Below are 55,213 nucleotides of genomic sequence, written 5' to 3' on the forward strand. Positions count from 1 at the left end.
CCTTCGAGGGGCAGGGAAATCAGGACCCCGCGGAAAGCTTTGACGGCAAGCAACTCGCGATGGTGCAGAGCAACGGGAACGTGTATCGTATTGCCATCATGGACCGTAGTCTGGGTAATCAGGTACGGTTCCTCTCGCCGGGTCCGCTTGACGAATCCCCGAGTTTTGCTCCGAATGCCAGCATGCTGCTGTACGCCGCTACAGAAGGACGTCGCGGAGTACTGTATGCCGTATCGGCTGATGGCCTGGTTCGCCAACGCCTTGTGCTTTCCGATGGCGATGTGCGCGAGCCTGCCTGGGGTCCATACCGGCAACGTTGATTTTTTTTCACCATGCTGCTGCACGAAAGTGCGGCGGCATGTTGCCCATGGATTGGGCCCGAACAGCGCCTCTGGCGCGTTTCGGTTTCCGGCAGTGGCGCTTTGTCGCGTTTCCGCCAGTCAGGGCGACCATGCAGCAACACGCACGGTCGTTCTTTCAGATGTCAGAATAACAGCCGGTCGACCGGCGTCAGCTGTCCCGTTACCCCAACCATCATCAGTTTGTCGGAACTCAACTCGTAAGGAACGTCACCATGAATAAGACAGTTCGCATTGCCCTGGTTGCCCTGCTCTGCGTGGGCGCGGCCGCTTGCACCAAGAAGGCCGAAGTCAAGGCGCCGGCTCCGATGCCGGAGCAGGCCCCGCAGCAGCAGGCTCCGGAGTCCAATGGCAAGTACACGCCCGCCGATCTCGACACGGATGCCTGCCTGCGCCAGCGCGTCGTGTACTTTGATTTCGACAAGTCCGAAATCAAGCCCGAATTCCAGCAGATCGTGGCGTGCCACGCCAAGTACCTGCAGGATCGCCCGAGCTCGCACATCCGTCTCGAAGGCAACACCGACGAGCGCGGCACCCGCGAGTACAACCTGGGCCTCGGCGAGCGTCGTGGCAATGCGCTCTCCAGCGCCCTGCAGGCAGCCGGCGGTTCGGCCAGCCAGCTCGAAGTGATCAGCTACGGCAAGGAAAAGCCGGTGTGCCGTGAGCACAACGAGGATTGCTGGAGCAAGAATCGTCGCGTCGAGATCGTCTACACGGCGCAGTAATGATGAAGCGACTGGCTAACAGCTTTGCAGCCAGGCTCGGCATGGCGGGCGCACTCGCGTCCGCCATGCTGTTCGCGGTTCCGGTACTTGCGCAGGACTCGCGGCTGAGTCTCGCCGACCGCGTCGCGCGACTGGAACAGCAGGCACAGAACAGGGACCAGGGCGGTATCGGCATGGTCAACCAGATGCAGCAACTGCAATCGCAGGTGCAGCAACTGCAGGGTCAGATCGAGGAATTGCGGCATCAGCTGCAGCAGCTCGACGACAAGAACAAGGCCCAGTACGCCGACATCGACGCCCGCCTGGGGCGCCTCGAGGGCGGCAGTGCGGGTGCCGGCGCGACGGCGGGCAGCAGCCCGCAGGCGCAGGCCAATACTCCGGCTGCCTCGGCCAAAGGCGCGGCGACCGACCATGCGGCAGCCAGCGAGCCGGGCAACAACCCGGGCACTGCCGCCGATCCGGCAACCGTGCAGGCGGCCTACGACGTCGCCTTCAAGGCGATCCGCAGTGGCAATTATGTCGAGGCCTCGCGCGAGTTCCGCAGCTTCATCCAGCAATACCCGGACAGCGCGCTGGCGCCGAACGCCTGGTACTGGCTGGGAGAGTCGTATTACGCCACCACCAACTATCCGGTCGCGCTGGAGTCGTTCCAGCGGTTGCTCAGCCAGTTTCCGCAGAGCGACAAGGCCCCCGACGCGCTGCTCAAGGTCGGATACAGCCAGATTGAACTCAAGCAGTTCGATGCGGCGAAGGCCACGCTGAAGACGGTAACGACCAGGTATCCGGGTTCCAAGGTGGCCAGTCTGGCCCAGGAGCGCCTGCAACGCCTGCAACTGCAGTCCGGCGGCTGAGTACGTAGCGATGAGTGGCAACGATGTCCGTCCGGCGTCCACCACGCCGGCTGCTGCTGTCGCCGAGCGGTTGCGCATTACCGAGATCTTCCACTCGATCCAGGGCGAAGCCGATGCGATCGGCTGGCGCACCGTGTTCGTGCGGCTGACCGGCTGCCCGCTCCGCTGCGTCTGGTGCGACACCGAGTATTCATTCTATGGTGGCGACTGGCGCGCGATCGACGACATCCTCGCCGAAGTGGCATCGCATGGGGCCCGGCACGTCTGCGTGACCGGTGGCGAACCGCTGGCGCAGAAGCGCTGCCTGATCCTGCTGCAGAAGCTGTGCGATGCGGGCCACGAGGTATCGCTGGAGACTTCCGGGGCACTGGATGTTTCCGCGGTCGATCCACGGGTGCGCAAGGTGATGGACCTGAAGGCACCCGATTCCGGCGAGAGTGGACGCAACCTGTGGTCGAATCTCGATCACCTGCTGCCGCACGACCAGATCAAGATCGTGATCGCCAGCCGGCGCGACTACGAGTGGGCGCGTACGATGCTGACCGAGCATGCGCTGGCCGATCGCTGCATGGTGCTGTTCTCACCGGTGCATGGCGCGGTGCAGCCGCGCGATCTGGCCGAGTGGATCATCGCCGACAAGCTGCCGGTACGCTTCCAGATGCAACTGCACAAGTTGCTGTGGAATGACGCGGCCGGCCACTGAGGGCGAGAAATGAGTGGAGAGGAGTGAGAAACGAGCAAGTGCGGACAAGCCACTCGTTTCTCACTCCTCTCCACTCACTCCTGTTACACGCGTGTCGGCCTGTGTTGCCGGCGGCGCTTCCCGGCCGGTGACCGGCCTGATTCGTACGGATGCAACGTCAATGTCTGACCATCTTCCCCGCAAAGCCGTCGTACTGGTCTCCGGCGGCATGGACTCGGCTGTCACCATCGCGCTGGCACGCGAGCAGGGCTATCAGGTGCATGCGTTGAGCGTGGCCTATGGCCAGCGTCACAACTCGGAGCTGGCAGCGTCCGAGCGGGTCTCGCGGATGCTCGGCGCCGTGGAGCACAAGACCGTCAGCGTGGATCTGCGCAGCATTGGCGGTTCCGCGCTCACCGCCGACATCGACGTGCCGCTGGATACCGCCGACCGCAGTGATATTCCGGTGACCTATGTGCCGGCGCGCAATACCATCATGCTGTCGATTGCACTGGGCTGGGCCGAGGTGCTGGGTTCCAGCGACCTCTGGTGCGGCGTCAACGCGGTGGACTACTCCGGTTATCCGGATTGCCGTCCTGCCTTCATCGAGGCCTTCGAGACACTGGCGAATGTCGCGACCAAGGCGGGTGTCGAGGGTGCCGGCATCCGCGTGCATGCGCCGCTGATGCGCATGAGCAAGGCCGATATCGCCCGCGAGGGGCAACGCCTCGGCGTGGATTTCTCGATGACGGTCAGTTGCTACCAGGCGGACGGCGACGGACGTGCCTGCGGGCACTGCGACGCCTGCCGCCTGCGTGCGCAGGGCTTCCGCGAAGCGGGCATCGACGATCCCACGCGATACGCCTGAGGACGGCTTTGCTTGTGCCGCCGTCGTGCAGACCGTAAAATTGCCGGCTTGAGTTTTTGAATGTTGGGTCGTTAGCTCAGCTGGTAGAGCAGTAGACTTTTAATCTATTGGTCCCGGGTTCGAATCCCGGACGACCCACCAGTCTTCCACCCGCATGGCGAAACCATGCGGGTTTTTTTGTGCTTCGCGACGTGGCCTGCACGGACAGGCATGCTTCAGTCGACGGGCCTTCGGCCTTGTCGGTAGCGCCGGGTGAAGCGCTCGATCAACGGCGGCAGCAGCGCGAGCAGGGCGATCGCACCCAAGGGCAGCAGTACGGCGCGGTGCATGAACAGGCCGATGCCCAGGTTGCCACTCTGGCTCATGGCATCGCCCAGCCCGGCGCCGATCGACGTTTCGAAGATCAGCGTGATCGTGCCGCCCAGCCAGCTGGCGCCAAGAAACAGCCATAGCGGACAGCACAGCCAGGCCAGCGCGACGGTCACCGCGCCAAACGGCAGTACCGGCACGAAGCGCAGGAACAGCGTGTAACTCACCGGATGTCGTTCAAAACCCTGGTGCAGCCTGGCCACGATCATCGGCGGCTGCTTGCTGCCGGGGCCGAAGGCATAGCGGCTGGCCAGATACAGGATCAGCGAGCCCAGGGTCAGTCCGACCGACGAGTACAACGTGGCATCGACCACACCGAACGCGAAACCGCCCGCCAGGATGATCACGATGGTGCCGGGGATGCCGGTGGCCACGGTCAGCGTCAACAGGCCGGTGTACGCCAGCCGGGCCAGCCAGGGATGTGCGCTGATCTGCGCATGCAGCTCGGCCTGGTGGGCCACCACCTGCCGCGGGCTCAACTGATCGAGCGAGCCGGAGGCAAACAGCACGATGCCCGCCAGCAGCAGCAGGATCAGCGGCAGCGCGGCGCGCAGGCGGCTCAATACGGTGTGCCGGTGGTGCCGTAGTCGGCCAGCACGATACGCGCCTGTTCGCGCAGGATGTCGCGGTGAACGGCGATGTCCCGGCGAACCAGTTCACCGACCCAGTCGACCGGCAACGGGCCCTCGTCGAAGTCGGTGAGCTCTTCGACATCCTGCGAGCGTGCGCCGATCAGCAACTCGTCGATGCCGGCCCAGATACTGGCGCCGTAGCACTGGCAGCACGGTTGCGAGCTGGTGGCCAGCACGTAGCGGCCGCCGTCCTCGTTCAGCCGATACCGGCCCAGCCGCTGTTGCGCGATCATGATCGCCATCATCTCGGCGTGCGCGACGGAACAGCCCTGCGACACCACCCGATTCACGCCGGCGGCCACCAGCCGGCCGCTGTGACCGTCGAACACGGCCGCGCCGAACGGCCCGCCGCCGCCGCGATCGACATTCTGCCGCGACAACTCGACGGCAAGGCCCACGCGCTCCTCATGGCTGGCGTAGCGCCGACCTTCATCGGCGACGTCACCGATCCATGGCGGCAGGGTGAGATGGATCTGCAGCGGCAACATGCGCTTGCTCCGTCTATTCGTCAGCCGTTCACTGACCGGCTTGTTTCGCCCAGATGTCGCGCAGCGTCACGGTGCGGTTGAACACCGGCGACTCGATACGGTGATCGACGCGGTCGGCCACAAAATACCCCAGCCGTTCGAACTGGAAGCGCTGTTCCGGAGCGACCTTGGCGGCGGCGGGCTCCAGCCATGCCTGCACCACGCGTTTGGCTTCGGGGTTGATGTGCTCGAGCCAGCTCTTGCCGTCTTCCTCGTCGTCCGGCTCGGGCACGTTGAACTGGCGGTCGTAGAGGCGCACTTCGGCAGCGACCGCGTGCTTCGCGCTGACCCAGTGGATGGTGCCCTTCACCTTGCGGTCGGCGCCGGGCAGGCCGTGGCGGGTGGTCGGATCGAGCGTGCCGTGCAGCTCGATCAGGTTGCCGCCGGCGTCCTTGACCAGCTGCTCGCACTTGATGATGCCGACGCCACGCAGACGCACTTCACCGTCCGGCTTCAGCCGATGGAAACCCTTGGGCGGAACTTCCGCGAAATCGTCGCGCTCGATCCATACCTCGCGTGCGAACGGCACGTCGCGCATGCCGAAGCTTTCGTCCTTCGGGTGATTCGGGAAGTGCAGCGTTTCCTCGTGGTCTTCCGGCACGTTGGTCAGCACCAGCTTGATGGGATCGAGCACCGCCATGCGGCGTGCCGAGGTGGCATCCAGGTCCTCGCGGATGCAGCCCTCCAGGATCGCGTAGTCGATCACGCTGTTCTGCTTGCTGACACCGACGCGGTCGATCAGCAGGCGCAGCCCCGCCGGGGTGAAACCGCGCCGACGCAGGCCGCGCAGCGTGTTCATGCGCGGGTCGTCCCAGCCATCCACGTGACCCTCGCTGACCAGCTGCGCGAGCTTGCGCTTGCTGGTGATGCAGTAGGACAGGTTCAGGCGCGAGAACTCGATCTGGCGCGGTTTGGCCGGCTCGGTGCGGAAGCCCGACTCGCGCAATGCCTGCCAGAGCTCAGGATGATTCGGCAGGTCGACCCTGTCGACGAACCAGTCGTACAGCGGCCGGTGATCCTCGAATTCCAGCGTGCACAGCGAGTGCGTGATCCCTTCCAGCGCGTCGGACAGGCAGTGTGCGTAGTCGTACATCGGGTAGATCGGCCAGGCGTCGCCGGTGTTCTGGTGGGTGACCTTGCGGATGCGGTAGATCGCCGGGTCGCGCATGTTCATGTTGCCGGAGGCCATGTCGATCTTCGCGCGCAGGGTCTTGCTGCCATCGGCGAATTCGCCCGCGCGCATGCGGCGGAACAGGTCGAGGTTCTCCTCCACCGAACGGTCGCGATAGGGCGAGTTGCGGCCCGGCGCGGTCAGCGTGCCGCGATAGGCGCGCATCTCCTCGACCGGCAGGTCGTCGACGTAGGCGACGCCGTCCTCGATCAGCTTGATCGCCGAACGGTAGAACACCTCGAAGTAATCCGAGGCGTGGCGCAGGTCGTGCCACTGGAAGCCGAGCCAGTGCACATCGTCCTTGATGCCCTCGACGAACTCCGGATCCTCCCTGCCCGGGTTGGTGTCGTCCAGGCGCAGGTTGCACCAGCCGTTGAATTCGTTGGCGATGCCGAAGCTCAGGCAGATCGCCTTGGCGTGGCCGATGTGCAGGTAGCCGTTCGGCTCGGGCGGAAAGCGGGTGTGAATCGCCTGGTGCTTGTTGGCGGCCAGGTCATCACGCACGATCTGCCTGATGAAATCCTGATGCACGGTGGCCGCTGCCGCAGAGGCGGGTGCAAGGGCGGGATTTTCGATCGACATCGGGCAAGGCTCGCAGGCGGTGGCGGAAACGGCCAAGTTTACCTCGTCAGCGCCATCGGACCCAGATCGGGTGGCCGGCGCGGCCGGCGCTTGCCCCGCGATGACGCGCGGGGTAGCGTGCAGCCCATGCATACCGTCTATCGAGCCGAAAACCTGTTCGACGCGCATCTGGTCAAGGACGCGCTCGATGCAGGCGGCATCCCGGCATTCATCGCCGGCGAATATCTCACCGGCGCCGTCGGCCAGTTGCCGGCGATGGATTACATCGCGGTGATGGTGCCCGAATCGAGCCTCGCCACCGCCCGGGGCATCGTGAGCGCGGTGGATGCGCGGCTGAGCGAGGCGCGGCTGGCGATCATGGATATCGGCGAGATGCCCGACGATCCGCAAGCGGTACCCTGCTGATTACCGCCCCACGGCTGCAACGCAAAGGAAGCACCATGCAGGAACTGGCTGGACTGGTTCGCGCGGTACCAGATTTTCCGACCACCGGCGTGCTGTTTCGGGACGTCAGCCCGTTGCTCGCCAGCGCCAGCGCTTTCGCCCGCTGCATCGACGCACTGGCCGAGCCATGGCAGGGGCTCGGCGTACAGGCGGTGTGCGGTATCGAGGCGCGTGGCTTCATCTTCGGCGCCGCACTGGCCCAGCGACTCCACGCCGGCTTCGTGCCGTTGCGCAAGCCGAACAAGCTGCCGCCGCCGGTGCTGGCGGTGGACTATCAGCTGGAATACGGCAGCGATCGGCTGGAGGCGCAGCGCGAGGCGGTCAGGCCCGGCGAACGGGTGCTGCTGGTCGACGACGTGCTGGCCACCGGTGGCACCCTGGCCGCGGCCGCGGCCCTCGCCGACCTGCTGGGCGCCGAGCTGGTCGGTGCCAGCGTGGTGGTCGAACTGACTGCGCTGCAGGGGCGGACTCGTTGGCAGCAGGGTACGCCGCTGCACAGCCTGCTGCGCTACTGATCGCCCGCTTGCCGGTGATCTCGATGCCGCTCGTGCTTCCCGGCCGGCGGCGTGGCTCGCGTGCCGTGGCCATGGCGAGGAACGTTCAGGCAGCTGTGCCAGAATGCGATGCTGCCATCCGCCGTTTGCGTGCGGATCGGATTGGATCGGATCGCATGAGGTTGCTGATGTCGAAGAAACTGTGGCTTGTGCTGTGCATGGTCGGGCTTTCATGGAATGCCCCGGCGACCGAAAATGCAGCGGCGGCAGGGGCCGGTCCGGGGATTACGCCCGCGGCCGAGCGGATGGTGCGGCAGGCGATCCACGACCTGTCGGCGACGGCCCAGGTCGATTCGATCCAGCCGGCACCGATCCCGGGCTTCTACCAGGTGATCGCCTCCGGCCAGATGCTGTACGTCAGCACCGATGGCAAGTACATGATGCATGGCGATCTGATCGACCTGAGCCGGCACCAGAATGTCGGCGACGAGGCCTGGTCGCGCTTCCGTCGGGAGGAGCTGGCCAAGGTGCCGCTGTCGGAGCGTATCGTGTATGCGCCGGCGCACCCGAAATACACGGTGACCGTATTCACCGACGTCAACTGCGGCTTCTGCCGCGCGCTGCATGAGCAGATGGCGGCCTTCAACAAGGCCGGTATCGCGGTGGAATACCTGGCATGGCCCCGCGAGGGCGTGCTGACCACCTCGGGGCGGCCCACCCCGACTTATACCGAGATGGTTTCGGTATGGTGCGCCAGGGATCGCAAGGCCGCCTTCACCGCGGCCAAGGAAGGACATGTCCCGCCGGCGATCAGTTGCGCCAACCCGGTCAAGGACCAGTTCGACCTCGGCGTGAAACTGGGGGTTGACGGGACACCGACGATCATCGCCGCCGACGGCCGGGTGCTGGGCGGTTACGTCACCCCCGGGAAGCTGCTGCAGGCCCTGGAAAAGGGCCGCCAGGCCCGCTGATGACGGCCAGCCGTGCGGCTTTGCGCCGCACGCTTATGCGGTAATGCAGCATCGGTTAGAATAGGCGTTTCCCTCGCACAGCGCCATTCCCCGCATGATCGCACTCGACGGGCAGAGCGCCCTCTCGCTGTTCCGCCTCGAACGCCTCAATGCCCGCCTGGATGCCCTGCATCGTGGCGTGCGCGTGCAGGCCTCGCGGTTCGTGTATTTCATCGACGCCGACGTGGAGCCGGAAGGCGCGCTGCGCCAGCGTCTGCTGGCGGTGCTGGAGGCGAAGGACGCCGCGCCCGAGCCGGCCACGCTGTGGGTGGTGCCGCGGCTGGGCACGATTTCGCCGTGGTCGAGCAAGGCCACCGACATCCTGCATGGTGCCGGTTTCGACGTGCGCCGGGTGGAACGCGGCCTGGCCTGGCAGGTCAGTGGCCTGCCACCGGTCGATGCACCCGACCACGCCGCGATCATGGCGGTGTTGCACGATGCAATGACGCAGTCGGTGCTGTACCGGATCGAGGATGCGCGGGGGCTGTTCCTGGCCGGATCGCCCGGCGATCTGGTCCACGTGAAGCTCGGTGCCGATCCGCAGGGCGCGCTCGCCGAGGCGAATGCGCGACTGGGCCTGGCACTGGCCGAGGACGAGATCGAGTACCTGGTCGCGCGCTACGCCGAGCTCGGTCGGGACCCTACCGACGCCGAACTCTTCATGTTTGCCCAGGCCAACTCCGAGCACTGCCGGCACAAGGTGTTCAACGCCAGCTGGACGGTGGACGGCAAGGAACAGGACATGACCCTGTTCGGCATGATCAAGCACACCCATCAGCAGTCGCCGGCGCATACGCTGTCCGCCTATTCGGACAACGCCGCGGTGATCGAGGGCAGTGTCGGCAAGCGCTTTTTCGCCGATCCGGCCGATGGCGTGTGGCGAGGTCACGAGGAACGGATCGACTACGCGATCAAGGTGGAGACGCACAACCACCCGACCGCGATCGCGCCGTGGCCCGGCGCCGCCACTGGTGCCGGTGGCGAGATCCGCGACGAGGGCGCCACCGGTCGCGGCGGCAAGCCGAAGGCCGGCCTGACCGGCTTCTCGGTATCCGACCTGCGCATTCCCGGTCACCCGCAGCCGTGGGAAGTGGACCGCCCGCTGCCGCCGCGGATGGCCACCGCATTCGAGATCATGCGCGATGGTCCGCTGGGCGCGGCCGCGTTCAACAATGAATTCGGTCGCCCCTGCCTGGGCGGCTATTTCCGCACCTACGAAACCGAGCTGCCCGGCCAGATCGGCTTTCGCCGGGGCTACGACAAGCCGATCATGCTGGCGGGCGGGTTGGCCAACCTGCGCGCCGGCCACGTGCTCAAGCGCGCGGTGCAGCCGGGCAACAAGGTGATCGTGCTGGGCGGCCCGGCCATGCTGATCGGTCTGGGCGGCGGCGCGGCCTCGTCGGTCGCTTCCGGCGCCTCGAGCGAGGAACTCGATTTCGCCTCGGTGCAGCGCGACAACGCCGAGATGGAGCGGCGCTGCCAGGAGGTCATCGATGCCTGCTGCGCGCGCGGCGACAACAATCCGATCGTCAGCGTGCATGACGTCGGCGCCGGCGGGCTGTCCAACGCAATTCCCGAACTGCTCAACGATGCCGGCGTGGGCGGCGTGATCGACCTGTCGAAGATTCCCTGCGACGACCCGTCGCTGTCGCCGATGCAGGTATGGAGCAACGAATCGCAGGAACGCTACGTGCTGGCGATCGGCCCAGAGCAACTGGCCGAGTTCGAGGCGATGTGCCAGCGCGAGCGCTGCCCGTATGCGGTGGTCGGCGATGCCACCGTCGAGCGCCAGCTGGTCCTGACCGATCCGTGCCGCGGGCTGACCGTGATCGACCTGCCGATGGATGTGCTGTTCGGCAAGCCGCCGCGGATGCATCGCGATGCGAAGCGGGTCAAGCCGCGCATCGACCTGGTGCCGGATCTGTCCAGCATCGGCATGGACGAGGCGCTGCTGCGCGTGCTGCGCCTGCCCACCGTGGGCAGCAAGAGCTTCCTGATCACGATCGGCGATCGCACCGTCGGTGGACTCAATCATCGCGATCCGATGGTCGGCCCGTGGCAGGTGCCGGTGGCCGACTGCGCGGTGACCATCGCGGATTTCGACGGCTACGCCGGCGAGGCGATGGCGATGGCCGAGCGCGCACCGGTGGCCTTGCTGAGCAGCGCCGACGCGGCGCGGCTGGCCGTCGGCGAGGCGATCACCAACCTGGCCGCCGCCGCGATTCCCAGCCTGGGCGATATCCGTCTGTCGGCGAACTGGATGGCCGCGGTCAATCATCCGGGCGAGGATGCGGCGCTGTTCGACGCGGTCAAGGCGGTCGGCATGGAGCTGTGCCCGGAACTGGACATCTCGATCCCGGTCGGCAAGGACTCGCTGTCGATGCAGACCGAGTGGCATGACGGCGAGATTCAGCAGCGTACGGTCTCGCCGGTATCGCTGGTGATCACCGGGTTCGCCCGGGTCAGCGACGTGCGCCGCACGCTCACCCCGCAACTGAAGCTGGATCGCGGCAACTCCGACCTGTGGCTGATCGATCTGGGTGGCGGCCGTGACCGGCTGGGCGGCTCCGCGTTGACCCAGGTGTTCAATCGTGGCGGCGGCGTGCCGCCGGACCTGGACGATGCGGGGCGGCTCAAGGCGCTGTTCGAGCTGGTGCAGGAGGCGAATGCGAATGGCCTGTTGCTGGCCTATCACGACCGCTCCGACGGCGGTGTCATCACCACCTTGCTGGAGATGGCGTTCGCCGGCCACTGCGGCCTGGAGATCCGTCTGGACGGCTGGGCCGAGGCGACCTTGCGCGCGCTGTTCAACGAGGAACTCGGCGCGGTGGTGCAGGTGGCCGAGGCCAATCGCGAGGCGTTCGAGGCATTGCTGGTCAACTACGGCCTGGCCAGCATCAGTCACCGCATCGGCCGGCCCAAGGAGAAGCTGGGCATCAAGCTGTTCCTCGGCGACGACACCGTATTCAAGTGGAACTGGAGCACGCTGTTCAAGGCATGGAACGAAACCAGCCACGCGATGCAGCGGCTGCGCGACAATCCGCAAAGCGCCGATGCCGAACTGGAATGGCGTCTGGACGATGCCGACCCGGGGATCACGCCGAAGCTGACGTTCGATCCGGCCGATGACGTCGCCGCGGCCTATATCCGCGCCTCGAACAGTCGCGACAAGCGGCCACGGATCGCGATCCTGCGCGAGCAGGGCGTCAATGGCCAGGTCGAGATGTCGGCCGCGTTCACCCGGGCCGGGTTCGAGGCGGTCGACGTGCACATGTCCGATCTGGCCAGCGGCCGGATCAAGCTCGCCGACTTCCGCGGCTTGGCGGCGTGCGGCGGATTCTCCTACGGCGACGTGCTGGGTGCCGGGCGCGGCTGGGCCACCTCGATCCTGTACAACGACATGCTGCGCGAGCAGTTCGCGGCGTTCTTCGCCGACGAAACGAAGTTCGCGCTGGGCGTGTGCAACGGCTGTCAGATGCTGGCGCAGCTGAAGGAGATCATCCCCGGTGCGCAGCACTGGCCGAAATTCCTGCACAACGCGTCCGAGCAGTACGAGTCGCGACTGGTCACGGTGGAGGTCCTCGATTCGCCGAGCCTGTTCTTCCAGGGCATGGCCGGTTCACGCATCCCGGTGGCGGTGGCGCATGGCGAAGGCCGGGTCAGTTTTCCGCAGGTATGCAGTCCGGCCAAGTCGAACGGCGCGGTGCGCTTCGTCGACAACCGCGGCAAGCCGACCGAAAACTTCCCGCTCAACACCAACGGCTCGCCCGGTGGCCTGGCCGGTTTCACCGCCGCCAACGGTCGCGTCACGATCATGATGCCGCACCCCGAGCGGGTGTTTCGCAGCGTGCAGCTGAGTTGGCATCCGGAGCAGTGGGGCGAGGATTCGCCGTGGATGCGCATGTTCCGCAATGCCCGCGTGTGGTGCGGCTGAACGCCAGCGGCATGATCGGGCACTGAGCAGTGGCCTGGCGCTGGTCATTGTGGAAGACCCTGCTGCCGATGCTGGCCTGGATCGTGTTGCTGGCCGTGCTGCCATGGTGGCTGGGCCTGCCGCTGCTGCTCGCGTCGGCGGCCACGCTATGGCTGGTGCCGCATCGGCTGGCGCCGGAACATGTGATGCTGATCCGGCGCGGGCTGCACTGGGGTCTGCCGGGACTGGCGTTCGCCTTGCAGCGCACGCTGGGTGGCGATGCCTTCGCGTGGGGCGCGGCATTGCTGGCCGTGCTGGCCGGGTACACCCTGCTGGCCGGGCTGGAGGCGTGGCTGGATCGGCATCAGCGACGCACACCGGCGGCGGCATCGGCCGAATGGCCCGAGCTGGCGTTGGCGCCGACCGGACCGACTGCGGAAATCATCGAACTGCAGCCGCCGGGATGGCAGTCGGCCAGCGAAGACATAGCCGATCCGCATGGTGGACACGTGACCTGTCGGGAGGATGGCTGTCACTTCGCCGATGGCCATCGGGTCGACGGCGTCGGCACGCCGCCAGGATTTGCCCAGGTCGGCTTCAGTCCGGGCGGGCGCTGGTTTGCCGCGCGCATGGCCGACGACAGTGTGCTGACGCTGTGGGATCGTCAGCACGATCGTCAACATCGGCTGCGCGGATGGCAGCTGTGCGGCTGGTATCGCGAGCAGCCCTGGTTGATCCGGCGCAACGGCGACATGCCGCTGGCGTTGCCGGCGGTGCTGGGCCGGGATGACGACTGATCGCGGCTTCGCGTCGGGGCCGCGACACGAATCTTTCATGGACTATTTTGCGCCGGGCGGTTTTCCCCGCGCATGTCACCGAGCATACTTGCGCGGTGGATACTTCCCCCTCACATCGCTCCCCGTTTCCGCTGGCGCTCAGTGTGATCGTGGTGTCCGCCGACAGTGGCCCCGCGCTGCGCGATTGCGTGCACGAGGTACTGACCAGCAGTCTGCCGCTGGAGCTGATCCTGTTCGACAACGCCTCGAACGACGGGATGCCTGCCGCCATCGAGCGGGCGCATGAGCACGATACCCGGCTCAAGGTGATTTACAGCCACCGCAACCTGGGGTTTGGCGCGGCGGTGAATCTGGCCACCAAACAGGCGCACGGCCACGACCTGCTGGTACTCAACCCGGACTGCCTGCTGGGTGACGACGAACTGCGCCGGCTGCTGGCCCTGCTCGCCGAACGGCCGAAGGCAGGCTTGATCGGTGCGGTGGTCTGCGACGCCGACGGCCGCCCCGACCCGGCCTCCTGGCGACGCGACCCGCTGCTGCGTCGCTCGCTCAGCAGCCTGTTCGGGGGAAGCGGCGAGAGGGTCAACGTGGAACACGACATTCCTTCCGAGGTGATCGAGGTCGAGGCCGTGTCGGGCGCACTGATGCTGCTGCCGCGCTCGATGTTCCAGCGCCTCGGCGGCTTCGACGAGGATTACTTCCTGCATTGCGAGGATCTGGACATGTGCCGGCGCGTGCGCGACATCGGCTACCAGGTGCTGCTGGCAGGCGATGTCCGCGTGCACCACGGCAAGGGCAGTTCCAGCCGGCATCGACCGGTGTTCGTCAGCCGGCACAAGCATCGCGGCATGTGGCGCTGGTTTCGCAACCATGATCCGGCCGCCGCCAGTCCGCTGCTGTCCGCGCTGGTCTGGCTGGGCATCTGGACGCATTTCCTGTTGCAGATTCCCATCCTGTTGTGGCGGCGGCTGTTGCGCCGATGAGCACATCCCGACGCACTACTGCGCTGGCGACCCTCGGCCTGCTGGCATTGACGGCGGTGTGGGGGTCGACCTTCGTGCTGATCAAGGACGTGATCGGGCGCATGCCGGTGGCGGACTTCCTGGCCGTGCGCTTCGCGATCGCCGCGTTGACGATGCTGGTGCTGTTCGCCCGGCCGGTTTTCCGGATGGGTCGGCAGCAGCTGCTGCACGGCCTGCTGCTCGGGGTGGTCTATGGTGCCGGCCAGTTGCTGCAGACCTGGGGGCTGGCGCTGATCGCGCCCAGCGTCAGCGGTTTCGTCACCGGCATGTATGTGGTGTTCACCCCGATCCTGGCGCTGCTGCTGTTGCGCCAGCGCATGGCCGCGGTGGTGTGGCTGGCCGTTCTGCTGTCCACCGCCGGGCTGGCGTTGCTGTCGCTCAACGGCGTGTCGGTCGACCCCGGCGTGTGGCTCACGCTGGCCTCGGCCGCGCTGTATGCGCTGCACATCGTCGGTCTCGGCCAGTGGTCGCGGCAGGGCGAGGCCTTCGGCATGTCGGCGGTGCAGATGGTGGCGATCGCCGTGGTCTGCCTGCTCGCCACGCTGCCGCATGGCCCGCAGCTGCCACCGGACCGCAGTGCCTGGTTCGCGGTGCTGTACATGGCATTGATTGCCGGTGCCGGCGCGATGCTGGTGCAGACCTGGGCGCAGTCGCACCTGCCGGCGACCCGCACCGCGATCGTGATGACCACCGAGCCGGTGTTCGCCGCGGCCTTCGCCGTGGCGCTGGGCAGCGACGTGCTGAGCTGGCGCATGCTGCTGGGCGGCGGGCTGATCCTGGCCGCGATGTATCTGGTGGAGTTGCTGCCGCCAAAGGGGGGGGCGGTGACGCTGCCGGCGGAGGCGGTGCATCACGAGGTGTGAGGGGGCGGTCGGATCTGGTCGATCACCGCGTCGAAGGACCGGGAATTTTTCCAGTGACGCCTGTGAGTTTGCGTCAATCCTTGATTCAATCACCACGCCGGAGGATGGCGACTACCGCAGGCTGGCCCCAATCAACCTGAGTTTGCGGGCAAACACGGCCCAGCCCTCACCGTGCGCGACGCGCTTGACGCCAACCCGTGGCGTGGTCACGCTTCGTCGATGAATATGCTGCTGTTGCGCAATGCGCTGGTCTACGCGCCCGAGCCGCTCGGTCTCCAACACCTGCTGCTGGGCGGCGGGCGCATTCTGTGGATGGGTGCGGAACTGGCCGATCTGCCCGCCGCGTTGTCGGTGCAGACGATCGATCTGGAAGGGCGTCGGCTGCTGCCGGGCTTCATCGATGCCCACGTGCACGTCACCGGCGGCGGCGGCGAGGCGGGCTTCCGCACGCGGGTGCCGCCGCAGGGGGTGTCGCGCTTCACCCGTGCCGGCATCACCACGGTGGTGGGCCTGCTCGGTACGGACGACGTGGCGCGGGGGCCGCAGGATCTGCTGGCCACGGTGTACGCGCTGCGCGAGGAGGGGCTGAGTGCGCTGGCCTTCACCGGTGGTTATCACGTGCCGCCACGCACGCTGACCGGCACGGTGCGTGGCGATCTGGTGTTCATCGAGGCGCTGATCGGCATCGGCGAGGTGGCGATCAGCGATCACCGCTCCAGCCAGCCGACCCTGGACGAGCTGCTGCGGCTGGCGGCGGACGCGCACGTCGCCGGGTTGATGACCGGCAAGGCCGGCCTGCTGCATCTGCATCTGGGCGATGGCTCGCGCGGGCTGGAACTGGTGCGCCAGGCGCTGGCGCAGAGTGAGCTGCCGCCGCGGGTATTCCATCCGACCCACGTGAACCGGCGCAAGGCGCTGTTCGACGAGGCGCTGGCGCTGGCCGCGCAGGGCTGCACGATCGACCTGACCGCGTTTCCGGTCGAGGACGGCGAGGACGCCTGGAGCGCCGCCGACGCGCTGCTGCGCTACCTGGACAGCGGCGCACCGGCCGGGCGCCTCACGATCAGTTCGGATGCCGGCGGCTGCCTGCCGGTCTTCGATGCCGAGGGTCATGTGTGCCGGATGGGCGTGGGCGAGTCCGGCGCCCTGCTGGAAACCCTGAATGACGTGCTTCGCCGCGGCGTGCCGCTGGAACGGGCGCTGCCCGCCTTCACCAGCAACCCGGCACGCCTGTTGCGGCTGGCGGCCAAGGGCCGGATCCGGGTCGGCGCCGACGCGGATCTGCTCGCGCTCGACGCGGACGGCGCGGCGCATGATGTAATGGCGGGTGGCGTGGTGCACGTCCGCGCCGGCAGGGTCGAACATCGCGGCACGTTCGAGCACGCGCCGTAGATGTTCGATGAGTCAGGATGGATCGCTTGCCAGCGATGATCCGCCGGACGCAGAGAACCCCATGAAACCGAAGAAAGATGAGAACCGGATGAGTCCCAGCAGGGTGGTGGAAGGAGAGCAGCGCGGATGGATCGTGCCGATCGGCGGAGCTGAGGAAAAAGAGAACGATCCACACATTCTCGAGCGCTTCGTGCAACTGTGCGGTGGCAGCAGCGCGAACATCGTGGTGATTCCCACCGCCAGTCAGATGGCCGATACCGGGCCACGCTACGAAACCCTGTTCCGCGGGCTCGGTGTCGGCGAAGTCGATGTGCTCGATTTCGACATGCGCCGCGATACCGAGGAAAAAAGCCGCCTCGAACGGCTCGATCGCGCCAGCGGCATCTTCTTCACCGGCGGCAACCAGCTGCGCCTGTCGACCATGCTCGGCGGTACACCGGTGGCGCAGCGGATCCGTGCGCTGAACGCCCGCGGCGTGCATGTCGGCGGCACCAGCGCCGGTGCCAGCATCCTCAGCGAGCACATGATCGCGTTCGGCAAGGAAGGCCTGTCGCCGACCGCCGGCAGCGTGCGGCTGGCGCCGGGCCTGGGCCTGACCAACCGCTTCATCATCGACCAGCATTTCAGCCAGCGCGACCGACTCGGCCGGCTGATGGCCGCGCTCGCCTACAACCCGTACGCAGTCGGCATCGGCCTGGACGAAGACACCGCGGCCTTCATCCGACCGGACAACACGCTCGAGGTCGTCGGCAGCGGCGCGGTCACCGTGCTGGACGCGGGCAACCTGCAGTTCTCGTCGATGGCCGATGCCGGCGAAGACGGCACGGTGTGCATGCTCGGCATGACCATCCATGTACTGATTGCCGGTGCGACCTTCAACCTGCAGACACGTCACGCCTCTGCGGGCAGCCTGGCCACGGCCAAGCAGACCTCCTGACGCAAGTCTTCCGCCACGCATCACCGATCCAGGGAAATCCTCATGCGCATTCTTGAACGTTCCGTTTTCGTCGGCCCGTCGCTGTATGCGCACTTCCCGGTGATCCGGCTGGAGCTGGACCTGGGCGAGCTGGAGCAGTGGCCCACCGGCAAGCTGGGCGCCGGCTTCGTCGACGGCCTGATCGCCGCGCTGCCGGGCCTGGCCGAGCACGGTTGCTCCTACCGCGAGCCGGGCGGCTTCATCCGGCGCATGCGCGAAGGCGAGGGCACCTGGCTGGGCCACGTGCTGGAGCATGTGGCGATCGAGTTGCAGAACGTGGCGGGCGAGGATGTCACTTTCGGCAAGACCCGCAGTGCGGACAAGCCGGGCGTGTATTCGGTGGTCTACGAGTATGTGCAGAAGGAGGAGGGCATCGCCGCCGGCGAGCTGGCCCTGCGACTGCTGTCCTCGTTGTTGCCGGCCGAACTGCAGCCCCGCGGCAGCGTGCCGGAAGACTGGGAATGGTCGGCTGCACGCGACGAGTTCATCCGCTACGCGCAGCGCCGGGCGCTGGGACCGTCGACCGCCTCGCTGGTGCGCGCGGCCGAACAGCGCGGGATTCCGTGGCTGCGCCTGAACCAGCAGTCGCTGGTGCAGCTGGGTCATGGCAAGTACCAGCAACGCATCCAGGCCACCATCACCGGCAAGACACCGCATATCGCGGTGGAGCTGGCCAGCGACAAGGAGGAGACCAACAAGATCCTCGCCTCGCTCGGCCTGCCGGTACCGAAGCAGGAGCTGGTGCAGAACGAGGAAGGTGCGCTGCGCGCGGCGCGCCGGCTCGGCGTGCCGGTGGTGACCAAGCCGTTCAACGGCAATCACGGTCGCGGCATCTCGATCCACCTGATGAGCGAGGAGGAGATCATTGCCGGCTTCAACGCGGCGCGCGAGCATTCGCGTTCGGTGATCGTGGAGAATTTCCTCAGCGGCGACGACCATCGCCTGCTGGTGGTCAACAACGAGCTGGTCGCCGCGACCCGGCGTACGCCGGGCCATGTGGTCGGCGACGGCGAGCGCACGATCGCGCAGCTGGTCGAGATCGTGAACCAGGATCCGCGTCGTGGCGTCGGTCACGAGAAAGTGCTGACCCGGCTCGAGCTGGATGCACAGGCGCAGATGATGATGGAACGCGTCGGCTACCACGCCGAATCGATCCCGCTGCCCGGCGAGACGGTGTACCTGCGCTCGACCGCGAACCTGTCCACCGGCGGCACCGCGACCGACGTCACCGACATCATCCATCCGGACAACCGCGACATGGCGGTGCGCGCGATCCGTGCGATCGGGCTGGACGTGGGCGGGGTCGACTTCCTCACCACCAATATCGCCGAGAGCTACAAGACGATTGGCGGCGGCATCTGCGAGGTCAACGCCGCGCCCGGCTTCCGCATGCATGTCAGTCCCAGCGAGGGCACGCCCCGCGATGCCGCCGGCCCGGTGATCGACATGCTGTTTCCGCCGGGCACGCCTTCGCACGTGCCGATCGCCGCGTTGACCGGCACCAACGGCAAGACCACCACTGCGCGCATGCTGGCGCACATCACCAAGATGGCCGGCTATACGCCCGGCCTCACCACCACCGACGGCGTCTACATCGACGGCCAGCGCACGGTCGAGGGCGACATGACCGGGCCGGTGTCGGCACGGATGGTGCTGGCCGATCCGCACATCGACATCGCGATACTGGAGACCGCACGGGGCGGGCTGCTGCGCGCCGGCATGGGCGTGCCGTCGGTGAACGTGGGCGCGGTGCTCAACGTGCAATCCGATCACCTGGGCCTGAAGGGCATCGACACGCTGGAGCAGCTGGCCGAGGTCAAGCGCATCGTGGTCGAGGTCGCGACGGACTGCGCGGTGCTCAATGCCGACGACCCGAACGTGCTGAAGATGTCCGGCTACACCGACGCCAAGGTGATCTGCTACGTCACCATGAACCCCTCGCATGCGCTGGTGCGCGAGCATGTGCGCGCCGGTGGCCGTGCCTGCGCGCTGGAGGCGGGCGTCAACGGTTCGATGATCACGCTGTACGACAAGGGCAGCCACATTCCGCTGCTGTGGACGCACCTGATTCCGGCCACGCTGGAGGGGCGCGCGCTGCACAACGTGCAGAACGCGATGGTCGCCGCGGCGATGGCGTTCTCGCTGGGCATCAAGCTGGACGCGATCCGCCAGGGCCTGCGCACGTTCGACACCACGTTCTTCCAGGCGCCGGGACGCATGAACGTGTTCAGCGAGCATCCGTTCAAGGTGCTGTTCGACTACGGCCACAACGCGCATGCGGTGGCGGTGATGGCCGACCTGGCCGGACGCCTGGACGTGACCGGCCGGCGCATCGTGGTGCTGGCCGGTCCGGGCGATCGTCGCGACGAGGATCTGGTCGCGATCGCCGGGGCAGCGGCCGGTCGCTTCGATCATTACATCTGCCGCCGCGACGACGCGCTGCGCGGGCGCGATGGCGACGAGGTGCCGGGCATCCTGGCGCGCGCGCTGCGCGCGGCCGGCGTGCCGGACGAGGCGATCTCGATCATTCCCGATGAACAGCTGGCGGTCGACGCCGCACTGCGGATGGGCCGCAGCGGCGACCTGTTGCTGGTGTTCGCCGATGCGCTGGTGCGCTCGTGGAAGCAGATCATCAAGTTCCGCCCCGACGGTACGCCGGCGGCGCAAGCCGAAGGCGGTGCGGTCGCCGTGCACGTGCCGGTGGCGGAGCCGACGTTCGACGAGGCCAGCTTCGCCGAGCTGGGCGAGCTGGTGCGCGATGAGCGCGGCGTGCGCTTCTCGCGCGAGAGCGACGATTGAGCGCGATGCCGGATTTCATGCCGTTCGGGGATTCGCGCCGGCTGACCGGCGGCAACCTGTATTTCGACGGCGTCGGTGCGGTGCTGGAGACGCAAGGCGCGCTGCCGGACGAGGCTGCGCTGCAGGCCTGGGACGAGGCGGTGCAGCGAGCTTGCGATGCGCTGGGCTGGCCATCGCAGGCCCGCGTGGTGCGGCGACATGCCAGTGGTGCCTCGCTGGCTTTCGTGGCGCCGCTGGATCAGCTGTTCAGCGCCACCGAAGTCAACGAATGGGCGTGGGGCTGCGCGTACGAGGCGCGGCACGGGGCGCTGGCCGCTCGCTGGCATGCGCCGGGCCATCCGGCGCTGTGGGACGAGGCGGCCGCGATGCATACCCTGCGCGCGTTCGCCGCGGCGGAGCGCCGGCCGGCGTTGCTGCCGCTGGTGGGCGCGGCGGAACGGCGCGGCCTGCCCGTGCTGATCGACGACGAGCTGCTTTCGATCGGCGCCGGTGACGGTGCCGCCTGCTGGCCGCTCGCGCAGTTGCCCGCGCCGGAGACGCTGGACTGGCCGGCCCTGCATACGGTACCGGTGGCGCTGGTGACGGGTTCCAACGGCAAGACCACCACCGTGCGACTGCTGGCCGCGATGGCGCAGGCGCATGGCTGGCACGCGGGACACAGCTGCACCGATGGCGTGTTCATCGACGGTCGCGCCATCGAGGGCGGCGATTTTTCCGGGCCGGCCGGCGCACGCGCGGTACTCCGTACGGCGGGCGTGCAGGCAGCGATCCTGGAAACGGCGCGCGGTGGCCTGCTGCGGCGCGGGCTGGCGGTGCAGCGGGCGCAGGTGGCGGTGGTCACCAATGTCAGCGACGATCATTTCGGCGAGTACGGCATCCACGATCTCGCCGGTCTGGCGGCGGTCAAGCTCACCGTGGCGAAGGTGCTCGACGCGTCCGGCCTGCTGGTGCTCAATGCCGACGATGCGCTGCTGGCCGCGCAGGCTGGCGGACTGTCCTGCCCGATCGGCTGGTTCGCGCTCGACGACGAACATCCACGCCTGCAGGCCGCGCGTATCGATGGCGGCGCCACCTGTGCGGTTCACGATGGTCGCCTGCGCCTGTTCATCCGCGGACACGGGCATGATCTTGGCGCGGTGGCCGCGATGCCGCTCAGTTTCGGCGGCAGCGCCCGCTACAACATCGCCAACCTCGCCGCGGCATCGCTGGCCGCCGCCGCGCTCGGCATCGCGGCGCAGACCATCGCGGCGACGCTGGCGCGCTTCGGCCAAACCCATGCCGACAATCCCGGGCGGCTGCAGCACTGGCAGCTCGGTTCGCTGCAGGTCTTCGTCGACTACGCGCACAACCCCGAGGGCTTGCGTGGGCTGCTGCAGGTCGCCACCGGGCAGGGCGCGGGCGGGCGGCTGGGTTTGTTGCTGGGCCAGGCCGGCAATCGTGAGGCGCCGGCGATCCGCGAACTGGCCGCGACCGCCGCGCGCTTCCGGCCGGCCCGGGTGATGTTGAAGGATATCGAGGGCTTCCTGCGCGGTCGCGAGGCGGGCGAAGTGGCCGGCATCCTGCGGGAGTGCCTGCAGGGCGCCGGCATGCCGGGCGATGCGATCGTGGAATGCCTGGATGAGACGACTGCCGCGCGCAGCCTGCTGGTATGGGCACGGGCCGGTGATGTGCTGGTGCTGCCGACCCACGGCGTGACGGCGCGCCAGCAGGTCAGTGCGCTGCTCGATGCCTTGCAGGCGCAGGGCTGGCAGCCCGGCACGCCGCTGCCGTCCGACTGAGGCCGGCCGCTCCGTTCAGTGCGGGCTGCGTGGCTGCAGCGCGATGCGCACGAGGTACACGATGATCGCCACATTGCCGACCAGGGTGGCCAGCTTGAGCCAGCCGAAGTGGTACAGCGTTTCGTACAGTTCCAGTGGAATCAGCGAGCCGGTGGCGATCACCGTGAACCACTCCGCCCAGTACTTGCCCAGCCACAGCCCGACGCCCTCGATGCCGAACAGCACCGCGTAGCCGAGGGCGACCGCACCGATCGCCACGAACTGGCTCGGGCCGAAGTCCTGCAGCAGTTCGACCAGTTTCCAGCGCAGGCCGTTGCTGTCGGCCAGGGAAAGGTGTTCCAGCCAGCGCACCAGTGCCTCGAAGTTCTGTTGGGTGTCCAGATGGAAGGCGGCCATCGCCACCAGCAGCAGGCACCCGGTCTTGATGAGTTCGTAAACGGCGATGACGCGCAGGCCGGCGTGGTGCTGGCCGGGTGCGGTAGCCGCTGGGGCGTCGGTGGATTCGGGGAGGGGCATGGGCGGCGACTGCATGGGCAGGGGGTATTGTCGCCGATCGGGGGCGGGATGGCCTGTGTGTGATGGCATGGCTGCGCGCGCCGGATTACCGACAACCTGTGGGAGCGACTTCAGTCGCGATGCTCTCGCTCTGGCGCCCGTGTAGGAGCGCACCTTGTGCCCGGTGCTCTTGATGTGGAAAACAGAGAGCTTTCACCCTCCTGCGGAGGGCGAGGTACTTCTCTTTTGCTTGTCCACGTGCACGCAGGAGCGCGCATGAACAGCGAAGCTGACCCGAAGGGCGGAGGGCAGGATGCCCGCAGTAAAAGAGAAGTACCCAGCAACTGTCTTGAACGTCTGTTGCTATGCCACCGTTGCGCGGTGGTGCGCGCCGGAGAGTCGAGAGCAAAAAATCCCGCTTTTAGCGGGACTTTTCAAAGTCGTGAATGTCTCAGTTCGGCGGCGGAAACTGACATCCTGAAGCGGCTGCTGCACTCTCTTCCGGCGCTAGCCTTTTGTCGGCCAAAGTATCGCCTGGGCTACGACGACATGGTCACCGTTGAATATCGCCGCAGGAGAGCCGTACAGCTCATAGCCAAGATCCAGCGCCTCCGAGACGCGACGGCAAAATGCAGCGTCGTCTCTGCCTGTAAGCAGGCGATATCGAGGAAGGTCGTCGGGCGGTAGATCTGACATGAGAGTAGTTTCTGACATTTCTTCGGGTCATTGATTATGCCCGCTTCAGGTCGACTTCTGCCCGTCGCAACCTGCGCGGCAATCATCGGGCCGGGAAGGTGGCCATGGTGCGAGCATTCAACGCATGAACCCGACCCGCAAGAACGGGGCAGGTTCAGATACGGCAGCAACCGCTTCGGGTCGAAGGCGGCACGGGGTCGCGATCAACAACAGCGCCCACCGCCACCCTTGTAGCGGGCTTCCTGCCGCTCGCGGAAGAACTCCTCGTAGCTGGGTACCCTGCGTTCGGGGTGGTGTTCGCGCAGGTGTTTCACGTAGGCGTCGTAGTCGGGCAAGCCGCAGCAGAGGCGGGCGGTCTGTACCGCCCGCGCCCAGACGGTGCGGAGCATGTGATGGCCGTGGGTCGACATGTTCATGAGCGACATCCTCAGCTGGCGACACTGCTCAGTGCCACATACGGTTCTTCATGCGCGGTCGGGTGGTTGGTGCGCCATGCGCGGAGCAGCGCACGCAGGGAGAAGATGACCATGGTCACGATCAGCGCCATGAACAGGCCGGTGAGCGCCATGTCGACGTAGTTGTTGGTGACGATGCGCTGCATCTCGGCCACGCTCTTGGCGGGCGCCAGCAACTGGCCTTGCTGCATCGCGGCGTTGTACTTGTTGGCGGCAGCGGTGAAGCTGATGGTGCCGACGAGTTTTTCGTAGCCGGCGGTGAGGGTGCAGACGATCAGCCACAACGCCGGGATGCCCGGCACCAGCACGAAGCGCTCGCGCTTGAGCTTCACCACCACCACGGTGGCCAGCATCAGTGCGATCGCCGCGAGCATCTGGTTGGCGATGCCGAACAGCGGCCACAGCGTGTTGATGCCGCCCAGCGGATCGACCGCGCCCTGGTACAGGAAGTAGCCCCACAGTGCCACGCAGATCGCGGTGGCGAGCAGGTTGCCGGTCCACGAGGCGGTCTCCTTCAGCGGCTTGTAAACCAGCCCGGCGATCTCCTGGATCATGAAGCGGCCGACGCGGGTGCCGGCATCGACCGTGGTGAGGATGAACAGCGCTTCGAACAGGATCGCGTAGTGATACCAGAACGCCATCATGCCGCCGCCGGGGATGATGTTGTGCAGCAGCTGGGCCATGCCGACGGCCAGCGTCGGTGCGCCACCGGCGCGGCTGAGGATGCTGGATTCGCCGATGTTCTTCGCTGTCTGGATGAGCTCGTCCGGGGTCAGCACGAAACCCCACTGGCTGATCGTGGTGGCGGCCTGCTGCACGGTGGTGCCGATCAGTGCGCTGGGCGAGTTCATCGCGAAGTACACGCCCGGATGCAGCGAGGTGGCCGCGACCAGCGCCATGATCGCGACGAACGCCTCCATCAGCATGCCGCCGTAGCCGACCATGCGTGCCTGGCCTTCATTGGCCAGCAGCTTGGGCGTGGTGCCGGAAGCGATGATCGAATGCCAGCCGGAGACGGCACCGCAGGCGATGGTGATGAACAGGAACGGGAACAGGTTGCCGGCGAACACCGGGCCGGTGCCATCGATGAACTTGGTCACCGCCGGCATCTGCAGGGTCGGCGCGGCCAGGAAGATCGCCAGCGCCAGCAGCGCGATGGTGCCGATCTTGAGGAAGGTGGAGAGGTAGTCGCGCGGCGCCAGCAGCAGCCACACCGGCAGGATCGAGGCGCAGGAGCCGTAGGCGATCAGCAGCCAGGCCAGTGCCCTGGCGTCGAAGTCGAACATCGGTCCCAGCGTGGCCGAATCGGCCACGTACTTGCCGAACCAGATCGAGGCCAGCAGCAGCACCAGGCCGATCAGCGACACCTCGAGGATGCGGCCCGGCCGGAACCAGCGCAGGTAGGTACCCATCAGCAACGCGATCGGGATCGTGCAGGCGACGGTGAAGGTGCCCCAGGGGCTGTGCGTGAGCGCCTTGACCACCACCAGCGCCAGCACCGCCAGCACGATCATCATCAGCACCAGCACGCCGATCATCGCCACGATGCCGGGCAGCGGCCCCAGTTCCTCGCGCAGCATGTGGCCGAGCGAGCGACCGTCCCGGCGCAGCGACAGTCCAAGGATCATGAAATCCTGCACCGCGCCGGCGAACACCACGCCGAACAGGATCCACAGCGTGCCGGGAAGATAGCCCATCTGGGCGGCCAGCACCGGGCCGACCAGCGGTCCGGCGCCGGCGATCGCGGCGAAGTGGTGACCGAAGACCACCCACTTGTCGGTCGGCACGTAGTCGAGGCCATCGTTGCGCAATACCGCGGGCGTCGCCCGGGTGGGATCCAGTTGCAGCACCGAGTATTCGATGAACTTGCCGTAGAAGCGGTAGCCGATCACGAACACCGAGATCGCGGCGGCGACCAGCCAGATCGCATTGATCGGTTCGCCGCGGCGCAGGGCGACGACGCCCAGGCAGAACGCGCCGACGATGGCGATCGCGACCCACAGGATCTTGCTGGCTGGGCTCGGCTGGGGAATGGCTGCTTGCATGGCGGGCTTCTCCTCGGCAATGCCTCCAAGATGCTCCCCGTCCGGCGCGAGGGTCAATCCCCCAGCCGACCGGCCGGCATTAGCCATTGGTCGTATGGCCAGACACGTCGGTCATGCTGCGGGTTTCCCGCGGAGGTACACTGGCCGCCCAGTCGAAGCCAGGGAATTCTTCATGCGCATTCCGGTTCGCCACGGCTTGCTTGGCCTGGCCCTCGCCGCAGCGGTGCTGCCGGTGGCCGCCACCGGTTCCAGCCAGTTCAAAAACCTGCTCGACAAGGTCAAGCAGTCGACGCACTCGCCCAGTTCAGCAGCGCTCGGCAGCAACCTGCCGACCAGCGACATCGCCGCCGGCCTGAAAGAGGCGCTGGCCAGGGGCACCACCAACGCGATCAACAGCCTCGGCCGCGACGGTGGGTTCTGGAACAACAGCAAGGTGCGCATCCCGCTGCCGGGCAAGCTCGAGCAGGCCGGCAAGCTGGCGCGCCAGCTGGGGCAGGGGGCGAAGGTGGATGCGTTCGAGCTGAGCATGAACCGCGCCGCCGAAAAGGCCGTGCCGCAGGTGGCGCAGATCTTCGGCGATGCGATCCGCAAGATGACGTTGAGCGATGCGCGCGGCATCCTCACCGGCGGCGATCGCGCGGCTACCGACTATTTTCGTCGCGTGGCCGGCGACGCCCTGACCGCACGCATTCGTCCGATCGTGGCCAGGGCCACCGACAGCGTCGGGGTCACCCAGAAGTACAAGTCGTTCACCTCGGGCAGCAGCGGTGGTTCGCTGGGCAGTGCGCTCGGTGCGCTGGGCGCGCTGGGCGGCGGCAAGTCGAACAAGGGCGGCAGCGCGCTGGATCTGGACGATTACGTGACGGCGAAGACATTGGACGGCCTGTTCACCACGATCGGCGAGCAGGAACAGTCGATTCGCCACAATCCCGGCGCACGCAGCACCGAGCTGCTGAAACGGGTGTTCGGCGGCCACTGAATCGCGGGCGGGGCTTGTGTCCCGCGATAAAGGCCATACGGAAGGGAGTGGACATCTCCCGAGGCGAGGCCCGCATGATTCGTGACATTCTGAAGATGGGCGATCCGCGCCTGCTGCGCATTGCGCCCCTGGTACCCCCGGCGATGCTGGGCAGCGCCGAGCTGGATGCGCTGATCGCCGACATGTTCGACACCATGCACGCGGCCGAGGGCGTCGGCCTCGCCGCGCCGCAGATCGGCGTCGACCTGCAGCTGGTGATCTTCGGCTTCGAGCATTCGGAGCGTTACCCGGACGCTCCCGAGGTGCCGCGCACGATCCTGCTCAATCCGGTGATCACCCCGTTGTCGCAGGACATGGAGGAGGGCTGGGAAGGTTGCCTTTCGGTGCCCGGCCTGCGCGGTGCGGTAAGCCGTTACAGCCTGATCCGCTATGAAGGCATCGACCCGGCAGGAAAGCGCATCGAGCGGACGGCCGAGGGGTTTCATGCCCGCGTGGTGCAGCACGAGTGCGATCACCTGATCGGCCGCCTGTATCCCTCGCGAATCACCGATTTCAGCAAGTTCGGTTACACCGACGTGTTGTTTCCGGGACAGGAGCTGGGAGACGACTGATGCGCGCGATCTGGAAAAACACCGTGATTGCGGAGAGCGACGACACCGTCGTGGTCGAAGGCAATCACTACTTTCCCGCCGAATCGCTCCGGCACGAGTATTTTCGCGTCAGCGATCACCACAGCCTCTGCCCGTGGAAAGGCACGGCCAGCTACTACGACGTGGTGGTCGGCGACGAGGTGAACGCCAATGCGGCGTGGTATTACCCGGAACCGAAAGACGCTGCGGCGCAGATCAGGGGCCACGTGGCGTTCTGGCGCGGAGTCGAGGTGCTCGACTGATTCGTTCGCAGCGGCAGGTGCGACGACCAGCGGCGCGACTTCCCTGGCCCGAGGCAACGCCCGGCCTCATGCCGTCGCATTCGGAAGAGGCGCGCAACACCCGTTGAACTCCGGTTGGCGTAAGCTGCACGAGGGCGGATATCCGCCCGGGAGATGTTCGGTGAAGAAAGAAGACGAAACGCACATGCAGATTGTGTCCGCTGACATCAGTTCGGAGTCGCTTACCGGGATGGTGATTTTCAGGCCACATTGCGTGTCGCGCACGGGGCGGAATGTGCCCGAAACCAGCAAGACCGGCAATTGGTATGCCCTGCGTCCCGCCGAAGTGCGCAGCTTCGCCCGCGCCCTGCTGGACGCGGCCGATGCACTGGATCTGAAGGCCAAGATGCTGCAGGCATCGAAGATGGCCGCGGGCTGATAGCGTGACGACGCCCGGCTGAAACCGGGCGGATCAGCTGTACCGATACCGGTTGACCGTGTCACGCAAGGTGCTGGCTGCGCTGCGCGCGGCGGTGGCGAAGTCGCTGCCATCGCCGGCATACAGGATCGCCCGCGAGGAGCTGATCATCAGCCCCGTGCCATCCGTCGTGCGTCCATGTTGAACCACGGCTTCCACGTCGCCGCCCTGTGCGCCGATGCCGGGCACCAGCAGCGGCATGTCGCCGACGATGCCGCGCACCTTGCCCAATTCCTCCGGCCAGGTGGCGCCAGTGACCAGGGCGCAGTTGCCGTGCGTATTCCAGTCGCGGGCGATGGTTTCGGCCACGCGCAGGTACAGCGGCATGCCGCCGCAGTCGAGAGCCTGGAAGTCGGCGCCGCCGGGGTTGGAGGTGCGGCAGAGCAGGATCACGCCCTTGTCGGCGCGGTCCAGGAAGGGCTGCGCCGAATCGCGGCCCAGGTAGGGGTTCAGCGTCACTGCGTCGGCACGGTAGCGATCGAACGCCTCGCTGGCGTAGTGCTGCGCGGTGGAGCCGATGTCGCCGCGCTTGGCATCGAGGATCACCGGCACGCCGGGATGCCGCGCGTGAATGTGTGCGATCAGCCGTTCCAGCGCATCTTCGGCGCGCAGGGCGGCAAAGTGGGCGATCTGCGGCTTGAACGCGCAGACCAGGTCGGCGGTGGCATCGACGATGGCGGCGCAGAAGGTGAACACCGCATCGGCATCATCGGCCAGATGCGCGGGAAACTTCGACGGCTCCGGATCGAGCCCGACGCAGACCAGCGAGTCGTGGCGTTGCCAGGCCTGTTGCAGCGATTGCATGAAGTGCATCGGAAACTCCGTGTGAGGAACGAGCGAGGAGGAGCGAGAAACGAGTAGTGGCACTCACTCGTTTCTCACTTCTGCCCACTCACTTCCGGCGTCAGGCCAGCTTCTTGTACTTCACCCGGTGCGGCCGCGCGCCTTCCTCGCCGAGACGACGCTTCTTGTCGGCTTCGTACTCGTTGTAGTTGCCGGGGAAGAACTCGACGTGCGAATCGCCCTCGAACGCGATGATGTGGGTGGCGACGCGATCGAGGAACCAGCGGTCATGCGAGATCACCATCACGCAGCCGGGGAATTCCAGCATCGCGTCCTCCAGTGCGCGCAACGTGCCCACGTCCAGATCGTTCGAGGGCTCATCGAGCAGCAGCACGTTGCCGCCCTGCATCAGGGTCTTGGCCAGGTGCAGCCGGCCGCGCTCGCCGCCGGACAGGCTGCCGACCAGTTTCTGCTGGTCGGTACCCTTGAAATTGAAGCGGCCGATGTAGGCGCGCGACTGCAGCTCGTAGCGGCCGATGGTGATGATGTCGGCACCGCCGGAGACTTCCTGCCACACGTTCTTCTTCGGGTCGAGGTTGTCGCGCGACTGGTCGACATAAGCCAGTTGCACGGTGTGGCCGAGCTTCACTTCGCCGTCGTCGGGCTTTTCCACGCCGGTGATCAGTTTCATCAGGGTGGATTTGCCGGCGCCGTTGGGGCCGATCACGCCGACGATGGCGCCCGGCGGCACCTTGAACGACACGTCGTCGATCAGCAGGCGGTCGCCGAACGACTTGCTGACGTTCTTGAACTCGATCACTTCCTGGCCCAGGCGCTCGCCCGGCGGGATGTACAGCTCGTTGGTCTCGTTGCTCTTCTGGTACTCGACCGAGTTCAGTTCCTCGAAGCGGTTGATGCGCGCCTTGCCCTTGGACTGACGCCCCTTGGCGGCCGAACGCACCCACTCCAGCTCGCGTGCCAGCGCTTTCTGGCGACCCTTTTCGGACGCCTCTTCGCGCGCCATGCGCTCGCCTTTCTGCTCCAGCCACTCGGTGTAGTTGCCCTTCCACGGAATGCCGCGGCCGCGATCGAGTTCGAGGATCCATTCGGCCGCGTTGTCGAGGAAGTAGCGATCATGGGTGACCGCCACCACGGTGCCCGGATAGTCGTGCAGGAACTGCTCCAGCCAGTCCACCGACTCGGCGTCCAGATGGTTGGTCGGCTCGTCCAGCAGCAGCATGTCCGGCTTGGACAGCAGCAGGCGGCACAGCGCCACGCGGCGCTTCTCGCCACCGGACAGTGGCCCGATCAGGGCGTCCCACGGCGGCAGGCGCAGCGCGTCGGCGGCCACTTCGAGCTGGCGCTCCAGCGCGTGGGCGTCGTTCGCGGCCAGCAGGTTTTCCAGCGACTCCTGCTCCTTGGCCAGCTTGTCGAAGTCGGCGCCTTCCTCGGCGTAGGCCGCGTAGACCTCCTCCAGCCGCTTCTGCGCATCGAGGATCTCGGCGACGCCTTCCTCGACCGCCTCGCGCACGGTCTTTTCCGGATCGAGCTGCGGCTCCTGCGCCAGGTAGCCGATCTTGGTGCCCGGCTGGGCCCGTGCCTCGCCCTGGAAGTCGGTGTCCACGCCGGCCATGATCTTCAGCACGGTGGACTTGCCCGCGCCGTTGACGCCGAGCAGGCCGATCTTGGCGCCGGGGAAGAACGAGAGCGAGATGTCCTTGATGATCTGCCGCTTCGGCGGGACCATCTTGCTGACTCCGTTCATGGTGTAGATGTATTGCGAGCTCATGGAGCCTCCGGAGGCGTGCGCCAAGCTGCCTTGATGAGGCCAGCGCTGGAATTGGGAAATCGTCAAACCCCACATTATAGCGGTTTGCGGGGCAATCCCGAAGCGCGGCGCGCTGGCCGGCGATGCGGGCCCGGTGAGCCCGATGCTGGCCGTTGCTGGCTGCAAACACCCGGCGGCGCTACAATTTCCCGCTTGTTCCCGCTTGCCACCCCACGAGGCCAGAATGTTCCCCAAGGACTGCACGATTGCCGGTTACGACGACGAACTGGCCAAGGCCATCGCCGATGAAGGCCAGCGCCAGGAAGATCACGTCGAACTGATCGCCTCGGAGAACTACGCCAGCCCGCGGGTGATGGAAGCGCAGGGCTCCAAGCTCACCAACAAGTACGCCGAGGGTTACCCAGGCAAGCGCTACTACGGTGGCTGCGAGTACGTGGATATCGCCGAGCGGCTGGCGATCGAACGCCTGAAGCAGCTGTTCGGCGCCACCTACGCCAACGTGCAGCCGCATTCCGGCTCGCAGGCGAACCAGGCGGTGTACCTGGCGCTGCTGCAGCCGGGCGACACCATCCTGGGCATGAGCCTGGCCCACGGCGGCCATCTCACCCACGGCGCCAAGGTCAATATCAGCGGCAAGCTGTTCAACGCGGTGCAGTACGGCGTCGACGAGAACGGCCTCATCGACTATGACGAAGTGCAGCGCCTGGCCACCGAGCACCGGCCGAAGATGCTGGTCGGCGGCTTCAGCGCCTATTCGCAGGTGGTCGACTGGGCGCGCATGCGCCAGATCGCCGACTCGGTCGGCGCGATCTTCTTCGTCGACATGGCGCACGTCGCCGGGCTGATCGCCGCGGGCGTCTATCCCAGCCCGCTGCCCCACGCGCATGTGGTCACCTCGACCACCCACAAGACCCTGCGCGGTCCGCGCGGCGGCATCATCGTGGCGAAGGACGCTGGCGAGGAGATCGAGAAGAAGCTGCAGTCGATCGTGTTCCCGGGCATCCAGGGTGGCCCGCTGATGCACGTGATCGCGGCCAAGGCGGTGGCGTTCAAGGAGGCGCTGGAGCCGGCCTTCAAGACCTACCAGGCGCAGGTGGTGAAGAACGCCCGGGCGATGGCGAAGACCTTCATTGCGCGCGGCTACAAGATCGTTTCCGGCGGTACCGAGAATCACCTGATGCTGGTCGACATGATCGGCAAGGATGTCACCGGCAAGGCCGCTGAAGAGGCACTGGGCAAGGCGCACATCACGGTCAACAAGAACGCCGTGCCGAACGATCCGCGCAAGCCGTTCGTCACCTCCGGCCTGCGCATCGGTACCCCGGCCGTCACCACCCGCGGCTATCTCGAAGCGGACGTGGTCGAACTGACGAGCTGGATCTGCGACGTGCTGGACGCGCCGGACGACGAGGCGGTGATCGCCCGCGTTCGCGACGCGGTGACGGCGCAGTGCCGCAAGTTCCCGGTTTACGGCTGAGCCGGGAACGAGTGAAGAGGAACGAGAAATGAGAATGGTCCAGAACCAGAGCACTCTTTTCTCACTCCTCCACACTCACTTCTAGCCCATGCATTGCCCCTTCTGCCAGCATGAAGACACCCGCGTGATCGACTCGCGGCTTGCCGAAGACGGCAGCACCGTGCGTCGTCGGCGTGAATGTCCGCAATGCGGCGAGCGCTTCAACACGTTCGAGACCGCCGAGCTGAAGTTGCCGACGATCGTGAAGAGCGGTGAGCGGCGCGAGGTGTTCGACGAGCGGAAGTTGCGCGTGAGTTTCGAGCGCGCGCTGCAGAAGCGCCCGGTAGCCAGCAACGATGTGGACGCGTCCGTCCGCGCGATCATCAACGACCTGCGTCGCAGCGGCGAGCGCGAAGTGCCGTCGCGCCAGCTTGGCGAACTGGTGATGCGGGAGCTGAAGAACCTCGATCAGGTCGCCTACGTGCGGTTCGCCTCGGTCTACCGCAAGTTCGAGGACGTGCAGGCGTTCCGCGAGGAGATCGAGAAGCTGGAGCGTGACCTGCCGGGGCTGGAAAACCTGCAGCTTTCGCTGCTCGGCGAAGGCGACGGCAAGCGCGGCAAGAAGAGCTGAACGGCCGCTCCCGGCGTCGGAGGAACAAGCATGTTCGTAGCGATCTACCGCTGGCGTCTCCACCCCGAACGGGAGCAGGACTTCGTCGCCAACTGGCATCGCATCACCCGGCTCGGACTCGCGGCCGGTTCGGGCGGATCGAGCCTGTTCAAGGACGCGCAGGGCCGCTGGGTCGCCATAGCACGATGGCCGTCGCGTGAGGCGCGCGACCGCTTTTTCGCGCAGATGGATGCTCACGATGCCGAGCCGGAGATGACCGGGCGCGCCCGACTGGCGGTGCTCGAGCGCCTGCCGGCCGAGGAACTGGATGGCGTGCTGGACTGCTGGGCGCCGTTCCCCGACACCACCCCGGCGCCCGATTCGTGACCACGTTCAGCGCGATCGACCACGCCCACATGACCCAGGCCCTGCAACTGGCCGGGCGCGGGCTCTACACCACCCAGCCGAACCCGCGCGTGGGTTGCGTGATCGCGCAGGGCGAGGCAGTCGCCGGTAGCGGTTTTCACCAGCGCGCCGGCGAACCGCATGCGGAAGTGTTCGCCTTGCGCGAGGCCGGCGAACGGGCGCGCGGCGCGACCGCCTACGTGACGCTGGAACCCTGCGCCCACCACGGACGCACGCCGCCATGCGCCGATGCGCTGGTCGCCGCCGGCGTGGCGCGGGTGGTGATCGCCAGTGACGATCCGTTCCCCCAGGTCAACGGCCGCGGCATCGACAAGCTGCGGGCCGCCGGTATCCAGGTGGACACCGGCCTGATGAGCGAAGCCGCGCGTGAACTCAACATGGGGTTCTTCAGCCGCCTCGAACGCCATCGCCCGTTCGTCAGGGTCAAGCTGGCGATGAGCCTGGACGGCCGCACCGCGCTGGCCAATGGCGAATCGAAGTGGATCACCGGTGAAGCCGCCCGGGCCGATGTGCAGCGCTGGCGCGCGCGCAGCTCGGCGATCCTCAGTGGCAGCGGCACCGTGCGGGCCGACAATCCACGGCTCACCGTGCGCCTGCCGGACGAGGAGGCGTTCACCCCGCCATGGCGGGTGCTGCTGGATCGCCAGCTGCGCACGCCGGCGGGCAGTCATGTGCTGGACGGCTCGGTGCCGACCCTGCTGTTGCACGAGCCGAGTGCATCCTGCGCGGACGATCGCTTCGGTCGGGTCGAACGGATCGCGATCGCCACGGGACAAGAAGGGCTCGACCTGGCCGCCGTGCTGGCCCTGCTGGCCGGTCGCGGTTGCAACGAGCTGCATGTGGAAGCCGGTCCGACCCTGTGCGGCGCGCTGTTCGCCGCCGGCCTGGTCGACGAACTGCTGCTGTATGTCGCGCCGCTGTTGCTGGGCGACAGCGCCCGCCCGCTGCTGCACCTGCCCAACCTGACCGACATGGCCACCCGCTGGCAACTGCAGCTGATCGACCAGCGCGTGCTGGGTCCGGATATCCGTCTGCGCCTGCGGCCGGGCTGACCGTCCCGCTCCTCAATGCAGGTACGCGGGGAACGGTGGCAGCAGGGCAATGTCTCGTGGGTCGTGCTGGATCACCACTCGCGCATGGGCCCGTGCGGCGATCGCCTCGAACCGCTGCATCGATACCAGCGTGGCGGCTCGGTCGACGTTGACCCTGGGCACGCGCCGCAGCCGGCGGGCTTCACGGCTGTGGTAGAGATCGCCACTGAGCAGTACCACGCCAGCGTGGGGCAGACGCAGTTGCAGCGACTGATGGCCGGGCGTGTGGCCGGGCAGCAACAGCAGTTCCACGCTGCCGTCGCCGAAGACGTCCGTGTCGCCATCGACGAGGCGGATTTTTGCGTGCCTGTATGCGGCGATCGCGGCCAGCGGTTCGAACGGCGGTGGCGTGGGGCCGGTCGCGGCGGCCAGTTCCCGGCGCTGCAGGATCCAGGTGGCGTCGCCGAACAGATTCGCATTGCCGGTGTGGTCGACGTGCCAGTGCGAGAATGCCAGGTAGTCGATATCGGAAGGCTTCAGGCCCAGTGCCTTGAGCTGGTCGACCAGCCTGATCCGGATACTGCCGTGAATTGCCGGGCTGAAGTCGACGCCACCGGGATGATCGGCAAGGGCATCACCCAGGCCGGTATCCCACAGCAGATAGCCCCTTGGATGGCGAATCAGGAAACATGGCACCGACATCGTCCCCGGCTTGCCGTCCAGTGCGCCGCTGTCGTCGAACATGCCCATGTCACGCATGTCGAGGCGACCGCAGTCGAGCAAGTACAGGCGAATGCCGGTTGGCGCGTCGGTTGAGCGAGCGAACGTGGCGAAGGCCACCAGCGCCACGAACAACAGCCCGCACGTGATGCGGGGCAAGGAAGTGAAGTCACGCACGGGGGGCTCTCAGCGGTTGAAGTCGATGACGAGTTTGCCGAAGTGGCGGCCCGCGACCAGATGCTCGAAGGCCTCGCGCAGTTGGGTGAAGCCGTAGACGTGGTCGATCACCGGTTCCAGGCCAGTGGCCTCGATGGCAGCGACCATCTGCTCGTGCGTTTCCAGCGACGCTACCGAAATGCCCTGCAGGCGGATGCGCTTCAGAACCACCCTGGACAAGGGCAGTGTGGCGTCCATCCCGCCGATCCAGCCGAGCAACCCGATGAAGCCGTGCATGCGCACGGCCTCCAGCGATTGCGCCAGCGTCGCCGCGCCGATCGTCTCGATCACCGCATCCACACCGCTGCCACCGCTGACCTCACGTACAAGTGCGCCCCACTGCGGGTTTCTGGCGTAGTTGATGCCGATGTCGGCGCCCAGGACCTTCGCGCGTTCCAGCTTTTCGTCGCTGGACGACAGTACGATCACCCGTGAACCGCGCAGTTTGGCGAACTGCAACGCAAACAGGGAGACACCGCCGGTGCCGAGCAACAAGACGGTCTGGCCGGTAGTGACGTGGGCCTGCTCCAGCACTTGCCACGCGGTGAGCGCGGCGATCGGCAAGGTGGCGGCCTGCAGGCTGGAAAGATGCGCAGGCGCGCGGGCCAGCGAGTACTGGTCGAAGCAGGCCAGTTCGCGCATCACGCCGGGCTCGGGGCCGCCGATCTCGGCGCCTTCCCATTCCGGCCGCATGGCGCCGGCGATCCAGCGCGACTTGTAGAACGTGGTGACGTGATCGCCTGGCTTGAACCGGGTCACCGCGTCGCCGACTTCCAGCACGGTGCCGGCGCCGTCGGACACGGGCACGATAGGCAACGGCACGCCGCGGTAAAGATCGCCGGACACCAGCATGTGGTCGCGATAGTTGAGCGAAGCCGCTTCCATCCGCACCAGCACTTCGTGGGGGCCGGGACGCGGTGCGGGCAGGTCGACCGGATCGAGATGATCCAGGCCGAACGCGGTGAGCTGGATGCTGCGCATGACGTGCTCCTTGACGGGAATGAATGGAAACGCCGTCATGGTGGCCCTGCCTTGTTCGAGTGATAATCCATCGTCATGGCATATCTTTTGTTCACTGAATGAACCAATCATTCGAGCTCACGCCGACCCGCCTGCGCGAGTTGCGCGGCTTCGCCGCGGCGGCCAGGCGGCTGAATTTCTCGCAGGCCGCCCGCGAGGTCGGTTGCACGCCTTCGGTGCTGAGCCGGCGCATCGCCGCGCTGGAAGACGCCGTGGGCGGCAAGCTGTTCCTGCGCACCACCCGGCGGATGACGCTGACCGCGCGCGGCGAGCAGTTGCTGGCACATTGCCAACGGCTGGAGGCGGTCGCGGCCGATCTTGCGGCCGACCTGTGCCCGCACCGCGGCGAGCCGGCCGGTCGCTTGCGCGTGCATCTGCCGGCGGCCTATGGTCGCCACCGCATCGCGCCGTTACTGGCCTCGTTTATGCGTCGGCATCCGCTGATCCGGCTTGAGGCGATCTACGACGACGCCTACGTCGACATGGTCGAGGCGAAGATCGACCTGGCGTTGCGCGTGGGCAGGCTCGCCGACACGCAACTGGTGGCGCGGCGGGTCGGCACGATGCGCCGCTATCTGTGCGCCGCGCCGGACTATCTGGCTGCGGCGCGGCCGCTGGTCGACCCGGCCGACCTGAAGGAACACCGCTGCATCGCTTTCAGCGGGTTGCGCACGGGCACGCTGTGGCAGTTCAGCCAGCAGCGCCGACGGCGTTCGGTGCGGATCGATCCGGTGCTCTCGAGCAACGACGCGCGGGCCGTGCTCGATGCCGCACTGGCCGGCGTCGGCATCGCGATGCAGGGCGACTACATGGCCGATCCGCTGGTGGCGGCAGGACACCTGGTTGAAGTGTTGCAGGACTGGCCATTGAGCAGTTCACCGATCCATCTGCTGTGGCTGCCCGGTGCGGATCGGACGCCGGCGCTGCGGCGCCTGATCGACGATCTGGTTGGGGCGCTGGCCGGGGACTGAGGCCTGCCTTCATCGTGCGTGAAACGGAACACTGTTTCCCGCCCGTGCGGCAGGCCTGGACAGCGGAAGTGATAGACTGCCGCAGCCGGCCTGGCCGGCAATACACGACGTCTTCAGGGCGGGGCGAAATTCCCCACCGGCGGTAGGTTGAAGGGTTCACCCCCGACAACGAGCCCGCGAGCGCCTCGGTCCGATCCTCGATGGAGCCGGCCGAGGGTCAGCAGATCCGGTCAGATGCCGGAGCCGACGGTTGGAAGCGGGTGACTGCTTCCTCACAGTCCGGATAAAGAGAAGACGGCGGGACGGGCGCCTGATGGCGCGCGTCCGGCCTCATGCCTTGGGGCGTTTTTCGCAGCTCTCGACGCGGGAAACGTTTCATGAAATCCATTGCATTCATCGGGAATATCGCCCTCCTGCCGGAGCCGTGCTGATGTTCACCGGCATCATCCAGTCCGTTGGCCGCGTCGTGCGTCTCGAACCGCGCGGCGGCGATGTGCGGCTGGCCGTCGATACCGCCGATCTCGATCTCGCCGATGTGCAGCTGGGCGACTCGATCGCCGTGTCCGGGGTCTGCCTCACCGCGATCACGCTGGAGCCGCGCGGCTTCAGTGCGGACGTCTCCAACGAAACGCTGTCGCTGACCTCGCTGGGCCAGCTCAAGGCCGGCGATCCGGTGAACCTGGAAAAGGCGCTGCGCCTGGCCGACCGGCTCGGCGGCCACCTGGTGTCCGGTCATGTCGACGGCCTCGGCAAGGTGGTCTCGATCGTGCCCGATGGCCGCTCGCAGCGCTGGACGTTCGAGGTGCCGGCGGCGATCTCGCGTTACATCGCGGCGAAAGGCTCGGTCTGCATCGACGGCACCAGCCTCACCGTCAACGAGGTGGCCGGGCATCGCTTCGGTGTCAACCTGATCCCGCACACGGTCGAGCACACCGCGTTCCATGTCCGCCGCGTGGGCGACGCGGTGAACATCGAGGTGGACGTGATCGCCCGCTATGTCGAACGGCTGCTGGCCAGTGGCGAGGCGCCGCGGCTGGACGAGGCGTTCCTCAAGCAACACGGTTTCGCCTGATCGAGGAACGAGTGCGCAGGAGTGAGAAACGAGTGAGGCAGCAGCCTGCTTCGAACTTTTTCCTGCTCCTCGCCCCTGACCCCTCTCTTTTCACTTCTCTCAACTATTTCCTCGGTCTCCTCCTATGAGCTTCAACACCATTCCCGAAATCCTCGAAGACATCCGCGCCGGCCGCATGGTGGTGATCCTCGACGACGAAGACCGCGAGAACGAGGGCGACCTGGTCATGGCCGCGCAGATGGTGCGGCCGGAGGACATCAACTTCATGGTGCGCGAGGCGCGCGGGCTGGTCTGCGTCACGCTGACCGAGCAGCGCACGCGCCAGCTCGGCCTGAAGCCGATGGTCAGCGACAACACCTCGGCCTACCACACCAACTTCACCGTCTCGATCGAGGCGGCCGAAGGCGTCACCACCGGCATCTCGGCGCACGACCGCGCGCGCACCATCCAGGTGGCGGTGAAGGGCGATGCGAAGCCGCAGGACCTGTCGCAGCCGGGGCACATCTTTCCGCTGACCGCGCAGCCCGGCGGCGTGCTGACCCGTGCCGGGCACACCGAGGCCGGCTGCGACCTGGCCGCGCTGGCGGGGCTGGAGCCGGCCGCCGTGCTGATCGAGGTGCTGCACGAGGACGGCTCGATGGCGCGCCGGCCCGAGCTGGAGATCTTCGCGGCCAGGCACGGCCTGAAGATCGGCTCGATCGCCGACCTGATCCGCTACCGGCTGGAAACCGAAAAGACCGTGCAGCGCGTGCACGAGGAACAGGTGGAAACCGAGTTCGGCCCGTTCCGGCTGGTCGCCTATCGCGACGTGATCCGCCGCGGCCTGCACTACGCGCTGGTGCGCGGCAAGGTGAATGACGGCGCGCCGGTGCTGTCGCGCGTGCACGTGCGCAATACCTTGTCCGACGTACTGCACCTCAAGCGCGACGATCTCGGCCTCACCGTCACCGCCGCATTGCGGCGCATCGACGAAGAGGATCGCGGCGTGCTGCTGGTGCTGTCCGGCGAGGACACCCCCGAAGCCTTGCTGGCCCGCCTCAACCGCCAGCCCAGCACCCAGGCGCCGGAAGAAGTGCAGCAGCAGGAATGGCGCCAGCTCGGCCTGGGCGCGCAGATGCTGGCGGATCTGGGGGTGCACAAGCTGCGCGTGCTCGGTACGCCGCGCAAACTGGTCGGCCTGGCCGGGTTCGGGCTGGAGGTGGTCGAGCACGTCTAGGAGAGAAGTGAGTGCAGAGGAGTGACAAGTGAGAGGAGAAGCTCCCGCCTCGCATGTAAGCTCTGCGCAGCCGGCTGCTCCTGATGCACCGCATGAAGTCAGCCTTTGAGCCGGACAGAGCCCCTTCGTCGACCCTCGCACGCACCACACTCATTTCTCACTCCTCCACACTCACTCCTCAACGCCTACGCGCACTCCCATGACCCGCATCCGACTGATCGCCCCCTCCGGTTATCCGCAAGACCCCGCCGCGATGACGCGTGGCGTGGCACGCCTGCGTGCGGCTGGCTGCACGGTCGAAGGGCTGGACGTGCTGGAGCGCACCGAACGGCGGTTCGCCGGCAGTGACGCCCAGCGCGCTGCGGACATCAACGCGCTGGCCACGATGGCCACGCTGCCGGATATCGCCCTGGCGACCCGGGGCGGCTATGGCGCGGTACGCCTGCTGGCGCAGCTGGATTACGACGCGCTGGGCGAGCGCCTGCGCGACGAACCCATCGCGCTGGTCGGCCACAGCGACTTCACCGCGCTGCAGCTGGCGCTGTATGCACGGGCCGGCCTGTGCACGTTCAGCGGGCCGCTGCTGGCGGATCTCGGTGCCGAGCCGCGCAGCGAGTTCAGCTGGCAGCAGTTCTGGACCACGCTGACCTCGCCGACGGCCAGCCTGGCGTGGTCGAGCACGATCGCGGCCGACATCGACGTGCAGGGCCCGCTGTGGGGCGGCAATCTCGCCGTGCTGTGCAGCCTGCTGGGTACGCCGTATTTCCCGCAGATCGAGGGCGGCATCCTGTTTGTCGAGGATGTCGGCGAATCGCCGTACCGGATCGAGCGGATGTTCTACCAGTTGCAGCTGTCCGGCGTGCTGGGCCGGCAGCGGGCGCTGGTGCTGGGCAGCTTCAGCCAGTGCGAGCCGGGCGCTCGTGACAACGGCTACGACCTGGCCGCCGCGTTCACGCAGATTCGCGCCATGGCCGGCATTCCGGTGATCGACGGCTTGCCGCACGGCCATGCGTCCGAGCTGCTCACCCTGCCGTTCGGTGCATCCGCGCAATTGCGCGTCGACGGCCAGGCGGCGCGACTCGAAGTCAGCGACTATCCGCACCTCAGCGGATGCGCCCCGGTCAACGTCGCCGAAAACCCGTAAAATACCCGGCCCGCAGGGGCTCGCCCACAGGAAACCGATTCATGAAGACCATCGAAGGCGATTTCGCCACGCCCAAGGGCCGTTTCGCCATCGTCGCCGGCCGCTTCAACGGCTTCGTCGTCGAGCCGCTGGTAGCCGGCGCGCGCGACGTGCTGGTGCGCCACGGGGTCAAGGACGACGCGATCGACCTGGTGCGCGTGCCCGGTGCCTGGGAGATCGCGCTGGCCGCCCACAAGCTGGCGAACTCCGGCAAGTACGCCGCGGTGATCGCGCTGGGTGCGGTGATCCGCGGCAGCACGCCGCATTTCGACTATGTCGCGGGCGAGTGCGCCAAGGGCCTGGCCCAGTCCGCCTACAGCTCCGGCGTGCCGGTGGCGTTCGGCGTGCTGACCACCGACAGCATCGAGCAGGCGATCGAGCGTTCCGGCACCAAGGCCGGCAACAAGGGTGCGGACGCGGCGATGGCCGCGCTCGAGATGGTCAACCTGTACGGCCAGCTCTGATGGCCCAGCATCAGCAGGGACTGGACATGCAGGCGCGCTCGCGCGCCCGCCGCCGCGCGCTGCAGGCGCTGTACGCCTGGCAGCTCAGCGGCAGCCACATGAATGCGGTGATCGAGCAGTTCCGCCACGAGCAGGATATGGAAGTGGCCGACCTCGAGTACTTCGAGGACCTGCTGCATGGCGTGGAGAAGCACGTCGACGTACTCGACGCCGCGTTGCGCCCGCACATCGACCGCGAGGTGGCGCAGATCGATCCGATCGAACGCGCCGCGCTGCGACTGGCCGCGTACGAGTTGAAGTTCCGCCCCGACGTGCCGTACCGTGTGGTGATCAACGAGGCGATCGAGGTCACCAAGCGCTTCGGCGCCGATCACGGTCACAGCTACGTCAACGGCGTGCTGGACAAACTCGCCGCCGAATTGCGCGCGGTCGAGAAGCGCGGCTGATGCCGGGCGCTACCGTTCCGGCCGACGCGGCGGTGCCGGTGATCGAGACCGAACGGCTGCGCCTGCGCGCCCACCGCGCCGACGATCACGCCACCTGCCTGGCGATCTGGTCCGATCCCGAGGTGGTTCGGCATATCGGCGGCCGGCCGTTCACCAGCGAGGAAGCCTGGAAGCGCCTGCTGCAGTACCGCGGCATGTGGAGCCTGCTCGGCTACGGCTACTGGGCCGTCGAGGAAAAGCACAGCGGTCGCTACATCGGCGATGTCGGCCATGCGGATCTACGGCGCGACCTGCAACCGTCGCTGCATGGCATGCTTGAGTGCGGCTGGGTGCTGGCGCCGCAGGCGCACGGCAAGGGTTACGCCAGCGAGGCGGTGGCGGCGGCCTGCGGCTGGGCTGACGCGCAGTTTCCGGAGCGGCGCGTGGTGTGCATCATCGCGCCGGAGAACCGGGCTTCGATCCGGGTCGCCGAGAAGGCCGGGTTCCAGCTGTGGTGCGAATCCACCTACCACGACAGTCCCACCCTCATGTTCAAGCGCTGATTCCGCGGCGGCCGCCTGATGGAATTCGACCTGATCGAACTGATTCGCCAGCGCACCGCGCAGCCGCGCGACGACGTGCGGCTGGGTATCGGTGACGATGCCGCCGTGCTGGCGGTACCGGCGGGGCAGGAGCTGGTGGTGGCGATCGACACCCTCGTCGATGGCGTGCACTTTCCGCGCGCCACCGCTGCGGTCGACATCGGCTGGAAGGCGCTGGCGGTGAATCTGTCGGATCTCGCCGCGATGGGTGCCAGCCCGGCCTGGGCCTTGCTGGCGCTGACCCTGCCCAGCGCCGACAGCGCGTTCGTCGAGGGTTTTGTCGAGGGCTTTTCGCTGCTGGCGCGACCGCAACGGCTGGCGCTGGTGGGCGGTGACACCACCCGTGGTCCGTTGACCGTCAGCGTGGCCGTGCATGGTTTCGTGCCGCCGGGCCGAGCGCTGACCCGGGCGGGTGCACGGGTCGGCGATGCCGTGCTGGTCACCGGCACGCTGGGCGATGCCGCCGCCGGCCTGCATGCATTGCAGCAGCCGGTACGCAACGACGAAGGCCGTGCCGGCCTGCGCGAGTTCCTGATCGGGCGGCTCAATCGCCCCACGCCCCGGCTGGCGGCCGGCATCGCGCTGCGCGATCAGGCCAGTGCCTGCGTCGATGTCTCCGATGGCCTGCTCGCCGACCTGGGTCATATCTGTGCCGCCAGCGGCGTCGGCGCGGAGATCGAGGCGGCGCTGTTGCCGCGCTCGTCGGCGCTGCTGGATCTGCATGACGACGCCACCGCACTGCAGTTCGCCCTCGGCGGTGGCGATGACTATGAGCTGTGCTTCAGCGTGCCGGCCAGTCGGCTGGGCCAGGTGCAGGCCGATCTGTCCCGGCTCGGCTGCGGCGTGACCCGGATCGGCCGCATCGTGGAAGGCGAAGGCGTGCGCGTGCGCGGCCACGGCGGCGCGTGGATCGATACCGCTCAGCCGGGTTGGGAGCATTTCCGGTGAACCCGAAGAAGCATCTCGGCACGGCACAGCGCCGCGCCCTGCTGGCCACCCCGGCGGGCTGGCTGGCCTGCGGTTTCGGTTCTGGCCTGACCCCGGTGGCGCAGGGCACCTTCGGCTCGCTGGCCGCGTTGCTGCCCTGGCTGCTGCTGCGCGAGTTGCCGCTGCTCGCTTATCTGCTGGTGCTGCTGATCGGCTTCGCCGTCGGGGTCTGGGCCTGCGATGTCGCCGGCCGGGCGCTGGGCGTGGACGATCACCGCAGCCTGGTCTGGGACGAATTCATCGGTCAGTGGATCGCGCTGCTGCCGCTGCTGGTTCCGGCCCTGCTTCCCGCCAGCGGTTTCCGCTGGTGGATGATTTTCGCCGGCTTCGTGCTGTTCCGCCTGTTCGACGTATGGAAGCCCTGGCCGATCCGCTGGATGGATCGTCATCTCAAGGGCGGCATGGGCGTGATGGTGGACGACGTGGTGGCCGGCATTTTTGCCGCGCTGGCGCTGGCTGCCGGACTGCATGGGCTGGGCTGAACGCCGGTCGTTCCCGCGTGCCGGACAAGTCACGCGAGGGAAGTGTAATGGCACGTCCCTGTGCCGATGGGTGAAACCTCAGAAGCGGTAGCCGAAGCTCAGGCCGTAGACCAGCGGATCGACCTTGGCCGTGCCCACCTTGGTCCCGTTGACGTGAACGTCGCCGGAGATGCTGATCCAGCGAACGTCCGCCGTGAGCAGCCACTGCGGCGACAGTTGCACGTCGATGCCGGCGTGGGCGGCAGCACCCCAGCTGTTGTCGATTTTCACCCGGGTGCCCTGCAACGGCCCCTGGCCTTTGGTGCTGAAGAAATAGGTGTAGTTGAGGCCCGCCCCGACGAAAGGCGACACCTTGGCGTCCGGCATGAAGTGGTAGTTCACGCCGAGGGTCGGCGGCAATTGTCTGGTGCTTGCCGCAGTCGTCCCATCCAGCCTGATGTCGTGCTTGAACGGCACCGCGGCGAGCAGTTCGACACCCCAGGACGGCGTGATCAGATACTCCAGGCTGACGGTGGGTCTGGTATCGCTGGCGATGCTGGCCTTCATGCCGGCCAGTTGGCCATTGTCGGATTTCGGGTTGACCACGTGCGCGCCGAAGCGCAGCACCCACGGATCATCGGAGGCGTGCGCATTGGACACGGCGCCGGCAGCGAGAACGGCCGCCATGAGTGCCGGGAGCAGAGGCTTCATAACTTTCTTCCTTTCGTTGTTGGGGAGTCGCGGGGCATTCTCGAAAGTACGGCCCGGGTCGAATTGACCGGGGTCATATTCAACGGCGGCGACAGCCGTCCTGCGACCAAACGCCACAACCATCTCGTTCGGGGGCAGACGAATCGTCATCTGCGGCATGCCTTGCCGTTTCCTAGCGAACCGCGCGCATCGATGCCCGGATGACATCTGGCAACCACGGCCCTCGTCGCGAAGCCGATGGCCTTCCGATTGACCACAGTCAAATACCTCGTCGCCCCGAAGCGGAATACTTCGCCACAGTTGCGGCGCGTCGGGCATGAGCGCAGTCCATTACCGCCATTCTTGTGAAAAGTGCCGATGACATCGCTGGGGAAACAGGTGACGTACATCGAAACCGGATCCGGCGAGTCCCATGCGACCGCGGCGCCCTCGTGGCCGTCGCTGCTCGTTGTTCCGGCAGGCAGCGACAGAGCCGCAGCACTCCCGCACCCCCTGGTCATGATGATGAGCAAGCACGTAACCCACTCCCGTTAGGAAGCCACCCCCATGCACGACATCACAGTCGTTGACCTGTCCCGCTGGCAATTCGCGCTGACCGCGCTGTACCACTTCCTGTTCGTCCCGCTGACGTTGGGTCTGTCCTTCCTGCTCGCCGCGATGGAGACGGTCTACGTCACCACCGGCAAGCCGATCTATCGGCAGATCACCCAGTTCTGGGGAAAACTGTTCCTGATCAACTTCGCGCTCGGTGTGGCCACCGGTCTCACCATGGAGTTCGAGTTCGGCACCAACTGGTCCTTCTATTCCAGTTTCGTCGGTGACATCTTCGGTGCACCGCTGGCCATCGAGGGCCTGATGGCGTTCTTCCTGGAAGCCACCTTCATCGGCATGATGGTGTTCGGCTGGGATCGCCTGAAGCGGGGCCAGCACCTGGCCGTCACCTATATGGTGGCGCTCGGCTCGAACCTGTCCGCGCTATGGATCCTGATCGCCAACAGCTTCATGCAGGCACCGGAAGGGGCGAGCTTCAACCCGACCACGATGCGCATGGAACTGAGCAGCCTGACCCAGCTGATCTTCAGCCACGATGCCCAGGCGAAGTTCGTGCACACCAGCATCGCCGGCTACGTCACCGGGGCGATCTTCGTGGCCGGCATCAGCGCCTGGTACCTGCTGCAGCGACGCCATGTCGAGCTGGCCCGGCGCTCGTTCCGCATGGCGGTATTGTTCGGTGTGCTGGCCACCGCGGGCGTGATCACCCTGGGCGACGCCCTCGGCTTCATCGGCGGCCAGGCGCAGCCGACCAAGCTGGCGGCGATGGAAGGCCTGTGGAAGAGCGAGCCGGCGCCGATGCCGTTCAACCTGATCGCGTTTCCGTCGCAGAAGGACCAGATGAACCATGGCCAGCTGCAGGTGCCGTACGCGTTGTCGCTGCTGGTCACCCATTCGCTGGATGGCACGGTGCCGGGTGTCGATCGGCTGGAGCAGGACGCCGCGGCGCGCATCAGGGACGGCATCCCGGCCGTCTCGGCGTTGCAGACGCTATCGGCCACTCCGGGCGATCCCGCGGCGCTGGTGCAGTTCCGATCGCACGAGAAGGATCTCGGTTATGGATTCCTGGTGCAGCGTTACGCGCCGGACGTGAGCAAGGCCACCGAGGAACAGATCGCCACCGCGGCGCGCGACACGATTCCGCAGGTGGCACCGATATTCTGGTCGTTTCGCGCGATGGTCGCGATGGGCCTGGCGATGCTGGCCTACTTCGTGCTCGCGGTGCTCTACAGCATGCGCAACGTGATCGAGCACAAGCGCTGGTTCCTGAAGATCGCCGTGTGGATGATCCCGGTGCCGTTCCTGGCCTGCGAGACGGGCTGGCTGGTTGCCGAACTGGGACGCCAGCCGTGGACGGTGTACGGCATGCTGCCCACGTGGATGTCCGCTTCCACCCACAGCGTCGGCTACATGGTGTTCTCCCTGATCGGCTTCGTGGCCCTCTATACGGCCTTCATCATCGCCGAGATGTATCTGATGGTGCGTGCGGTTCGCCAGGGTCCCGACGAGCCCCATGCGAGCGGGGACGATCGACTTGTCAATCACAAATCGCAGGCCGCCCGCATGGCCGGCTACGCGGAGGGCTGAGCGATGGAACTGTACGCAGTACTTCAAATCACCTGGTGGCTGCTGCTCGGCGTGCTGCTGATCGGACTGGCCGTGATGGTCGGCATGGACATGGGCGTGGGTACGATCCTGCGCTATGTCGGGCGCACCGACATCGAGCGCCGGGTCGCGCTGAACATCATCGGCCCGCACTGGGAGGGCAACCAGGTGTGGTTCGTGCTCGGCGGCGGCGCGGTGTTCGCCGCGTTCCCGCTGATCTATGCCACCGCCTTTTCGGGCTTCTACGTGGTGATGCTGTTGCTGTTGTGGAGCATGATCATGCGCCCGCTCGGTTTCGAGTACCGCAGCAAGCTGCCATCGGCCGCCTGGCGCGGCACCTGGGACTGGGCGCTGTTCGTCAGCGGCCTGGTGCCGATGGTGGTGTTCGGCGCGGCCTTCGGCAACCTGTTCCATGGCGCGCCCTTCCACTTCAGCTGGAACCTCACCTCGACCTATACCGGCTCCTTCCTCGGCCTGCTCAATCCGTTCGCGATCCTGTGCGGCTTGCTGTCGGTGGCACTGTCGGTGTTCATGGGGGCGGCGACCGTGATGAACGGCGCGGTGGATGCCATCTACGAACGAGCCCGCACGCTGGCCCGCGTGTCGGCAGCGCTGGCGATCGTGCTGTTCGCGATCGGTGGTGTCTGGGTGCGCGGCATGCAAGGCTTCGTGTTGACCGGCAGCCCGGCACCGGGCGTCGCACAGACCCCGTTGCAACAGGGGGTGTCCCTGGTCGACGGCGCCTGGTTCGGCAACTTCCACGCCCATCCGCTGCTGTGGATCGTGCCGGTGCTGGGCTTTGCCGGGATGCTGCTGGGGCTGCTGGCCGCCGGCGCAAGGCGTTCGCACCTGGCCTGGTGGCTGGGCGCGCTGGCCTGGCTCGGTGTCATCGGTACGGCGGGCGTGGCGCTGTTTCCCTTCCTGCTGCCTTCCAGCAGCATGCCCGCGCAGAGTCTGACCGTGTGGAATTCCAGCTCCAGCCAGCTCACCCTGACCTGGATGGTGGGTTTCGCCGCGGTCTTCGTGCCGCTGGTCCTCTGGTACACCAGCTGGGCCTTCTACGTGATGCGCGGCAAGGTCGAGGCCGAACATGTCGCCGCCGACGAACACGCTTACTGAGGATCCGCCATGAAAACCTTTCTGCAATTCATTCTCTTCATGGTCATTGCCCTGGTGGTGATCCTCATGGCCATCGTGCTCGGCGGTTCCGGCGCCTGGTATTTCGCCTGGCTGGTCGGTACCGGCATGATCGTGCTGATCACCGCTGCCGGCGGCGCCATGCTCGACGCGCAGGACGAGCATGCCGCGGACCAGACGAAAGCCGGCGCGGCGGAAGTGTGAATCGCGCGAGCACTTGAACTAGTGTGATGGGGGCCGGCTTCGCGCCGGCCCCTGCATTTGGACTACCCGATGACCTCTCCCGTGACCGCCTGGCTGCGCGAACAATCCCGTCCCGTGCGTCGCCTGCTGAACGCCGGTATCGCGGCGGGGGCCGCGCAGGCGGTGCTGATGTGCGTCGGTGCGTGGCTGCTCGCGCACGTACTGGCCGAGGCGATCTTCGCCGGACGACGGCTGGCCGATCTGTGGCCGGCCGTTGCCGCGTTGCCGCTGCTGGCCGCGGCCCGCTTCGCCCTCGTCCTGTGGCAGCGACGGGTCACGTTCGAGGCCGGTGCCAGGGTCAGCACCAGCGTGCGGTTGTCGCTGGAGGAGCGGATGCGCCTGCTGGGGCCTCGCTGGGCCGCCCGGCAATCCAGCGGCGACATCGTCACGCGCTTCGTCGACGGGGTGGAAACGCTGATTCCCTATTACGCCGGTTACCTGCCGCAGGTGGCCTTCGCCGCGCTGATGCCGGCGCTGATCCTGCTCGCGGTGTTGCCCGCCGATCCATGGTCGGCGTTGGTGTTGCTGGTGACCGCGCCCCTGATTCCGCTGTTCATGGTGCTGGTGGGGCGTGCCGCCGAACAGGCCAGCCAGCGCCGCTGGTCGCGCCTGCGACGGATGGGCGCGCGCTTCATGGACGCATTGTCCGGCCTGACCACCTTGCGCCTGTGCCGGGCGACGGAGCGCGAACAGGCCCTGCTGGCGGCCACCGGCGAAGCCTATCGGCATGAGACCATGGCGGTGCTGCGGATCGCCTTCCTGTCTGCCCTGGTGCTGGAGTTTTTCGCCACGATCAGCATCGCCGTGCTGGCGGTGCTGATCGGCTTTCGCCTGATGTGGGGCACGCTCGCGTTCGAGCCGGGGCTGTTCGTGCTGCTGCTGGCACCGGAGCTGTTCCTGCCGTTGCGCGCCCTGGGTACCCAGCGGCACCGGCGCATGGAGGCCGCCGCCGCGGCCGAGGACCTGATCGCCTTGCTGGCCACGCCCGTCGAGGCGGCAACCCCGACGACGGCGGCCAGGTCATCGCCGCGCCCGTTCACGGCGGCGCGGGTCGGCATCGCCTTCGAGCAGGTCGGCTTCGGCTACACGTCCGATCGCATGGTGCTGCACGATTTCGATCTGAGGCTGGACGCCGGCACCCAGCTGACCCTGGTCGGCGCCAGCGGCAGCGGCAAGAGCACGCTGTTCAACCTGCTGATGGGGTTTGGCGTACCGCAGCGGGGGCGGATCCTGGTCAACGGCGAAGACCTCGCGACGCTGGACATGGCCTCGTGGCGCCGGCACATCGCCTGGCTGTCGCAGCGCGCCCATGTCTTCCACGGCACGCTTCGCGACAACCTGTTGATCGCGGCCCCCGGCGCCGACGATGCCCGGCTGGAGCGGGCCGTGCGGGCCGCCGCACTGGTGCCGGTGATCGCCCGCCTGCCGCAGGGGCTGGACACGCCGCTGGGCGAACATGGTCAGGGCTTGTCCGGCGGCGAGCGCCAGCGCCTCGCACTGGCCCGCGCCTGGTTGCGCGATGCGCCGCTGCTGCTGCTGGACGAACCCACCCAGCATCTGGACAGCGCCACGGCAGCCGTCATCGACGCGGCATTGGCAAAGCTCGCTGCCGGGCGCACGGTGATCCGCATCGCGCATCGGCTGGACACCATCGCGGCCGAGACACGCGTCGCCGTGATGACCGATGGACGGATCGTGGAAGTCGGCGGTGCCGGGGAACTGCGCGCCGCGCACGGAGCGTTCGCCCGCCTGCTTGCGGCGGATCGCGCCGCATGAACGATCGCCCCCGTCACCTGCCGCCGGCTCCGCCGGGTGCCTTGCGCGTGCTGCGCCGCCTGTTCGGCCTGATCCGTCACGAGCGGCGCTGGATGGCGGCCGGTGCCGCGATGGCCGTGCTGAGTACACTGTCGGGCATCGGCCTGCTGGCGGTCTCCGGCCATTTCATCACCAGCATGGCGCTGGTCGGCGCCGGTGGTGCCGCGATCAACTACTACACGCCGGCGGCGCTGATCCGGCTGCTGGCGATCCTGCGCACCGGTGGCCGTTATGTCGAACGGCTGATCACCCACGAGGCCACGTTGCGGGTGCTGGCACGACTGCGCGTGTGGCTGTTCGGGCGGCTGGTGCCGCTGGCACCCGCCGGCCTGGGGGGATTGCGCAGCGCCGAGCTGTTCTCGCGCCTGCGCGTCGACGTGGATGCCCTCGAGCACGCCTACCTGGGGGCGCTGATTCCGCTGCTGGTGGCCGTGGTGGTTGCGCTGGTGGTGCTTGTCACGACGATGCTCTACCTGCCGGTGCTGGGCTTGCTGCTGGTATTGCTGCTGGGCCTCGCCGGTGCGCTGCTGCCATGGTGGACGCTGCGCCGGGGGCGGGCACCGGGCGCGGCGATGGTGGCACACGCCGAGGTCCTGCGCTCGCTGGCCGCCGACGGCTTGCGCGGGCGCGCCGAGCTGGCGCTGTACGGTGCCGAATCCGCCCATGCCGAAAAGCTGGCCGCGGTCGCCGGGCAGCAACAGCAGGCACAGCGGCAGGTGGACCGGCTGCAGGCGCAGGGCAGTGCCGCCGTGATGCTGAGTGCCCAGCTGGCCGCCGTGTGCACGCTGGCGTTCGGCCTGCCCGCGCTGCAGGCCGGCGCACTCGCGCCACCGGCGCTGACCATGCTGGTGTTGCTCGCCCTGGCCGCGTTCGAGGCGGTCGCCCCGCTGCCCGAGGCCTGGGCGCAGCTCGGTGCGACACTCGCTTCCGCCCGCCGCGTGTTCGCGCTGGCCGACACCCCGCCACCGGTGATCGAGCCGTCGTCGCCGTCGCCGCCGATCGGCGACAACTCCCTGACGATCCGCGACCTGAGGCTGCGTTACGCCGCCGATGATGCCTGGGCGCTGGCTGGCGTCGATCTCGACCTGCCGCAGGGTCGCCGCCTGGCCGTGGTCGGTCCCTCCGGCGCGGGCAAGAGCAGCCTGGTCGGTGCCTTGACGCGGCTCTACCCGTACGAGGGGTCGATCACGCTGGGGGGCACCTCGCTCGCGGACTGGCACGGCGACGACGTGCGGGCGCGCATCGCGGTGGTCGAGCAGCAGCCGTATCTGTTCGACGCCAGCCTGCGGGACAACCTGCGACTGGCCAGGCCCGAAGCCTCCGACGAGCAGCTGAACCATGCGATCGCCCAGGCCCAGCTCGACGACTACGTGGCCAGCCTGCCGCGCGGCCTGGATACCTGGGTCGGCGAGAACGGCATCCGCGTCTCCGGCGGCGAGGCCCGCCGCATCGCCATCGCCCGCGCGTTGCTGGCCGATGCGCCGATCCTGCTGCTGGATGAACCCACCGAAGGTCTGGATGCCGGCACCGCGGCCCGGCTGTACAAGGCACTGGCCATCGCGATGAAGGGCCGCAGCGTGCTGTTGATCACGCACCGGCTCGGCGGCCTGTCCAGCCTGGTGGACCACGTGGCCACCATGGAGCAGGGCAGGATCGTCAGCTGCGTCACGACCGAGGCCTATCGGGAAGGTGCAAGCGGACCGCTGCGGGTTCCTTAGACACCGGGCCGCGTCGCCCTGGTGGGATCGGGCCGGATTCCACTCTTGGCGTAGAACCGCGTGGATGGCGACCCCGCGGCCTCAATTCGTCGGTTGACCTCTACACTGGGCAAAGCGGAACCGGCCGCGCAAGGCGCAGTTCGCGCTTCGTCGTTGTGTCGGGTGGCTGATTCAATCTTGGGAAGTCGGGAGTCTTCATGCCGATCTTGCGCGACGTCGCCATTGCTCTGCTGTTTGCGTGGATATCCATCGATGCCATCGTGGTCTTCCGGCGCAAGAGCGGACGGGCGGAGAATCGCGATCGTTCCTCGCTGCGGCTGCTGATGATTGCCGGGCCGCTGGTCTGGATGGTCGGCATCGGTCTCGCCTTTACCTCGATCGGCGCCTTTGTGTTTCCGGCGGGGCAGGTCGTCGGCTTGTTGGTAATGGCGATCGGTATCGTGCTGCGCTCGGTGGCGATTGCGCAGTTGGGTCGATTCCATACGCCGAACGTGGCAGTGCTCGCGGATCATCAGGTGAAGGCGACGGGTCTGTATCGGCATGTGCGGCATCCGAGCTATCTCGGCGCGCTGATCGGTTTCGCCGGCTTCGGGCTTGCGCTCGGGAACTGGCTGAGCCTGCTGCTGATCGTGCTGGTCACGCCGGCGATCTATCTGCATCGCATCCGCGAAGAGGAGATGGCGCTGACCGAGGGACTGGGCGACGCGTATCGCGAGTATTGCCGGCACACGAAACGGCTGATCCCCTGGATCTACTAGATCCTGTGCATCGGTTGCGGATTCACAGACGATGCGGTGGGAAGCACCCGGGTGGAAAGCCGGGTTCGGAGTGCACTTCGAATGCCTTGTGTCGGCTGAGGCCCGACATTGCCGAACGCGGCCGTCGCTCAGCGACCGCCTTCCAGCACGATGCGGTAGCGCGCCTTGCCTTCTTCCAGGTGCTTCAGCGCCTCGTTGACCCCCGACATCGGGAACATCTCGATCTGCGGGCGGATGTCGTGACGGGCGGCGAACGCGAGCATGCGGGCGATGTCGACCGGCGAACCGGTGGGTGAGCCGGAGACCTGGCGCTGTTTGCCGATCAACGTGAACGCCGGTACCGGGATCGGTTCGAGCACGACGCCAACCACGTGCATGCGCCCGTTTGGCGCGAGGGTGCCGAGCAGGGCGTTCCAGTCCATCGGCACGTTGACGGTGATCAGCAGCAGATCCAGCGTGCCGGCGATCGCGGCGATCGCATCGGCATCGCGGCTGGCCACCACGCGGTGCGCGCCGAAGCCGCGCGCCTCGTCTGCCTTGGCTGCGGTGGAGGTGAACGCGGTGACCTCGCAACCCCACGCGGCGGCGAACTTGACCGCCATGTGTCCGAGCCCACCGATGCCGACCACGCCGACGCGGGCGGTGGGCGGTATGCCGTATTCGAGGAACGGCTTGAGCACGGTGATGCCGCCGCACAGCAGCGGGCCGGCGCTGGCCAGGTCGATGCCCTCGGGCAGCGGGATCGTCCACGCCCAGTGTGCGCGGACGGTGTCGGCAAAACCGCCGTGGTGGCTGCCGATGGTGGCCACCAGTTCATTGCACAGGTTCTGGTCGCCGGACAGGCATGGCTGGCAATGCATGCAGCTGCCTGCGGTCCAGCCGATGCCGACGCGCTGGCCCACGCTCAGCCCCTTGGCCTGGGTGCCCACGGCGGTGACCCGGCCGATGATTTCGTGGCCGGGGATGAACGGGTAGCGCGACATGCCCCACTCGTTGTTGATCATCGACAGATCGGAGTGGCAGACGCCGCAATAGTCGACCGCGACTTCGATCTCCTCGGCACCGAGTGCGCCCACCTCGAAAGTCTGCCGTTCCAGTGCCTTGCCTGCCTGTGTGACGGCCCAGCCATTGATCTTGGACATGACGTACTCCTCAGCAGGTTGCCAGGGGCCTAAAAGGATAGCGCCGATCAAACCGTCCCGGCTGCATGGTGCGGGGGAATTGGACGCGGCAGTGTGGCTCTTGTCATGCTTCGCTTCCCTGCGGCCGCAGGACGTCCCGTTCGGGATCCGCCGTTTCCCCTTCCAGGAGGCTCCCCATGCAATACCGTCGAGTTGGCAAGTCCGGCCTGCAACTTTCCGCGCTGTCGTTCGGCGCCTGGGTCACGTTCGGCCGCCAGGTGGGCCGCGCGCAGGCGCGCGAGATGCTGGCGCTGGCGCACGATCGCGGGGTCAATTTCTTCGACAACGCGGAAACCTACAACAACGGCGTGGCCGAGCAGGTGATGGGCGACGTGCTGGCCGACCTGCGCTTTCCGCGCGACAGCTACTGCGTCTCCAGCAAGGTGTTTTTCGGTGCGGTGGACAAGCCGTTGCCGACCCAGCGCGGCTTGTCGCGCAAGCATGTGATGGAAGCCTGCCAGCAGGCCCTGCAGCGACTGCGGGTCGACTATCTGGATCTGTATTTCTGCCATCGGCCCGATCCGGAGACCCCGGTCGAGGAAACCGTGGCGGCGATGGATACGCTGATCCGCCAGGGCAAGGTGCTGTACTGGGGTACCAGCGAATGGCCGGCCGAGGCGATTCACGAGGCCCATCGCGTTGCGCGCGAGAACCATTTCTACGCGCCGGTGGTCGAGCAGCCGCAGTACAACCTGCTGCATCGCGAGCGGGTGGAGCAGGAGTACGCGCCGCTGTACGAGGCTTACGGCATGGGCACCACGATCTGGTCGCCGCTGGGTTCGGGCCTGTTGAGCGGCAAGTACAACGACGGCGTGCCGGCCGACTCGCGCCTGGCCCAGCCCGGTTACGAGTGGCTGCGCGAGAGCGTGCTGGGCGAGGGCGACGAACGCCTGCGCAAGGTGCGCGCGCTGCAGCCGATCGCGGACGAACTGGGCGGCAGCCTGGCGCAGCTGGCGATCGCCTGGTGCCTGCTCAACCCCCACGTGTCCACCGTGATGCTGGGTGCCAGCCGGAGCGAGCAGCTGGCGCACAACCTGGGCGCGCTGGAGCTGCTGCCCCGGCTGGACGCCCCCGTTGCGCAGCGGATTCGGCAGGCGATCGGCGGCGCCTGAACCGGTGCGGGCGGTCAATGCTGCCGGGCGGTTGACTATCAAATGAGAATCATTATCATCTGATCGTCACTGACCCGCTGCGGAGACCCCATGTCGATCCTGTCCTTGCGCTCATCGTCGCCCTCGTCGCCATCGCGCCAGGCTCTGCCGTCGCCGGTTCTTTCCGCCGTTCCGACCGCGCGGCATATCACGAGCCAGTCGCTGCTGGATGGCGCGCGCGAGCTGGTGATCCAGCATCAGGGCTGCGAATACCACCTGCGCCTGACCCGCAACGACAAGCTGATCCTGACCAAGTAGTGGCACTCCGGACAGGTCAGGCTTTGGCTGCGCGTCGCGGACCGGCGCATGCGCCAGTCCATCGGGCGGGCTGTTCCGGCGGGGGCGATCGATGTTCAATCCGTTGAGCCGGCGCCTGCAGGAGCTCTCCCCGCAAGGGACCGCCAGCGCGATCTGTGGACGCCGCCTGCGCCTGCCGCCGGCGCAGCTGATCGAAGGTCTGCCCGCGCTGGGATGCGTGCTCTATGTGCCGATGTGGGGATTTCGCTCGCCGGCGCAGGAGATGCCCCCGGGCCTGCTGGTCGAGACGCTGCTGCTGGCGCCGTTGCTGCGGATCCGCCGGCTGGTGGCCGCCAGCTCGATCACGGTCGAGGGCCCGCGCGAGTGGATCGAATGCGTG

The 55,213-nt window shown here is 67.1% G+C and carries 55 protein-coding genes, 1 tRNA gene and 1 riboswitch (2 of these 57 only partly in view); of the genes, 43 read left to right on the top strand and 13 right to left on the bottom strand.

Annotated elements, in window-relative coordinates; genetic code table 11:
- From tolB to ACFPPA_RS15450, 6 genes are all read left to right on the top strand, one after another.
- Window positions 1–320, top strand: the final stretch of a protein-coding gene (gene tolB, locus ACFPPA_RS15425; RefSeq protein WP_377321485.1) for a Tol-Pal system beta propeller repeat protein TolB. It extends 997 nt beyond the left edge of the window; only the last 320 of its 1,317 coding nucleotides appear in the window; its start codon lies off the left edge, out of view; the stop codon is at window positions 318–320.
- A gap of 254 nt (window positions 321–574) precedes the next feature.
- Complete coding sequence (pal, locus tag ACFPPA_RS15430; RefSeq protein ID WP_377321487.1) at window positions 575–1,084, top strand: peptidoglycan-associated lipoprotein Pal; 510 nt, start codon at window positions 575–577, stop codon at window positions 1,082–1,084.
- Entirely contained in the window at window positions 1,084–1,935 is an 852-nt protein-coding gene (ybgF, locus tag ACFPPA_RS15435; RefSeq protein WP_377321489.1) for a tol-pal system protein YbgF, read from the top strand. Before pal ends, ybgF begins: the two co-directional genes overlap by 1 nt.
- Window positions 1,936–1,945: 10 nt before the next feature.
- Window positions 1,946–2,638, top strand: a complete 693-nt coding sequence (queE, locus tag ACFPPA_RS15440; protein WP_377321491.1) for a 7-carboxy-7-deazaguanine synthase QueE — start codon at window positions 1,946–1,948, stop codon at window positions 2,636–2,638.
- Between the two features lie 160 nt (window positions 2,639–2,798).
- Complete coding sequence (gene queC / locus ACFPPA_RS15445) at window positions 2,799–3,485, top strand: 7-cyano-7-deazaguanine synthase QueC (protein ID WP_377321493.1); 687 nt, start codon at window positions 2,799–2,801, stop codon at window positions 3,483–3,485.
- 65 nt (window positions 3,486–3,550) lie between these two features.
- Window positions 3,551–3,626 (top strand) — tRNA-Lys (locus ACFPPA_RS15450).
- 74 nt (window positions 3,627–3,700) lie between these two features.
- Here ACFPPA_RS15450 and ACFPPA_RS15455 read toward each other — a convergent pair.
- From ACFPPA_RS15455 to ACFPPA_RS15465, 3 genes are read right to left on the bottom strand one after another with little or no spacing between them, the layout of a single operon-like run.
- A complete protein-coding gene (locus tag ACFPPA_RS15455; protein ID WP_377321495.1) occupies window positions 3,701–4,417 on the bottom strand; it encodes a TVP38/TMEM64 family protein in 717 nt (238 codons plus the stop codon).
- Window positions 4,414–4,974 carry a nucleoside deaminase gene (locus tag ACFPPA_RS15460; protein WP_377321497.1) on the bottom strand — a complete coding sequence of 187 codons (561 nt, stop codon included), beginning with the start codon at window positions 4,972–4,974 and terminating at the stop codon, window positions 4,414–4,416. Before ACFPPA_RS15460 ends, ACFPPA_RS15455 begins: the two co-directional genes overlap by 4 nt.
- Window positions 4,975–5,002: 28 nt before the next feature.
- Window positions 5,003–6,766, bottom strand: coding sequence for a glutamine--tRNA ligase/YqeY domain fusion protein (locus ACFPPA_RS15465; protein ID WP_377321499.1), 1,764 nt, complete (start codon window positions 6,764–6,766; stop codon window positions 5,003–5,005).
- A 126-nt stretch (window positions 6,767–6,892) separates the two neighbouring features.
- Between ACFPPA_RS15465 and ACFPPA_RS15470 the strand changes: the two genes are divergently transcribed.
- The 11 genes from ACFPPA_RS15470 (at window position 6,893) to ACFPPA_RS15520 (ending at window position 22,254) form a co-directional block, all read left to right on the top strand.
- Window positions 6,893–7,171: a putative signal transducing protein gene (locus ACFPPA_RS15470; protein WP_377321501.1), complete on the top strand. Its 279-nt coding sequence runs from the start codon at window positions 6,893–6,895 to the stop codon at window positions 7,169–7,171.
- Window positions 7,172–7,206: 35 nt separating this feature from the next.
- A complete protein-coding gene (locus ACFPPA_RS15475) occupies window positions 7,207–7,725 on the top strand; it encodes an adenine phosphoribosyltransferase (protein ID WP_377321503.1) in 519 nt (172 codons plus the stop codon).
- A 167-nt stretch (window positions 7,726–7,892) separates the two neighbouring features.
- Entirely contained in the window at window positions 7,893–8,675 is a 783-nt protein-coding gene (locus ACFPPA_RS15480) for a DsbC family protein (RefSeq protein ID WP_377321504.1), read from the top strand.
- A 94-nt stretch (window positions 8,676–8,769) separates the two neighbouring features.
- On the top strand, window positions 8,770–12,648 hold the full coding sequence (gene purL / locus ACFPPA_RS15485) for a phosphoribosylformylglycinamidine synthase (RefSeq protein WP_377321506.1): 3,879 nt from the start codon (window positions 8,770–8,772) through the stop codon (window positions 12,646–12,648).
- A gap of 47 nt (window positions 12,649–12,695) precedes the next feature.
- Window positions 12,696–13,424 (top strand): hypothetical protein, encoded by a 729-nt coding sequence (locus ACFPPA_RS15490; RefSeq protein WP_377321508.1) that lies wholly within the window; start codon window positions 12,696–12,698, stop codon window positions 13,422–13,424.
- Window positions 13,425–13,519: 95 nt separating this feature from the next.
- Window positions 13,520–14,407 (top strand): glycosyltransferase, encoded by an 888-nt coding sequence (locus ACFPPA_RS15495; protein WP_377321510.1) that lies wholly within the window; start codon window positions 13,520–13,522, stop codon window positions 14,405–14,407.
- Entirely contained in the window at window positions 14,404–15,309 is a 906-nt protein-coding gene (locus tag ACFPPA_RS15500) for a DMT family transporter (RefSeq protein WP_377321511.1), read from the top strand. Before ACFPPA_RS15495 ends, ACFPPA_RS15500 begins: the two co-directional genes overlap by 4 nt.
- A gap of 219 nt (window positions 15,310–15,528) precedes the next feature.
- Window positions 15,529–16,701, top strand: a complete 1,173-nt coding sequence (gene iadA, locus ACFPPA_RS15505) for a beta-aspartyl-peptidase (RefSeq protein ID WP_377321513.1) — start codon at window positions 15,529–15,531, stop codon at window positions 16,699–16,701.
- 61 nt (window positions 16,702–16,762) lie between these two features.
- On the top strand, window positions 16,763–17,638 hold the full coding sequence (locus ACFPPA_RS15510) for a cyanophycinase (RefSeq protein ID WP_377321515.1): 876 nt from the start codon (window positions 16,763–16,765) through the stop codon (window positions 17,636–17,638).
- A 42-nt stretch (window positions 17,639–17,680) separates the two neighbouring features.
- A complete protein-coding gene (cphA, locus tag ACFPPA_RS15515) occupies window positions 17,681–20,476 on the top strand; it encodes a cyanophycin synthetase (RefSeq protein ID WP_377321517.1) in 2,796 nt (931 codons plus the stop codon).
- 5 nt (window positions 20,477–20,481) lie between these two features.
- The gene (locus tag ACFPPA_RS15520; RefSeq protein ID WP_377321518.1) at window positions 20,482–22,254 is read left to right on the top strand and encodes a Mur ligase family protein; all 1,773 of its coding nucleotides are present in this window, start codon (window positions 20,482–20,484) and stop codon (window positions 22,252–22,254) included.
- Between the two features lie 15 nt (window positions 22,255–22,269).
- Here ACFPPA_RS15520 and ACFPPA_RS15525 read toward each other — a convergent pair whose 3' ends face one another.
- From ACFPPA_RS15525 to ACFPPA_RS15540, 4 genes are all read right to left on the bottom strand, one after another.
- Entirely contained in the window at window positions 22,270–22,770 is a 501-nt protein-coding gene (locus tag ACFPPA_RS15525; RefSeq protein WP_377321520.1) for a DUF2127 domain-containing protein, read from the bottom strand.
- A gap of 486 nt (window positions 22,771–23,256) precedes the next feature.
- A complete protein-coding gene (locus tag ACFPPA_RS15530; protein ID WP_377321522.1) occupies window positions 23,257–23,463 on the bottom strand; it encodes a DUF1737 domain-containing protein in 207 nt (68 codons plus the stop codon).
- Window positions 23,464–23,648: 185 nt separating this feature from the next.
- Window positions 23,649–23,861 (bottom strand): YbdD/YjiX family protein, encoded by a 213-nt coding sequence (locus ACFPPA_RS15535; RefSeq protein WP_377321524.1) that lies wholly within the window; start codon window positions 23,859–23,861, stop codon window positions 23,649–23,651.
- An 11-nt stretch (window positions 23,862–23,872) separates the two neighbouring features.
- Window positions 23,873–25,945: a carbon starvation CstA family protein gene (locus ACFPPA_RS15540; protein WP_377321526.1), complete on the bottom strand. Its 2,073-nt coding sequence runs from the start codon at window positions 25,943–25,945 to the stop codon at window positions 23,873–23,875.
- 172 nt (window positions 25,946–26,117) lie between these two features.
- On the opposite strand from ACFPPA_RS15540, the gene ACFPPA_RS15545 reads away from it, so the two are divergent.
- The 4 genes from ACFPPA_RS15545 (at window position 26,118) to ACFPPA_RS15560 (ending at window position 28,234) form a co-directional block, all read left to right on the top strand.
- Window positions 26,118–26,924 carry a DUF4197 domain-containing protein gene (locus ACFPPA_RS15545; RefSeq protein ID WP_377321528.1) on the top strand — a complete coding sequence of 269 codons (807 nt, stop codon included), beginning with the start codon at window positions 26,118–26,120 and terminating at the stop codon, window positions 26,922–26,924.
- A gap of 74 nt (window positions 26,925–26,998) precedes the next feature.
- Window positions 26,999–27,535: a peptide deformylase gene (def, locus tag ACFPPA_RS15550; protein WP_377321530.1), complete on the top strand. Its 537-nt coding sequence runs from the start codon at window positions 26,999–27,001 to the stop codon at window positions 27,533–27,535.
- Window positions 27,535–27,816 carry a DUF427 domain-containing protein gene (locus tag ACFPPA_RS15555; protein ID WP_377321532.1) on the top strand — a complete coding sequence of 94 codons (282 nt, stop codon included), beginning with the start codon at window positions 27,535–27,537 and terminating at the stop codon, window positions 27,814–27,816. Before def ends, ACFPPA_RS15555 begins: the two co-directional genes overlap by 1 nt.
- Before the next feature lie 184 nt (window positions 27,817–28,000).
- Complete coding sequence (locus tag ACFPPA_RS15560; RefSeq protein ID WP_377321533.1) at window positions 28,001–28,234, top strand: hypothetical protein; 234 nt, start codon at window positions 28,001–28,003, stop codon at window positions 28,232–28,234.
- 33 nt (window positions 28,235–28,267) lie between these two features.
- On the opposite strand, the gene pyrF is transcribed toward ACFPPA_RS15560, so the two are convergent.
- Together pyrF and ettA are read right to left on the bottom strand one after the other, a co-directional pair.
- On the bottom strand, window positions 28,268–29,086 hold the full coding sequence (pyrF, locus tag ACFPPA_RS15565; protein ID WP_377321535.1) for an orotidine-5'-phosphate decarboxylase: 819 nt from the start codon (window positions 29,084–29,086) through the stop codon (window positions 28,268–28,270).
- Window positions 29,087–29,177: 91 nt separating this feature from the next.
- Window positions 29,178–30,845 (bottom strand): energy-dependent translational throttle protein EttA, encoded by a 1,668-nt coding sequence (gene ettA, locus ACFPPA_RS15570; RefSeq protein WP_377321537.1) that lies wholly within the window; start codon window positions 30,843–30,845, stop codon window positions 29,178–29,180.
- Window positions 30,846–31,068: 223 nt separating this feature from the next.
- Between ettA and glyA the strand changes: the two genes are divergently transcribed.
- From glyA to ribD, 4 genes are all read left to right on the top strand, one after another.
- On the top strand, window positions 31,069–32,322 hold the full coding sequence (gene glyA, locus ACFPPA_RS15575) for a serine hydroxymethyltransferase (RefSeq protein WP_377321538.1): 1,254 nt from the start codon (window positions 31,069–31,071) through the stop codon (window positions 32,320–32,322).
- 88 nt (window positions 32,323–32,410) lie between these two features.
- Window positions 32,411–32,932, top strand: a complete 522-nt coding sequence (gene nrdR, locus ACFPPA_RS15580) for a transcriptional regulator NrdR (RefSeq protein ID WP_377321540.1) — start codon at window positions 32,411–32,413, stop codon at window positions 32,930–32,932.
- A 30-nt stretch (window positions 32,933–32,962) separates the two neighbouring features.
- Window positions 32,963–33,298, top strand: a complete 336-nt coding sequence (locus ACFPPA_RS15585) for an antibiotic biosynthesis monooxygenase family protein (protein ID WP_377321541.1) — start codon at window positions 32,963–32,965, stop codon at window positions 33,296–33,298.
- Window positions 33,299–33,327: 29 nt separating this feature from the next.
- Entirely contained in the window at window positions 33,328–34,389 is a 1,062-nt protein-coding gene (gene ribD, locus ACFPPA_RS15590; RefSeq protein WP_377321726.1) for a bifunctional diaminohydroxyphosphoribosylaminopyrimidine deaminase/5-amino-6-(5-phosphoribosylamino)uracil reductase RibD, read from the top strand.
- A 12-nt stretch (window positions 34,390–34,401) separates the two neighbouring features.
- Here the strand turns inward: ribD and ACFPPA_RS15595 are convergent, their stop codons facing one another.
- Window positions 34,402–35,247 carry an N-acyl homoserine lactonase family protein gene (locus ACFPPA_RS15595; protein ID WP_377321543.1) on the bottom strand — a complete coding sequence of 282 codons (846 nt, stop codon included), beginning with the start codon at window positions 35,245–35,247 and terminating at the stop codon, window positions 34,402–34,404.
- A 27-nt stretch (window positions 35,248–35,274) separates the two neighbouring features.
- On the bottom strand, window positions 35,275–36,285 hold the full coding sequence (locus tag ACFPPA_RS15600) for a zinc-dependent alcohol dehydrogenase family protein (RefSeq protein ID WP_377321545.1): 1,011 nt from the start codon (window positions 36,283–36,285) through the stop codon (window positions 35,275–35,277).
- Between the two features lie 98 nt (window positions 36,286–36,383).
- Between ACFPPA_RS15600 and ACFPPA_RS15605 the strand changes: the two genes are divergently transcribed.
- The 9 genes from ACFPPA_RS15605 to ACFPPA_RS15645 all read left to right on the top strand — a co-directional run bounded on the left by ACFPPA_RS15605 (window position 36,384) and on the right by ACFPPA_RS15645 (window position 43,726).
- The gene (locus ACFPPA_RS15605) at window positions 36,384–37,295 is read left to right on the top strand and encodes a LysR family transcriptional regulator (RefSeq protein ID WP_377321547.1); all 912 of its coding nucleotides are present in this window, start codon (window positions 36,384–36,386) and stop codon (window positions 37,293–37,295) included.
- 105 nt (window positions 37,296–37,400) lie between these two features.
- Window positions 37,401–37,595, top strand: a riboswitch (FMN riboswitch).
- 130 nt (window positions 37,596–37,725) lie between these two features.
- Complete coding sequence (locus ACFPPA_RS15610) at window positions 37,726–38,367, top strand: riboflavin synthase (protein ID WP_377321549.1); 642 nt, start codon at window positions 37,726–37,728, stop codon at window positions 38,365–38,367.
- Window positions 38,368–38,491: 124 nt separating this feature from the next.
- Window positions 38,492–39,583 (top strand): bifunctional 3,4-dihydroxy-2-butanone-4-phosphate synthase/GTP cyclohydrolase II, encoded by a 1,092-nt coding sequence (gene ribBA, locus ACFPPA_RS15615; RefSeq protein WP_377321551.1) that lies wholly within the window; start codon window positions 38,492–38,494, stop codon window positions 39,581–39,583.
- Between the two features lie 199 nt (window positions 39,584–39,782).
- A complete protein-coding gene (ldcA, locus tag ACFPPA_RS15620) occupies window positions 39,783–40,727 on the top strand; it encodes a muramoyltetrapeptide carboxypeptidase (RefSeq protein WP_377321552.1) in 945 nt (314 codons plus the stop codon).
- Between the two features lie 41 nt (window positions 40,728–40,768).
- Entirely contained in the window at window positions 40,769–41,230 is a 462-nt protein-coding gene (gene ribH, locus ACFPPA_RS15625) for a 6,7-dimethyl-8-ribityllumazine synthase (RefSeq protein ID WP_377321554.1), read from the top strand.
- The gene (nusB, locus tag ACFPPA_RS15630) at window positions 41,230–41,676 is read left to right on the top strand and encodes a transcription antitermination factor NusB (RefSeq protein WP_377321556.1); all 447 of its coding nucleotides are present in this window, start codon (window positions 41,230–41,232) and stop codon (window positions 41,674–41,676) included. The genes ribH and nusB overlap by 1 nt, the downstream gene beginning before the upstream one ends.
- Window positions 41,676–42,218, top strand: coding sequence for a GNAT family N-acetyltransferase (locus ACFPPA_RS15635; RefSeq protein WP_377321558.1), 543 nt, complete (start codon window positions 41,676–41,678; stop codon window positions 42,216–42,218). Before nusB ends, ACFPPA_RS15635 begins: the two co-directional genes overlap by 1 nt.
- An 18-nt stretch (window positions 42,219–42,236) precedes the next feature.
- On the top strand, window positions 42,237–43,205 hold the full coding sequence (gene thiL / locus ACFPPA_RS15640; protein ID WP_377321560.1) for a thiamine-phosphate kinase: 969 nt from the start codon (window positions 42,237–42,239) through the stop codon (window positions 43,203–43,205).
- On the top strand, window positions 43,202–43,726 hold the full coding sequence (locus tag ACFPPA_RS15645; RefSeq protein ID WP_377321562.1) for a phosphatidylglycerophosphatase A family protein: 525 nt from the start codon (window positions 43,202–43,204) through the stop codon (window positions 43,724–43,726). The genes thiL and ACFPPA_RS15645 overlap by 4 nt, the downstream gene beginning before the upstream one ends.
- Window positions 43,727–43,804: 78 nt before the next feature.
- On the opposite strand, the gene ACFPPA_RS15650 is transcribed toward ACFPPA_RS15645, so the two are convergent.
- The gene (locus tag ACFPPA_RS15650; protein WP_377321564.1) at window positions 43,805–44,575 is read right to left on the bottom strand and encodes an OmpW/AlkL family protein; all 771 of its coding nucleotides are present in this window, start codon (window positions 44,573–44,575) and stop codon (window positions 43,805–43,807) included.
- 387 nt (window positions 44,576–44,962) lie between these two features.
- Here ACFPPA_RS15650 and ACFPPA_RS15655 point away from each other — a divergent pair, with 387 nt between their 5' ends.
- The 6 genes from ACFPPA_RS15655 (at window position 44,963) to ACFPPA_RS15680 (ending at window position 52,244) form a co-directional block, all read left to right on the top strand.
- On the top strand, window positions 44,963–46,555 hold the full coding sequence (locus ACFPPA_RS15655) for a cytochrome ubiquinol oxidase subunit I (RefSeq protein WP_377321566.1): 1,593 nt from the start codon (window positions 44,963–44,965) through the stop codon (window positions 46,553–46,555).
- A 3-nt stretch (window positions 46,556–46,558) separates the two neighbouring features.
- Window positions 46,559–47,692, top strand: coding sequence for a cytochrome d ubiquinol oxidase subunit II (cydB, locus tag ACFPPA_RS15660; RefSeq protein WP_377321568.1), 1,134 nt, complete (start codon window positions 46,559–46,561; stop codon window positions 47,690–47,692).
- A gap of 9 nt (window positions 47,693–47,701) precedes the next feature.
- Entirely contained in the window at window positions 47,702–47,914 is a 213-nt protein-coding gene (locus tag ACFPPA_RS15665; protein WP_377321570.1) for a hypothetical protein, read from the top strand.
- A gap of 69 nt (window positions 47,915–47,983) precedes the next feature.
- The gene (gene cydD, locus ACFPPA_RS15670; RefSeq protein ID WP_377321572.1) at window positions 47,984–49,729 is read left to right on the top strand and encodes a thiol reductant ABC exporter subunit CydD; all 1,746 of its coding nucleotides are present in this window, start codon (window positions 47,984–47,986) and stop codon (window positions 49,727–49,729) included.
- Window positions 49,726–51,486 carry a thiol reductant ABC exporter subunit CydC gene (cydC, locus tag ACFPPA_RS15675; RefSeq protein ID WP_377321574.1) on the top strand — a complete coding sequence of 587 codons (1,761 nt, stop codon included), beginning with the start codon at window positions 49,726–49,728 and terminating at the stop codon, window positions 51,484–51,486. The genes cydD and cydC overlap by 4 nt, the downstream gene beginning before the upstream one ends.
- 197 nt (window positions 51,487–51,683) lie before the next feature.
- The gene (locus tag ACFPPA_RS15680) at window positions 51,684–52,244 is read left to right on the top strand and encodes a methyltransferase family protein (RefSeq protein WP_377321575.1); all 561 of its coding nucleotides are present in this window, start codon (window positions 51,684–51,686) and stop codon (window positions 52,242–52,244) included.
- A 128-nt stretch (window positions 52,245–52,372) separates the two neighbouring features.
- Here the strand turns inward: ACFPPA_RS15680 and ahr are convergent, their stop codons facing one another.
- The gene (ahr, locus tag ACFPPA_RS15685) at window positions 52,373–53,386 is read right to left on the bottom strand and encodes an NADPH-dependent aldehyde reductase Ahr (RefSeq protein WP_377321577.1); all 1,014 of its coding nucleotides are present in this window, start codon (window positions 53,384–53,386) and stop codon (window positions 52,373–52,375) included.
- A gap of 176 nt (window positions 53,387–53,562) precedes the next feature.
- On the opposite strand from ahr, the gene ACFPPA_RS15690 reads away from it, so the two are divergent.
- The 3 genes from ACFPPA_RS15690 to ACFPPA_RS15700 form a co-directional block, all read left to right on the top strand.
- Window positions 53,563–54,537, top strand: coding sequence for a potassium channel beta subunit family protein (locus ACFPPA_RS15690; RefSeq protein WP_377321578.1), 975 nt, complete (start codon window positions 53,563–53,565; stop codon window positions 54,535–54,537).
- Between the two features lie 90 nt (window positions 54,538–54,627).
- Complete coding sequence (gene hemP / locus ACFPPA_RS15695; RefSeq protein ID WP_377321579.1) at window positions 54,628–54,834, top strand: hemin uptake protein HemP; 207 nt, start codon at window positions 54,628–54,630, stop codon at window positions 54,832–54,834.
- A gap of 91 nt (window positions 54,835–54,925) precedes the next feature.
- Window positions 54,926–55,213, top strand: partial view of a hypothetical protein gene (locus ACFPPA_RS15700; protein WP_377321581.1) — the 5' portion only. Its footprint extends 297 nt past the window's final position; only the first 288 of its 585 coding nucleotides appear in the window; its start codon is at window positions 54,926–54,928; its stop codon lies off the right edge, out of view.

Origin of the sequence: Rhodanobacter ginsengisoli, from assembly GCF_042657065.1 — a bacterium.
Taxonomy (GTDB): domain Bacteria; phylum Pseudomonadota; class Gammaproteobacteria; order Xanthomonadales; family Rhodanobacteraceae; genus Rhodanobacter; species Rhodanobacter ginsengisoli.

What these genes read in the sequence shown, in the direction of transcription:
- ribD (WP_377321726.1), top strand. Translation starts at nt 33,328, where the DNA reads ATGACCCAGGCCCTGCAACTGGCCGGGCGCGGGCTCTACACCACCCAG.
- ACFPPA_RS15520 (WP_377321518.1), top strand. Translation starts at nt 20,482, where the DNA reads ATGCCGGATTTCATGCCGTTCGGGGATTCGCGCCGGCTGACCGGCGGC.
- cphA (WP_377321517.1), top strand. Translation starts at nt 17,681, where the DNA reads ATGCGCATTCTTGAACGTTCCGTTTTCGTCGGCCCGTCGCTGTATGCG.
- hemP (WP_377321579.1), top strand. Translation starts at nt 54,628, where the DNA reads ATGTCGATCCTGTCCTTGCGCTCATCGTCGCCCTCGTCGCCATCGCGC.
- ACFPPA_RS15585 (WP_377321541.1), top strand. Translation starts at nt 32,963, where the DNA reads ATGTTCGTAGCGATCTACCGCTGGCGTCTCCACCCCGAACGGGAGCAG.
- pal (WP_377321487.1), top strand. Translation starts at nt 575, where the DNA reads ATGAATAAGACAGTTCGCATTGCCCTGGTTGCCCTGCTCTGCGTGGGC.
- ACFPPA_RS15525 (WP_377321520.1), bottom strand. Translation starts at nt 22,770, where the DNA reads ATGCCCCTCCCCGAATCCACCGACGCCCCAGCGGCTACCGCACCCGGC.
- ACFPPA_RS15555 (WP_377321532.1), top strand. Translation starts at nt 27,535, where the DNA reads ATGCGCGCGATCTGGAAAAACACCGTGATTGCGGAGAGCGACGACACC.
- nrdR (WP_377321540.1), top strand. Translation starts at nt 32,411, where the DNA reads ATGCATTGCCCCTTCTGCCAGCATGAAGACACCCGCGTGATCGACTCG.
- glyA (WP_377321538.1), top strand. Translation starts at nt 31,069, where the DNA reads ATGTTCCCCAAGGACTGCACGATTGCCGGTTACGACGACGAACTGGCC.
- ettA (WP_377321537.1), bottom strand. Translation starts at nt 30,845, where the DNA reads ATGAGCTCGCAATACATCTACACCATGAACGGAGTCAGCAAGATGGTC.
- ACFPPA_RS15665 (WP_377321570.1), top strand. Translation starts at nt 47,702, where the DNA reads ATGAAAACCTTTCTGCAATTCATTCTCTTCATGGTCATTGCCCTGGTG.
- purL (WP_377321506.1), top strand. Translation starts at nt 8,770, where the DNA reads ATGATCGCACTCGACGGGCAGAGCGCCCTCTCGCTGTTCCGCCTCGAA.
- ACFPPA_RS15610 (WP_377321549.1), top strand. Translation starts at nt 37,726, where the DNA reads ATGTTCACCGGCATCATCCAGTCCGTTGGCCGCGTCGTGCGTCTCGAA.
- ACFPPA_RS15605 (WP_377321547.1), top strand. Translation starts at nt 36,384, where the DNA reads ATGAACCAATCATTCGAGCTCACGCCGACCCGCCTGCGCGAGTTGCGC.
- ribH (WP_377321554.1), top strand. Translation starts at nt 40,769, where the DNA reads ATGAAGACCATCGAAGGCGATTTCGCCACGCCCAAGGGCCGTTTCGCC.
- ACFPPA_RS15545 (WP_377321528.1), top strand. Translation starts at nt 26,118, where the DNA reads ATGCGCATTCCGGTTCGCCACGGCTTGCTTGGCCTGGCCCTCGCCGCA.
- cydD (WP_377321572.1), top strand. Translation starts at nt 47,984, where the DNA reads ATGACCTCTCCCGTGACCGCCTGGCTGCGCGAACAATCCCGTCCCGTG.
- ribBA (WP_377321551.1), top strand. Translation starts at nt 38,492, where the DNA reads ATGAGCTTCAACACCATTCCCGAAATCCTCGAAGACATCCGCGCCGGC.
- ldcA (WP_377321552.1), top strand. Translation starts at nt 39,783, where the DNA reads ATGACCCGCATCCGACTGATCGCCCCCTCCGGTTATCCGCAAGACCCC.
- ACFPPA_RS15680 (WP_377321575.1), top strand. Translation starts at nt 51,684, where the DNA reads ATGCCGATCTTGCGCGACGTCGCCATTGCTCTGCTGTTTGCGTGGATA.
- ACFPPA_RS15470 (WP_377321501.1), top strand. Translation starts at nt 6,893, where the DNA reads ATGCATACCGTCTATCGAGCCGAAAACCTGTTCGACGCGCATCTGGTC.
- cydC (WP_377321574.1), top strand. Translation starts at nt 49,726, where the DNA reads ATGAACGATCGCCCCCGTCACCTGCCGCCGGCTCCGCCGGGTGCCTTG.
- ACFPPA_RS15535 (WP_377321524.1), bottom strand. Translation starts at nt 23,861, where the DNA reads ATGAACATGTCGACCCACGGCCATCACATGCTCCGCACCGTCTGGGCG.
- cydB (WP_377321568.1), top strand. Translation starts at nt 46,559, where the DNA reads ATGGAACTGTACGCAGTACTTCAAATCACCTGGTGGCTGCTGCTCGGC.
- queC (WP_377321493.1), top strand. Translation starts at nt 2,799, where the DNA reads ATGTCTGACCATCTTCCCCGCAAAGCCGTCGTACTGGTCTCCGGCGGC.
- iadA (WP_377321513.1), top strand. Translation starts at nt 15,529, where the DNA reads ATGAATATGCTGCTGTTGCGCAATGCGCTGGTCTACGCGCCCGAGCCG.
- queE (WP_377321491.1), top strand. Translation starts at nt 1,946, where the DNA reads ATGAGTGGCAACGATGTCCGTCCGGCGTCCACCACGCCGGCTGCTGCT.
- ACFPPA_RS15635 (WP_377321558.1), top strand. Translation starts at nt 41,676, where the DNA reads ATGCCGGGCGCTACCGTTCCGGCCGACGCGGCGGTGCCGGTGATCGAG.
- ACFPPA_RS15655 (WP_377321566.1), top strand. Translation starts at nt 44,963, where the DNA reads ATGCACGACATCACAGTCGTTGACCTGTCCCGCTGGCAATTCGCGCTG.
- nusB (WP_377321556.1), top strand. Translation starts at nt 41,230, where the DNA reads ATGGCCCAGCATCAGCAGGGACTGGACATGCAGGCGCGCTCGCGCGCC.
- ACFPPA_RS15460 (WP_377321497.1), bottom strand. Translation starts at nt 4,974, where the DNA reads ATGTTGCCGCTGCAGATCCATCTCACCCTGCCGCCATGGATCGGTGAC.
- ACFPPA_RS15540 (WP_377321526.1), bottom strand. Translation starts at nt 25,945, where the DNA reads ATGCAAGCAGCCATTCCCCAGCCGAGCCCAGCCAGCAAGATCCTGTGG.
- ACFPPA_RS15530 (WP_377321522.1), bottom strand. Translation starts at nt 23,463, where the DNA reads ATGTCAGAAACTACTCTCATGTCAGATCTACCGCCCGACGACCTTCCT.
- ACFPPA_RS15560 (WP_377321533.1), top strand. Translation starts at nt 28,001, where the DNA reads ATGCAGATTGTGTCCGCTGACATCAGTTCGGAGTCGCTTACCGGGATG.
- thiL (WP_377321560.1), top strand. Translation starts at nt 42,237, where the DNA reads ATGGAATTCGACCTGATCGAACTGATTCGCCAGCGCACCGCGCAGCCG.
- pyrF (WP_377321535.1), bottom strand. Translation starts at nt 29,086, where the DNA reads ATGCACTTCATGCAATCGCTGCAACAGGCCTGGCAACGCCACGACTCG.
- ACFPPA_RS15480 (WP_377321504.1), top strand. Translation starts at nt 7,893, where the DNA reads ATGTCGAAGAAACTGTGGCTTGTGCTGTGCATGGTCGGGCTTTCATGG.
- ACFPPA_RS15475 (WP_377321503.1), top strand. Translation starts at nt 7,207, where the DNA reads ATGCAGGAACTGGCTGGACTGGTTCGCGCGGTACCAGATTTTCCGACC.
- ahr (WP_377321577.1), bottom strand. Translation starts at nt 53,386, where the DNA reads ATGTCCAAGATCAATGGCTGGGCCGTCACACAGGCAGGCAAGGCACTG.
- ACFPPA_RS15500 (WP_377321511.1), top strand. Translation starts at nt 14,404, where the DNA reads ATGAGCACATCCCGACGCACTACTGCGCTGGCGACCCTCGGCCTGCTG.
- ACFPPA_RS15650 (WP_377321564.1), bottom strand. Translation starts at nt 44,575, where the DNA reads ATGCCGCAGATGACGATTCGTCTGCCCCCGAACGAGATGGTTGTGGCG.
- ybgF (WP_377321489.1), top strand. Translation starts at nt 1,084, where the DNA reads ATGATGAAGCGACTGGCTAACAGCTTTGCAGCCAGGCTCGGCATGGCG.
- def (WP_377321530.1), top strand. Translation starts at nt 26,999, where the DNA reads ATGATTCGTGACATTCTGAAGATGGGCGATCCGCGCCTGCTGCGCATT.
- ACFPPA_RS15690 (WP_377321578.1), top strand. Translation starts at nt 53,563, where the DNA reads ATGCAATACCGTCGAGTTGGCAAGTCCGGCCTGCAACTTTCCGCGCTG.
- ACFPPA_RS15600 (WP_377321545.1), bottom strand. Translation starts at nt 36,285, where the DNA reads ATGCGCAGCATCCAGCTCACCGCGTTCGGCCTGGATCATCTCGATCCG.
- ACFPPA_RS15465 (WP_377321499.1), bottom strand. Translation starts at nt 6,766, where the DNA reads ATGTCGATCGAAAATCCCGCCCTTGCACCCGCCTCTGCGGCAGCGGCC.
- ACFPPA_RS15510 (WP_377321515.1), top strand. Translation starts at nt 16,763, where the DNA reads ATGAAACCGAAGAAAGATGAGAACCGGATGAGTCCCAGCAGGGTGGTG.